53 protein-coding genes and 3 tRNA genes (2 of these 56 only partly in view) are annotated in these 56164 nt (G+C 57.2%); 25 read left to right on the forward strand and 31 right to left on the reverse strand.

Features of this window, described 5'->3' with window-relative positions:
• The 4 genes from nusB to RUESEDTHA_RS01375 all read right to left on the reverse strand — a co-directional run.
• On the reverse strand, positions 1-208 hold the beginning of the coding sequence (gene nusB / locus RUESEDTHA_RS01360) for a transcription antitermination factor NusB (RefSeq protein WP_180883694.1). Its footprint begins 275 nt before the window's first position; 208 of the gene's 483 nt are visible here — the first part of the coding sequence; its start codon is at positions 206-208; the stop codon falls past the left edge of the window.
• Positions 205-756, reverse strand: coding sequence for a 6,7-dimethyl-8-ribityllumazine synthase (locus RUESEDTHA_RS01365; RefSeq protein WP_180883696.1), 552 nt, complete (start codon positions 754-756; stop codon positions 205-207). The genes nusB and RUESEDTHA_RS01365 overlap by 4 nt, the downstream gene beginning before the upstream one ends.
• Before the next feature lie 2 nt (positions 757-758).
• Positions 759-1880: a 3,4-dihydroxy-2-butanone-4-phosphate synthase gene (ribB, locus tag RUESEDTHA_RS01370; RefSeq protein WP_180883699.1), complete on the reverse strand. Its 1122-nt coding sequence runs from the start codon at positions 1878-1880 to the stop codon at positions 759-761.
• Positions 1881-1982: 102 nt separating this feature from the next.
• Positions 1983-2570 carry a riboflavin synthase gene (locus RUESEDTHA_RS01375; protein WP_180883701.1) on the reverse strand — a complete coding sequence of 196 codons (588 nt, stop codon included), beginning with the start codon at positions 2568-2570 and terminating at the stop codon, positions 1983-1985.
• Positions 2571-2710: 140 nt separating this feature from the next.
• On the opposite strand from RUESEDTHA_RS01375, the gene RUESEDTHA_RS01380 reads away from it, so the two are divergent.
• Genes RUESEDTHA_RS01380 through RUESEDTHA_RS01390 form a run of 3 tightly spaced genes read left to right on the forward strand, consistent with a single transcriptional unit; the run spans position 2711 to position 7222 of the window.
• On the forward strand, positions 2711-4057 hold the full coding sequence (locus RUESEDTHA_RS01380; protein ID WP_180883703.1) for a capsule biosynthesis protein: 1347 nt from the start codon (positions 2711-2713) through the stop codon (positions 4055-4057).
• A gap of 31 nt (positions 4058-4088) precedes the next feature.
• Positions 4089-5222 (forward strand): polysaccharide biosynthesis/export family protein, encoded by a 1134-nt coding sequence (locus RUESEDTHA_RS01385; protein ID WP_171122758.1) that lies wholly within the window; start codon positions 4089-4091, stop codon positions 5220-5222.
• Positions 5222-7222, forward strand: coding sequence for a capsular polysaccharide biosynthesis protein (locus RUESEDTHA_RS01390; RefSeq protein WP_180883705.1), 2001 nt, complete (start codon positions 5222-5224; stop codon positions 7220-7222). The genes RUESEDTHA_RS01385 and RUESEDTHA_RS01390 overlap by 1 nt, the downstream gene beginning before the upstream one ends.
• Here RUESEDTHA_RS01390 and ribD read toward each other — a convergent pair.
• The 4 genes from ribD to RUESEDTHA_RS01410 form a co-directional block, all read right to left on the reverse strand.
• Positions 7219-8316, reverse strand: a complete 1098-nt coding sequence (gene ribD, locus RUESEDTHA_RS01395; protein WP_180884570.1) for a bifunctional diaminohydroxyphosphoribosylaminopyrimidine deaminase/5-amino-6-(5-phosphoribosylamino)uracil reductase RibD — start codon at positions 8314-8316, stop codon at positions 7219-7221. The two genes, RUESEDTHA_RS01390 and ribD, sit on opposite strands and share 4 nt — an antisense overlap.
• Complete coding sequence (nrdR, locus tag RUESEDTHA_RS01400) at positions 8316-8786, reverse strand: transcriptional regulator NrdR (RefSeq protein WP_171120987.1); 471 nt, start codon at positions 8784-8786, stop codon at positions 8316-8318. Before nrdR ends, ribD begins: the two co-directional genes overlap by 1 nt.
• 121 nt (positions 8787-8907) lie before the next feature.
• Entirely contained in the window at positions 8908-9321 is a 414-nt protein-coding gene (locus RUESEDTHA_RS01405) for a secondary thiamine-phosphate synthase enzyme YjbQ (RefSeq protein ID WP_180883707.1), read from the reverse strand.
• 18 nt (positions 9322-9339) lie between these two features.
• Positions 9340-9741 (reverse strand): hypothetical protein, encoded by a 402-nt coding sequence (locus tag RUESEDTHA_RS01410; RefSeq protein ID WP_171120983.1) that lies wholly within the window; start codon positions 9739-9741, stop codon positions 9340-9342.
• A gap of 459 nt (positions 9742-10200) precedes the next feature.
• Between RUESEDTHA_RS01410 and RUESEDTHA_RS01415 the strand changes: the two genes are divergently transcribed.
• On the forward strand, positions 10201-11175 hold the full coding sequence (locus tag RUESEDTHA_RS01415) for an AraC family transcriptional regulator (RefSeq protein ID WP_255431581.1): 975 nt from the start codon (positions 10201-10203) through the stop codon (positions 11173-11175).
• A gap of 181 nt (positions 11176-11356) precedes the next feature.
• On the opposite strand, the gene rpoD is transcribed toward RUESEDTHA_RS01415, so the two are convergent.
• The 4 genes from rpoD to RUESEDTHA_RS01435 form a co-directional block, all read right to left on the reverse strand.
• Positions 11357-13348 carry an RNA polymerase sigma factor RpoD gene (gene rpoD / locus RUESEDTHA_RS01420; RefSeq protein ID WP_180883711.1) on the reverse strand — a complete coding sequence of 664 codons (1992 nt, stop codon included), beginning with the start codon at positions 13346-13348 and terminating at the stop codon, positions 11357-11359.
• 114 nt (positions 13349-13462) lie between these two features.
• Entirely contained in the window at positions 13463-15409 is a 1947-nt protein-coding gene (dnaG, locus tag RUESEDTHA_RS01425) for a DNA primase (protein ID WP_180883713.1), read from the reverse strand.
• An 80-nt stretch (positions 15410-15489) separates the two neighbouring features.
• Entirely contained in the window at positions 15490-15786 is a 297-nt protein-coding gene (locus tag RUESEDTHA_RS01430) for a hypothetical protein (RefSeq protein WP_180883715.1), read from the reverse strand.
• 144 nt (positions 15787-15930) lie between these two features.
• Positions 15931-17361, reverse strand: coding sequence for a Glu/Leu/Phe/Val dehydrogenase (locus RUESEDTHA_RS01435; RefSeq protein WP_180883717.1), 1431 nt, complete (start codon positions 17359-17361; stop codon positions 15931-15933).
• A gap of 334 nt (positions 17362-17695) precedes the next feature.
• Between RUESEDTHA_RS01435 and RUESEDTHA_RS01440 the strand changes: the two genes are divergently transcribed.
• The 3 genes from RUESEDTHA_RS01440 to RUESEDTHA_RS01450 are packed head-to-tail and all read left to right on the forward strand — an operon-like array spanning position 17696 to position 20467.
• Positions 17696-19372, forward strand: a complete 1677-nt coding sequence (locus RUESEDTHA_RS01440; RefSeq protein ID WP_255431582.1) for a pilus assembly protein — start codon at positions 17696-17698, stop codon at positions 19370-19372.
• A complete protein-coding gene (locus tag RUESEDTHA_RS01445; protein WP_180883721.1) occupies positions 19369-19899 on the forward strand; it encodes a TadE/TadG family type IV pilus assembly protein in 531 nt (176 codons plus the stop codon). The genes RUESEDTHA_RS01440 and RUESEDTHA_RS01445 overlap by 4 nt, the downstream gene beginning before the upstream one ends.
• Before the next feature lie 7 nt (positions 19900-19906).
• The gene (locus tag RUESEDTHA_RS01450) at positions 19907-20467 is read left to right on the forward strand and encodes a TadE/TadG family type IV pilus assembly protein (protein ID WP_180883723.1); all 561 of its coding nucleotides are present in this window, start codon (positions 19907-19909) and stop codon (positions 20465-20467) included.
• A gap of 1 nt (position 20468) precedes the next feature.
• On the opposite strand, the gene RUESEDTHA_RS01455 is transcribed toward RUESEDTHA_RS01450, so the two are convergent.
• Positions 20469-20939: a hypothetical protein gene (locus tag RUESEDTHA_RS01455; protein ID WP_180883725.1), complete on the reverse strand. Its 471-nt coding sequence runs from the start codon at positions 20937-20939 to the stop codon at positions 20469-20471.
• 158 nt (positions 20940-21097) lie between these two features.
• Between RUESEDTHA_RS01455 and RUESEDTHA_RS01460 the strand changes: the two genes are divergently transcribed.
• The gene (locus RUESEDTHA_RS01460) at positions 21098-22009 is read left to right on the forward strand and encodes a pirin family protein (RefSeq protein ID WP_180883727.1); all 912 of its coding nucleotides are present in this window, start codon (positions 21098-21100) and stop codon (positions 22007-22009) included.
• Here RUESEDTHA_RS01460 and RUESEDTHA_RS01465 read toward each other — a convergent pair whose 3' ends face one another.
• Positions 22010-22597 carry a TetR/AcrR family transcriptional regulator gene (locus tag RUESEDTHA_RS01465; RefSeq protein WP_180883729.1) on the reverse strand — a complete coding sequence of 196 codons (588 nt, stop codon included), beginning with the start codon at positions 22595-22597 and terminating at the stop codon, positions 22010-22012.
• A gap of 97 nt (positions 22598-22694) precedes the next feature.
• On the opposite strand from RUESEDTHA_RS01465, the gene RUESEDTHA_RS01470 reads away from it, so the two are divergent.
• The 7 genes from RUESEDTHA_RS01470 to RUESEDTHA_RS01500 all read left to right on the forward strand — a co-directional run bounded on the left by RUESEDTHA_RS01470 (position 22695) and on the right by RUESEDTHA_RS01500 (position 27586).
• Positions 22695-22943, forward strand: a complete 249-nt coding sequence (locus RUESEDTHA_RS01470) for a hypothetical protein (protein WP_180883731.1) — start codon at positions 22695-22697, stop codon at positions 22941-22943.
• A 114-nt stretch (positions 22944-23057) separates the two neighbouring features.
• The gene (locus tag RUESEDTHA_RS01475; RefSeq protein ID WP_180883734.1) at positions 23058-24344 is read left to right on the forward strand and encodes a homoserine dehydrogenase; all 1287 of its coding nucleotides are present in this window, start codon (positions 23058-23060) and stop codon (positions 24342-24344) included.
• Positions 24345-24414: 70 nt separating this feature from the next.
• Positions 24415-25398 carry a class II fructose-bisphosphatase gene (gene glpX / locus RUESEDTHA_RS01480; protein ID WP_171120956.1) on the forward strand — a complete coding sequence of 328 codons (984 nt, stop codon included), beginning with the start codon at positions 24415-24417 and terminating at the stop codon, positions 25396-25398.
• A 78-nt stretch (positions 25399-25476) separates the two neighbouring features.
• Positions 25477-27219 (forward strand): single-stranded-DNA-specific exonuclease RecJ, encoded by a 1743-nt coding sequence (gene recJ, locus RUESEDTHA_RS01485; RefSeq protein ID WP_180883736.1) that lies wholly within the window; start codon positions 25477-25479, stop codon positions 27217-27219.
• Between the two features lie 98 nt (positions 27220-27317).
• Positions 27318-27392 (forward strand) — tRNA-Glu (locus RUESEDTHA_RS01490).
• Positions 27393-27414: 22 nt separating this feature from the next.
• Positions 27415-27489 (forward strand) — tRNA-Glu (locus tag RUESEDTHA_RS01495).
• Between the two features lie 22 nt (positions 27490-27511).
• A tRNA-Glu gene (locus RUESEDTHA_RS01500) sits at positions 27512-27586 on the forward strand.
• Positions 27587-27591: 5 nt separating this feature from the next.
• Here the strand turns inward: RUESEDTHA_RS01500 and RUESEDTHA_RS01505 are convergent.
• Genes RUESEDTHA_RS01505 through RUESEDTHA_RS01535 form a run of 7 tightly spaced genes read right to left on the reverse strand, consistent with a single transcriptional unit; the run spans position 27592 to position 34978 of the window.
• Complete coding sequence (locus tag RUESEDTHA_RS01505) at positions 27592-29433, reverse strand: V-type ATP synthase subunit A (protein ID WP_180883738.1); 1842 nt, start codon at positions 29431-29433, stop codon at positions 27592-27594.
• Positions 29430-30122, reverse strand: a complete 693-nt coding sequence (locus tag RUESEDTHA_RS01510; protein WP_180883740.1) for a hypothetical protein — start codon at positions 30120-30122, stop codon at positions 29430-29432. Before RUESEDTHA_RS01510 ends, RUESEDTHA_RS01505 begins: the two co-directional genes overlap by 4 nt.
• A 1-nt stretch (position 30123) precedes the next feature.
• The gene (locus RUESEDTHA_RS01515) at positions 30124-30801 is read right to left on the reverse strand and encodes a hypothetical protein (protein WP_180883742.1); all 678 of its coding nucleotides are present in this window, start codon (positions 30799-30801) and stop codon (positions 30124-30126) included.
• Positions 30801-31244, reverse strand: a complete 444-nt coding sequence (locus tag RUESEDTHA_RS01520; RefSeq protein ID WP_170422131.1) for an ATP synthase subunit C — start codon at positions 31242-31244, stop codon at positions 30801-30803. The genes RUESEDTHA_RS01515 and RUESEDTHA_RS01520 overlap by 1 nt, the downstream gene beginning before the upstream one ends.
• Positions 31241-33037 carry a V-type ATP synthase subunit I gene (locus RUESEDTHA_RS01525; protein ID WP_180883743.1) on the reverse strand — a complete coding sequence of 599 codons (1797 nt, stop codon included), beginning with the start codon at positions 33035-33037 and terminating at the stop codon, positions 31241-31243. Before RUESEDTHA_RS01525 ends, RUESEDTHA_RS01520 begins: the two co-directional genes overlap by 4 nt.
• Positions 33034-33639, reverse strand: a complete 606-nt coding sequence (locus RUESEDTHA_RS01530; RefSeq protein ID WP_180883745.1) for a V-type ATP synthase subunit D — start codon at positions 33637-33639, stop codon at positions 33034-33036. The genes RUESEDTHA_RS01525 and RUESEDTHA_RS01530 overlap by 4 nt, the downstream gene beginning before the upstream one ends.
• On the reverse strand, positions 33617-34978 hold the full coding sequence (locus tag RUESEDTHA_RS01535) for a V-type ATP synthase subunit B (protein ID WP_180883747.1): 1362 nt from the start codon (positions 34976-34978) through the stop codon (positions 33617-33619). The genes RUESEDTHA_RS01530 and RUESEDTHA_RS01535 overlap by 23 nt, the downstream gene beginning before the upstream one ends.
• A gap of 316 nt (positions 34979-35294) precedes the next feature.
• Here RUESEDTHA_RS01535 and RUESEDTHA_RS01540 point away from each other — a divergent pair, with 316 nt between their 5' ends.
• From RUESEDTHA_RS01540 to RUESEDTHA_RS01575, 8 genes are all read left to right on the forward strand, one after another.
• The gene (locus RUESEDTHA_RS01540) at positions 35295-37034 is read left to right on the forward strand and encodes an ABC transporter substrate-binding protein (RefSeq protein ID WP_180883749.1); all 1740 of its coding nucleotides are present in this window, start codon (positions 35295-35297) and stop codon (positions 37032-37034) included.
• Positions 37035-37097: 63 nt separating this feature from the next.
• On the forward strand, positions 37098-38147 hold the full coding sequence (locus tag RUESEDTHA_RS01545) for an ABC transporter ATP-binding protein (protein ID WP_180883751.1): 1050 nt from the start codon (positions 37098-37100) through the stop codon (positions 38145-38147).
• A complete protein-coding gene (locus RUESEDTHA_RS01550; protein ID WP_180883753.1) occupies positions 38147-39223 on the forward strand; it encodes an ABC transporter ATP-binding protein in 1077 nt (358 codons plus the stop codon). The genes RUESEDTHA_RS01545 and RUESEDTHA_RS01550 overlap by 1 nt, the downstream gene beginning before the upstream one ends.
• Positions 39220-40083, forward strand: a complete 864-nt coding sequence (locus RUESEDTHA_RS01555; RefSeq protein ID WP_180883755.1) for a carbohydrate ABC transporter permease — start codon at positions 39220-39222, stop codon at positions 40081-40083. Before RUESEDTHA_RS01550 ends, RUESEDTHA_RS01555 begins: the two co-directional genes overlap by 4 nt.
• Positions 40080-40877: a carbohydrate ABC transporter permease gene (locus RUESEDTHA_RS01560; RefSeq protein WP_170410573.1), complete on the forward strand. Its 798-nt coding sequence runs from the start codon at positions 40080-40082 to the stop codon at positions 40875-40877. The genes RUESEDTHA_RS01555 and RUESEDTHA_RS01560 overlap by 4 nt, the downstream gene beginning before the upstream one ends.
• 8 nt (positions 40878-40885) lie before the next feature.
• Positions 40886-41290, forward strand: coding sequence for a DUF2160 domain-containing protein (locus RUESEDTHA_RS01565; protein ID WP_171122714.1), 405 nt, complete (start codon positions 40886-40888; stop codon positions 41288-41290).
• A gap of 66 nt (positions 41291-41356) precedes the next feature.
• Positions 41357-41752, forward strand: coding sequence for a BlaI/MecI/CopY family transcriptional regulator (locus RUESEDTHA_RS01570; protein ID WP_171120934.1), 396 nt, complete (start codon positions 41357-41359; stop codon positions 41750-41752).
• Complete coding sequence (locus tag RUESEDTHA_RS01575) at positions 41739-42839, forward strand: M56 family metallopeptidase (RefSeq protein WP_180883757.1); 1101 nt, start codon at positions 41739-41741, stop codon at positions 42837-42839. Before RUESEDTHA_RS01570 ends, RUESEDTHA_RS01575 begins: the two co-directional genes overlap by 14 nt.
• A 6-nt stretch (positions 42840-42845) precedes the next feature.
• On the opposite strand, the gene RUESEDTHA_RS01580 is transcribed toward RUESEDTHA_RS01575, so the two are convergent.
• From RUESEDTHA_RS01580 to RUESEDTHA_RS01590, 3 genes are all read right to left on the reverse strand, one after another.
• A complete protein-coding gene (locus RUESEDTHA_RS01580) occupies positions 42846-44249 on the reverse strand; it encodes an MATE family efflux transporter (RefSeq protein WP_255431584.1) in 1404 nt (467 codons plus the stop codon).
• Between the two features lie 101 nt (positions 44250-44350).
• The gene (locus RUESEDTHA_RS01585; protein WP_180883759.1) at positions 44351-45847 is read right to left on the reverse strand and encodes a GMC oxidoreductase; all 1497 of its coding nucleotides are present in this window, start codon (positions 45845-45847) and stop codon (positions 44351-44353) included.
• On the reverse strand, positions 45844-46044 hold the full coding sequence (locus RUESEDTHA_RS01590) for a hypothetical protein (protein WP_180883761.1): 201 nt from the start codon (positions 46042-46044) through the stop codon (positions 45844-45846). The genes RUESEDTHA_RS01585 and RUESEDTHA_RS01590 overlap by 4 nt, the downstream gene beginning before the upstream one ends.
• Before the next feature lie 368 nt (positions 46045-46412).
• On the opposite strand from RUESEDTHA_RS01590, the gene RUESEDTHA_RS01595 reads away from it, so the two are divergent.
• Complete coding sequence (locus RUESEDTHA_RS01595) at positions 46413-47183, forward strand: DUF3299 domain-containing protein (RefSeq protein ID WP_255431585.1); 771 nt, start codon at positions 46413-46415, stop codon at positions 47181-47183.
• Between the two features lie 22 nt (positions 47184-47205).
• On the opposite strand, the gene RUESEDTHA_RS01600 is transcribed toward RUESEDTHA_RS01595, so the two are convergent.
• From RUESEDTHA_RS01600 to RUESEDTHA_RS01630, 7 genes are all read right to left on the reverse strand, one after another.
• Positions 47206-48132, reverse strand: a complete 927-nt coding sequence (locus RUESEDTHA_RS01600; RefSeq protein ID WP_180883765.1) for a 3-hydroxyacyl-CoA dehydrogenase NAD-binding domain-containing protein — start codon at positions 48130-48132, stop codon at positions 47206-47208.
• Complete coding sequence (locus tag RUESEDTHA_RS01605) at positions 48132-48872, reverse strand: SDR family NAD(P)-dependent oxidoreductase (protein WP_180883767.1); 741 nt, start codon at positions 48870-48872, stop codon at positions 48132-48134. Before RUESEDTHA_RS01605 ends, RUESEDTHA_RS01600 begins: the two co-directional genes overlap by 1 nt.
• Before the next feature lie 114 nt (positions 48873-48986).
• A complete protein-coding gene (locus RUESEDTHA_RS01610; RefSeq protein WP_180883769.1) occupies positions 48987-49778 on the reverse strand; it encodes an SDR family NAD(P)-dependent oxidoreductase in 792 nt (263 codons plus the stop codon).
• A complete protein-coding gene (betC, locus tag RUESEDTHA_RS01615) occupies positions 49775-51310 on the reverse strand; it encodes a choline-sulfatase (protein WP_180883771.1) in 1536 nt (511 codons plus the stop codon). The genes RUESEDTHA_RS01610 and betC overlap by 4 nt, the downstream gene beginning before the upstream one ends.
• A complete protein-coding gene (locus tag RUESEDTHA_RS01620; protein ID WP_180883773.1) occupies positions 51307-52446 on the reverse strand; it encodes an SRPBCC family protein in 1140 nt (379 codons plus the stop codon). The genes betC and RUESEDTHA_RS01620 overlap by 4 nt, the downstream gene beginning before the upstream one ends.
• A 134-nt stretch (positions 52447-52580) precedes the next feature.
• A complete protein-coding gene (locus RUESEDTHA_RS01625) occupies positions 52581-53600 on the reverse strand; it encodes a GlxA family transcriptional regulator (protein WP_180883775.1) in 1020 nt (339 codons plus the stop codon).
• 181 nt (positions 53601-53781) lie between these two features.
• The gene (locus RUESEDTHA_RS01630) at positions 53782-55194 is read right to left on the reverse strand and encodes a cell wall metabolism sensor histidine kinase WalK (RefSeq protein WP_180883777.1); all 1413 of its coding nucleotides are present in this window, start codon (positions 55192-55194) and stop codon (positions 53782-53784) included.
• Between the two features lie 296 nt (positions 55195-55490).
• On the opposite strand from RUESEDTHA_RS01630, the gene RUESEDTHA_RS01635 reads away from it, so the two are divergent.
• Positions 55491-56164: the 5' portion of a cytochrome P450 gene (locus tag RUESEDTHA_RS01635; protein WP_180883779.1), read on the forward strand. The gene runs 673 nt beyond the window's last position; only the first 674 of its 1347 coding nucleotides appear in the window; its start codon is at positions 55491-55493; its stop codon lies beyond the right edge, outside the window.

Raw genomic sequence — 56164 nt, forward strand, 5'->3', positions numbered from 1 at the left:
GTTTACGGAACAGGCGGATATCGCCGTCCAACATTTCCTCACCCTCATAGACGGCGCCAAACCGGTGATCCAGAAACTCATGCACAACCTGTTCGGTCGTCTGGCCTGACTGCTCCATCTGGAACAACGCCTGCACGGCATACAGCCGGGCGGCGGATTTCATCAGGCGTTTCTGGTTGGCCGGTTTCGGCGCGTCTGTCTGGGTCATGCTGTCGTGGGTCCGTTGCTGTCGCCCGCCACAAGGATGGACTCGGACGGTGGCTTGAAGCCCACGCCCTTTTTGGAAGAGCCCCACTTACGGCTGAGCGCGATCAGATGCAAGGCCGCAGCGGCTGCTCCGCCTCCTTTATTCATCTTTTCTGGGTTCGCACGGACCTCGGCCTGTTCGTCATTCTCGACGGTCAGGATGCCGTTGCCGATCAGCAGACCCTGAAGGCCCATCAACTGAATGGCACGGCTGGAATCGTTGCAGACCGTTTCATAGTGCGTGGTCTCGCCGCGAATGACACAGCCCAGCGCAACATAGCCGTCATAGTTACACTGGCGGTCTGCCATGGCGATGGTGGTCGGGATTTCCAGCGCGCCGGGTACTTCGACCACGTCACAGGTACCACCTGCGGCCTCAATCTCGGCCTTGGCACCGGCGACCATATCGTCGGCGATAGCGCGATAGAACGGGGCCACCACCAACAGCAGTTTCACCGGCTTGTCGAAGGTTGGGGTCGGCAGGACGCCGTGTTTGTCTTGTTCAGCCACGATCAGTCTTCCTTGAGGATAGAGCGGGTGCCGACGATGGACAGGCCAAACGCGTCGAGCCCCAGATATACGGTTTCGGGCGAGTCGGTCAGCAGCACCAGTTCCTGAATGCCCATCTTGGACAGGATCTGCGCGCCCAGACCGGTTTGCTTGATAGTGCGCGGCCCTTCATCCTCGGCCGCGTACAGCGAGTTGCGCGGCTGGCGGAACAGGCAAACCACGCCGCGGCCTTCTTCGGCGATCTTCTCCATCGCGCGGGGCAATTCGCGCGAGGATTTGGGGCCAAGGCCCAGAATATCGGGCGCTTCATGCAGGGCATGGGTGCGGGTCAGTACCGGTTCAGGCGTGGTCACATCACCTTTGACCATGACGACATGTTCGATGCCATGGGTTTGATCAGTGAAAATCCGCATCTCCCATTCGCCACCATATTCGGACGTGACAGTTTCGCGCGAGGTCTCGACCACCAGATTGTCATTGCGCGAGCGGTAAGTGATCAGGTCGCTGATCGTACCGATCTTCATGTCATGGGCTTTGGCGAACTCTACCAGATCGGGCAGACGGGCCATGGTGCCATCGGCTTTCATGATCTCGCAGATCACGCCCGAGGGATTCAGCCCGGCCAATCGCGAAATATCCACGGCGGCCTCGGTATGGCCTGCGCGCACCAGCACCCCGCCCCGCTTGGCGCGCAGGGGGAAGACATGGCCGGGGGTGGCGATGGCCGCCATGGTGTTCTGTTCGTTGATCGCGGTCGCCACGGTCAGCGCGCGGTCAGCGGCGGAAATCCCGGTCGACACACCTTCGCGCGCCTCGATAGACACGGTGAACGCAGTTTCATGACGGGACGAGTTGTTCACCGCCATCATCGGCAAGCCCAGCGCATCCACCCGTTCGGCCGTCATCGGCAGGCAGATCAATCCGCGCCCATGGGTCGCCATGAAGTTGATCGCCTCGGCATCCGCGAACTCGGCGGCGATAACCAGATCGCCCTCATTCTCGCGGTCCTCGTGGTCGACCAGAATATACATCCGGCCTTTGCGCGCCTCTTCGATGATCTCTTCAATCGGGCTGATCGCGTCGCGCAATTGCGCCTCGACGGGTCCGGGGGTTTCAAAGCTCATTGGGCAGCCTTTCGCTGAGCAAGTTTGCACGGGTGGATAGACCACCACGCGCGCAAAGGCCAGTCTGCAAACGCCCCGAACCGGCCAGAACGCGGCGTCTGGTCAGGACATTTCGGCCAGACGCGCGACATAGCGGGCCAGCGTGTCAATCTCGAGGTTCACTTTGTCACCGACAGAGACGCCGCCCCAAGTCGTCACCTCCTTGGTGTGCGGGATGAAGTTGATGCCAAAATCGCAACCTGCCACGTCATTGACTGTCAGGGACGTTCCATTCAGAGCGACCGAGCCCTTGGGCGCAATGAAGCGCGCGAGGTCCTTGGGCGCACGCAACGTCACGCGGGTGCTGTCGCCCTCGTCTTCCACCGCGACAACTTCGGCCACGCCGTCGACATGACCGGATACAATGTGTCCGCCCAGTTCATCCCCGACTTTCAGAGCGCGCTCTAGGTTGACGTGCTTGCCTACCTGCCAACTGTCCAGATTGGTTTTCGAAACGGTTTCAGCGCTGATCTGAACATCGTACCAGTCATCGCCCAACGCGATAACAGTCAGACAAACACCATCGCTGGCAATCGAGGCACCGATATCAATGCCAGCCGTATCATAGGCCGTTTTGATCCGCGCTCGCAGATCGCCTTGCTGGTCCAGCTCGGTAACAGTGCCAACATCTGTAACGATCCCGGTAAACATTGCTTTAACCCTCTGCTTCTAACCTGTGACCAGTTTTCCAAGCCGAGGTAAGCGTAACCGACTGTAGGGGCAAGCCCCGCCTTGCCGTGAAGGACACAAATAGGCATAATTTCCGCACCAAAATGAAACGAGCAGCACCAATGCCACCACTCAATTCCGGCGCAGACGGCCGCGTATTCCTGTTTCTACAGGGCCCGCATGGACCGTTCTTCAGCGTACTGGGTCGCGCGCTGCGCGGAACCGGGGCTAAGGTCTGGCGCGTAGGATTCAATGCCGGTGATGAGGTGTTCTGGTTCGACCGGGGCAGCTTCGTTCCCTTCCTCGACCCTACCGACACATGGCCAGAGCGGTTTTGCAACCTCGTCGAATCCCTGAGCGTCACCGATATCGTGTTGTACGGAGACACCCGACCCGTCCACGCCCAAGCGGTCGAAATCGCGCGCGCCCGCGGCATCACCGTGCATGTGTTCGAAGAAGGATATCTGCGCCCATGGTGGATCACTTATGAGCGTTCGGGTTCCAACGGCAATTCGCGTCTGATGACACTGAATGTCAGGCAGATGGAGCGGGCGCTGGATCGCTCTGACACGCCGAAGCCGCCGCCTCCGTCGCATTGGGGTGATATGCGGCAGCACATTTTCTATGGCGCGCTCTACCATTGGTTCCTTTTGTTTCTGAACCATCGTTACAGCAACTTCCGGCGGCACCGAGAGTTACCGGTCTCAAAAGAATTCCGCTTGTACTTTAAACGGTTGATGCTGATGCCGTTTCACAGGGTTCAGCGGCGATGGGCCACGGCGCGGGCGCGCAGAAGTGGATTGCCATATCATCTGGTCCTGCTTCAGTTGGGGCATGACAGTTCGGTTCAGACCCATTCGGAATACACCTGCATGTCCGACTTTCTCGAACATGCGATCCAAGGTTTTGCTGAAGGCGCACCCCGGCATCACCAGCTTGTCGTAAAAGAGCATCCGCTGGAAAACCATCGCGAACCCTTGCGACGCAAAACCCGCTTTTTTGCCGAGAGATACGGGATCGCGGATCGGGTCCATTATGTTCCGGGCGGAAAATTGGCGAAACTGCTGGATGATGCGAATTCCGCAGTTACGATCAACTCGACAGCAGGTCAGCAAGTTTTGTGGCGTGGCATCCCTATTCGCACCTTCGGCACATCGGTCTATGACAAACCGGATTTCGTGTCAGAACAACCTATTGCAGAGTTCTTTGCCCGTCCTGATCCGCCCGGCCACGACGCCTATCAGGTATATCGGGACTTTCTTTTGAAAACCTGCCAGGTGCCGGGCGGCTTCTATTCCAGACACGGTCGACGCCAGTTGCTGCGCCGCGTCGCGGATATGATGCTCAATCCACACGATCCTTACCATTCGGTCCTTACTGAGACAGAGACTCAGACGACACAGTTAAGAATAGTGGAAGGAAACGAACAGGTTGATGCTGGAAGTTGCGAGAAGAAACAGATAGCGTAACGCAAACAAAAAAGACTGAGGATATTCGGCAGTGCAGAGCTTTCCAATCCAATGGATACGGGGGGTTTCCCTTGTGGCCGCGCTTGGCCTTCTGGCGGCGTGTCAACTTCCAAAGTCCGGCCCCAGCAAGAACCAGATTCTGGCCGGGTCCGTCGAAAACGGTGGCAACGCCTTCGTTGTAGAAGTCGATGATCGTGTCGCGCAGGCCACGTCCGCGATTCCACAATTCGGTTTTCCCGCCTCGTTTCAAAGCGCGCAGAGCTTGGCCGCCGACACGGTGCGACCGGGTGACGTGTTGGGATTGACCGTGTGGGAAAACGTCGATGACGGCCTGTTGACGGGACCAACCGGGGCCGCAACTGCGCTGAACGAGGTTCAGGTTGACAGTGACGGGTTTATCTTTGTGCCCTACGCGGGGCGCGTCCGTGCCGCCGGGAACACTCCGGAGCAGTTGCGCATGCAGATCACCCAAGAGCTCAAGGATCAAACACCCGACCCGCAAGTCGAAGTGCGCCGTATCGCGGGTGATGGATCAACCGTTTCACTGACAGGCACTATCGGGGCGCCGGGCATCTACCCAATTGAACGTCCCACGCGCACCCTGACGGGCATGCTGTCCCAGGCTGGTGGTGTTGCTGTTGGGTCGGATATTGCACTGGTGACGCTTATTCGCGGCAACGAACGGGGAACGGTTTGGTACGAGGACCTGTTCAGCAACCCTCGGATGGATGTGGCCTTACGCGGCGGCGACCGTATTCTGGTTGAGGCTGACGCGCGGTCTTATATCGCATTGGGTGCCACTGGCGGACAGTCGCGTGTTGCCTTTGACAGTCAGGACCTGTCCGCGCTGGAAGCGCTTGCTCAGGTTGGCGGCTTGCAGTCCTTGTCTTCGGACCCAACAGGCATTTTCGTTCTGCGGCGAGAGCGGCAGGACATCGCACGCACAGTTATGGGGCGAGCGGATTTGCAAGGGGATCAACGTATGATCTATCTGCTGAACCTGACTGCCCCGAACGGGCTTTTCGTGGCCAGAGACTTTGTCATTCGCGACGATGACACGATCTATGTGACCGAGGCGCCCTACTCACAGTGGAGTAAGTCAATTTCCCTTATCGCGGGCGGGCTGACACCCTTCGCGAACGTCGCCACGCTTACGGGCGGCTGATGTATCCCGAGACATCGGCCGGGGCGGATCGCACCCGACTGTTTGTTTACAACGGCGGTTTTCTAACTGAGCGGCGCATACGCCGAATTCTGACGCTTGCCGGATATGACATCCGACTAGGTCTTCCCAAGGACGGCGATGTTGTCGGCATTTGGGGCAACAGCCCAACGGCCCATCGCGGCCTAAACATAGCCGAGAAGCATAACGCGCCCCTTCTCAGGGTCGAGGATGCCTTTATACGATCGCTGCATCCTGGGCGAAGTGGCGAGGCGCCGCTGGGCCTGCTGTTGGATCAAACCGGGTTGCACTTCGATCCGGCCCAACCGTCGGATCTTGAAACGCTTCTGAGTTCGCATCCGCTGGACGATACCGCCCTGCTGAACAGGGCGCGTGGCGGGATCGCCCGTATGAAAGAGCTCCACATCAGCAAGTATTCCGCGTTTGATACGGCCCTTTCACCGCCCGACCCCGGATATGTTCTGGTCGTGGATCAGGCGCGCGACGACGCATCCGTCACCGCCAGCAAAGGCGACGCTGCCCGGTTCCGCGAGATGCTTGTCATGGCGCAGGAAGAAAACCCGGGCGCACGCGTTTTGATTAAAGCCCACCCAGAAACGATCGAAGGGCATCGCCCCGGGTATTATTCTGAACAGGACTTGTCCGACCGGGTCACACTCTTTGACGCACCACTCAGCCCCTGGACGCTGTTGGAAGGTGCCGTCGGCGTTTATACTCTGTCGTCCCAACTGGGGTTCGAAGCCATCCTCGCCGGGCACAAACCCCGCATATTTGGCGAGCCGTTCTATGCCGGTTGGGGATTGACACAGGACGAACATTTTTTTCCCCGCAGGCAGCGCACCTTGACCCGCGCGCAGTTGTTTGCAGCCGCGATGGTTCTGTACCCAAAGTGGTATGATCCGTTTCAGGATCAATTGTGCGAGTTCGAAACGGTTCTCGACATTCTTGAGGCGCAAACGCGCGCTTGGCGGCAGGATCACAAAGGTTGGACAGCCTCAGGTATGCGGCTGTGGAAGCGCAAACATCTGCAACAGATCTTCGGGCGCGAAAAGAAAATGCGGTTCACGACCGAGGCCCCTGAAAATCCAGACCAGCCGCACATGGTGTGGGGCAATCACGCACGCGATGCCGGGCATGTTACGCGGGTCGAAGATGGTTTTCTCCGGTCCCGAGGGCTTGGCGCGCGTCTTGTGCCACCCCTGTCTCTGGCAACCGACGACATCGGAGTCTACTACGACCCTACCCGTCCGAGCCAGCTTGAGGAGATGATCGCCCGGCGGGAAACCCTGCGTCCCGATCAGCAAATCCGAGCTGAAAAACTTATCTCGCGCATCGTGTCTGCGAACGTCAGCAAGTACAATACGGGTGGGTCATGCCCGGAATTGCCCGAGGGTCACCGGATACTCGTCCCCGGTCAGGTAGAGGATGATGCGTCAATCCTTCTGGGCACCAACAACGTGCGGACAAATCTCGAACTGTTGCGAACGACGCGCGAGGCGAACCCAGACGCCGTCATCGTCTACAAGCCTCACCCGGATGTCGAAGCTAAGCTGCGCGAAGGCGAGATTGACACGGCAGGTCTTGCTGACGTCGTTGCAGTGAACTCAGACCCCGCACTGTTGCTTACCCAAGTGCAAGAAGTCTGGACCATGACGTCGCTGCTGGGGTTTGAGGCGCTTTTGCGCAGTGTCAGCGTTACGACGCTTGGCGGGCCTTTCTATGCCGGTTGGGGGCTGACCCAAGATCTGGGGTCCGTTCCTGCGAGACGCGGAGCGCGCCCATCATTGTTGGGTTTGGTCCACGCGTCTTTGATTGACTATCCACGCTACCTGGACCCCGTAACTGGCCAACCCTGCCCCGTTGAAGTTGCCTTACAGCGTTTGGCGGACGGTTATGGGGCGACAGGCGGCGCGTCTGTTCGACTACTGTCTAAACTACAGGGTGTTTTTGCCACGCACGCGCATTTCTGGCGCAGAGGTTAGCGGAAAGATCGCGTCCAGCGGTGCAGCACATCCGGCCCAACGGCCCGCGCCTCCAACAATTCGAACCGAGGTGCGGAGTTCAAAGTCTCTAGCCCCAGTGAACCGATTGCAGACAAGCCTTCTGCACCGATTGTCAGGCCAGCACTGAATCCGACTAACTCATCGACAAGGTCTTCGGCCAATAGTGACGCCGCAAGCGCCGACCCTCCTTCGCAGAAGACACGGGTCAGACCGGCCTGCCCCAACTGCTGCAAAAGGTCCGTGGCATCAATCTGGTGATCATTCAACGCGCAAGGGATCAGCGTCGCGCCAAGCCCTTCCCACGCACGTGCACGCTCGGGGTCCGGCGACGGGCCATGGCACAGCCACAACGGAATCTGAGCTGCGGTTCTGGCAAGTTGGCCGATCAACGGAATGTCCAGATGGCGCGAGACAACAACCCTGACAGGCTGGTTGTCTATTCCAAGATCGCGGACATTCAGCGACGGGTCATCTGCCCGCGCGGTTCCTGCCCCGACCATCACCGCATCATGCCGGGCCCGCATCGCATGAACCACACGTCTTGCCTTGGAGCCGGTTATCCACTGGCTATGACCGCTTGAGGTCGCGATCCGGCCGTCAAAGCTGCTGGCCAGTTTGAGGGTCACAAAAGGCCGCCCCTGTTCAGTTTTCAGGAAGAACCCCGCATGATCCCGGGCCGCTTGATCGGCGAGAACCCCGGTCGTCACCTCTATTCCCGCATCACGAAGCATCGCAAAGCCCTGCCCGGCCACGCGCGGATCGCTGTCTTCGATCGCAGAAACAACGCGTGAGACACCAGCCGCGATCAGGGCTTCGGCGCAGGGCGGCGTCTTGCCATGATGTGAGCACGGCTCAAGTGAAACATATGCTGTCGCTCCGCGCGCTGCTTCTCCGGCTTGCCTCAGAGCTTCGGTTTCGGCGTGGGGCCGTCCGCCCGGTTGCGTCCAGCCGCGCCCGACGATCCGACCGTCGTGCACGACAACGCAACCAACAGCCGGGTTTGGCCAACACGTTCCTTGACCGCGCTGACCCAAGGACAGGGCCAACGCCATATATCGCTTATCTGTTTCGATCACTCGTCTGACGAAGGCTGCGGCGGTCGCAACTCGTGGACGAACTCCTCAAAGTCATCGGCCGCCTGGAAATTCTTGTACACGCTGGCAAAGCGAACATAAGCCACCGTGTCAATCCGCGCCAGAGCCTCCATCACGATCTCGCCGATCTTGCTTGAGGGGATATCGGTTTCACCCATGCTTTCCAGACGGCGCACAATGCCAGAGATCATCTGGTCAATGCGATCCGGCTCAATCGGGCGTTTCTGCATCGAAATGCGGATCGAACGTTCCAGCTTGTCACGATCGAAATCTTCGCGCTTGCCGTTGGTCTTGATCACAACCAAGTCGCGCAACTGTACGCGTTCATACGTCGTGAACCGTCCGCCACACGCCGGACAGAAGCGACGTCTGCGGATCGCAACGTGATCCTCAGCCGGACGTGAATCTTTGACCTGAGTGTCGATATTTCCGCAAAACGGGCAGCGCATCCGCCGTCTCCTCGTCCCTTTGTCCACCTCTTTTTGTAAGCGCTACGGCTTACTTATCCACAACTATAGGGCAGCCGCTAGGGTTTGGGTAGTCGGAAATTTTCACCGCAAGATAAAGGGTTCAGGCAAAATGCGCGGCGACCCTTCTATTGTGTGCCATCGCACGATGCTCGAACAGGTAAACGCCCTGCCACGTTCCCAACATCGGCTGCCCGTTCGTTACCGGAATGCTGAGGGAAACCGGTAAAAGAGCGGCCTTGATGTGCGCAGGCATATCGTCGGGGCCTTCGTAGGTATGACGCAGGTAAGACATAGACGGATGATCAGATGGCGGCACCAGCCTTTCAAAGAAGGCTTGCAAATCGGTCCGAACCTCGGGATCTGCGTTTTCCTGTATCACTAGTGAACAAGACGTATGCCGAACAAATAATGTCAGCAAACCGTCACCTGAGACCGAGTTAAGCCAGTTGCGCAGGTCCAAGGTGAATTCATACAACCCCGGCCCCTTCGTCGAAATAATAAACTCGGTCTGCATTTAGTGGTTCACTTAACCTCAGTTCAAGAAAGGACGGACATTACAACGCCCATTGGCACCCTGAACTGACATGCTTTCGCCGGGGTTGAAACCCGAAGTTATGAAGCTGCCTTGCTGGGGCACACCACCCGCAGGCGGTTGGGTCGAGAACTGGACGGCTGTACGGCGACCCGTTGCCTCGCTGGGGCCATAGCCACGCACGACATAGATGCGATCTTGCCAGCCCGCGCCCAGAGTTCGACGCGCAAAATCCGCAGCCGCGCACCAATATCCATCAACATCCCTGCGCGAGCGCGGGATCACTTCGAAAACCGAGTTGTTCAGCGCAACTGTCTGAAATCCGTTCCGCGCCGCTGAGGCAGAAGCAGGTGTACTCAGCAAGACCGCAGCGGTCACTGCAGTGGTGATAAACTTTTTCATAATCATACTCTTTCCTGTTACGAGGTGAATTTTGAAATAGTGTACATTCATAGCGAGCAAGACCGGTTCACAATCAATTCAGGCGCGCCCAAAATTCACGTGAGCACGCGTTAGAATGGTATCAAGTTGCGCGTGTTCTTTACAGGGCTTAGCCCCGATAACGCCAAAGAACACTGGATAATTGGCAGGTCACGTGTCGGGGAGCCTCTGGTCGTCTACGCGACAATTTGGCTGGGCTCTGACCTTCATCCCCATAAAGGTACGGACCCGACAACGCGCGGATATTAGTTGGATCGCCAACACAGGTCTTGCTGAATCCTGCCAACCTTTTACGATTTACAGTCAGTTGAAAGACTGTTCACACGGGAACCCCAGCGGGTAAACTGGTGGAAATCACAATGTATGCGCTAAAATCACATTATGGACGTTGATATTGCTCGCCTTCAATTGTTGACCAGAATGCTTGAAGATCAAGCGAACGATCCGGCTATTGTGGATCAGGTATTGGAAAAAAGTGGCCTCAGTCGCGACGACCTGACATCAGCAACTTATAGCGCTCAAAAAGAGGCGCTTTTTGTGCGGTTCGCCTGCGATGTGCTGGCCGACGCTACGTTTGCGGCCAGGGCCGGCCTACAGTTCAAATCGTCATCAAGCCTGACAGCATATATCAGTAAATACTCGCGCGATCTGAAGCAGGTACTGGAAAACGCGTCTCGGTTTCACGGCCTGATAGATCCTGCCCTAATGTTCAGCCTAAGGGTTGCGGGAAATTTCGCCGCGATCGAGGCTGAATGGAAAGATGCAAGTTATGCCCGCTATCATCGGCGAACCGAGTTTCTGTTGTTCGCGGGTCTTGCCCGCCTGCGGGACCTGACGCAATCAAACTTCTTTCCTATTGAAATTCGCTTTCAGCACGAAGTTGGAAGCAGCAGGAACAAATACCAAAGACTGGCGGGCTTTCCCGTGTTGTTTGGGGCTGAGAGGGTGGAAATCGTTTTGGCGCTGTCTTCGCTGGATCTTCCGGTTCCAACCTACGACCCAAAACTGCGCGAACATCTGCTGGAATACGGCGACCGTGTCATCGCCGAAAAGCGGCAACCGAAACAAAAGCTGCGCGCTCAAGTCGAAGGGCTGATCACCCGCTCATTGCCCGGCGCGATCATTCAATCCGAAGACGCCGCCGCAAACCTGGGACTAAGTGCCCGGACCTTTGCCCGTAGGCTCAAGGAAGAAGGCACAAGCTATCGGGAAATCGTCGAGGACCTGAGGTGCGATCTGGCCCAGACCTTTATCACCAACGGAATGCCTCTGTCCGAGATTGCGTTCTCGTTGGGGTATGCCGATCAACCTGCGTTTTCTACGGCATTTAAAAGATGGACAGGGCAAGCCCCCAGTGCGTTTCGAAGCAGGCTGGATGTGTCGGCCAAAGCCTGAGACCGGGGGTCATTGGCGCAAACGCCTCGCCCCGGCCCGTCCCATGAGTGGACAAGCGCGATATAGAAACCCCGAGACCCTATGACTTGTGAGTTCTCGCCAATTTGAGGTTTGAACAAGACTTCGTGTTTGTGACGGATGCCCAAAGAAAAAGGCGCCTGATGTCAGGCGCCTTTTTTGATCACTGATCCAGGAAGGACCGCAGTTTGCGCGATCGGCTGGGATGTTTCAGTTTCCGCAGGGCTTTCGCTTCGATCTGACGGATACGTTCGCGGGTCACGCTGAACTGCTGGCCGACCTCTTCCAGCGTGTGATCGGTATTCATGCCGATGCCAAAACGCATCCGTAGAACCCGTTCCTCACGCGGGGTGAGCGAGGCCAGAACCCGTGTGGTGGTTTCCTTGAGGTTTTCCTGAATGGCGCTGTCCAGCGGCAGCACGGCATTCTTGTCCTCGATGAAATCGCCCAGCTGGCTGTCTTCCTCGTCGCCAATCGGCGTTTCCAGAGAGATCGGCTCTTTGGCGATTTTCATCACCTTGCGAACCTTCTCCAGCGGCATCTGCAGCTTTTCGGCCAGTTCTTCCGGCGTCGGCTCGCGACCGATTTCGTGCAGCATCTGGCGACCCGTCCGAACCAGCTTGTTGATCGTTTCGATCATGTGCACCGGAATACGGATCGTGCGCGCCTGATCCGCGATGCTCCGCGTGATCGCTTGACGAATCCACCAGGTTGCATAGGTCGAGAATTTATAGCCACGACGGTATTCGAACTTGTCCACCGCCTTCATCAGGCCGATGTTACCTTCCTGAATAAGGTCAAGGAATTGCAGGCCACGGTTCGTGTACTTTTTGGCAATCGAGATCACCAGACGCAGGTTGGCTTCGACCATTTCTTTCTTGGCCTGCCGCGCCTCTTTCTCGCCCTTCTGAACCTGCTGCACGATGCGGCGGAATTCCGGGATATCCAGACCAACATATTGGCCGACCTGAGCCATATCGTTGCGCAGTTCTTCAACCTTCGCGGTCGAGCGTTCGATGAACATTTGCCAGCCCCGGCCCGGCTTTTCGGCCATATCCGACAGCCAGTTCGGGTCCAGCTCGCGGCCACGATATGCGTCGATGAATTCCCGACGGTTGATCCGCGCCTGATCCGCCAGTTTCACCATCGCGCTGTCCAGAGACATGACCCGACGGTTGATACCATATAGCTGGTCGATCAGAGCTTCGATCCGGTTGTTATGCAGGTGAAGACCATTCACCAGCTCAACAATCTCGGCCCGCAGTTTCTGATAGGTTTCTTCGTCCTTTTCGCTGAACGAACCGTCCTCGTTCAAGGTGGCCGAAATCCGGCTGTCCTGCATTTCCGACAGCATCGAGAAGTCGGTCGAAATCCGCTCCAGCGTCGTCAGAACCTGATCTTTCAGCGCGGCTTCCATCGCGGCCAGCGACATGTTGGCCTGATCGTCGTCGTCGTCGTCGTCGTCGTTGTTCAGCGGGTTGCCGTCGGCATCCAGTTCGGGGCCGGTATTCTCTTTCGCGGGCTTGGCGGCCTGCACGTTCGAGGTATCGACCACCGGTTCTTCGACATCGCCGTCTTCGTCCATCTGGTTGCCGAACGTGGCCTCCAGATCAATAACGTCGCGCAGCAGAATGTCTTCGGACAGCAATTCATCATGCCAGATGGTGATCGCCTGGAAGGTCAGAGGACTTTCGCACAGGCCGGCGATCATGGTGTTGCGGCCGGCCTCGATCCGCTTGGCAATGGCGATCTCGCCCTCACGGCTCAGCAGTTCGACCGAGCCCATCTCGCGCAAATACATCCGCACGGGGTCGTCAGTGCGGTCCAGCTTTTCGGTCGCCGCCCCCGACAGCGCAACCTCACGATTGCTTTCCGTCGTTATCAGTTCGGTCGAACCTTTGTTTTCTTCTTCTTCGGCTTCTTCATCCTCGATGATGTTGATGCCCATCTCGGACAGCATAGACATCACATCTTCGATCTGTTCCGAACTGACCTGATCCGGCGGCAGCACCTGATTAAGCTGGTCGTAGGTGATGTAACCTTTCTCGCGGGCCTCGGCGATCATCTTCTTGACCTGGGCCTGGCTCATGTCCAGCGAGATTTCCTGTTCCTGCTCGTCGGATTTGCGGTCTTCGTTGGTATCCTTGGCGGCCATTCAATGCTCCTGCAGGGATGGGTGATTCGTACTGGCCGAATCATTAGCGCGTAGAAGTGATTCGGCCACCCGTTTACCCGTTTTTCTTTTCCAGTGCCTTACGAAAACACCACTTTACCGGCGTTTTCGCTCAAAATTGATTCCGGACATGATTGCCTCGAACGCGTCTTTCTCGTCGCGGTTGATTCGCGCGCCATTGTCGGCCACGTCGAAAACAGCCCTGTCTTCATTCTGACTGCGGCTTGTGCGGTTGCGCTCTTCTGCGGCCTGAGCCAGCCGATATGTCAGCGCCTCATCCGGCAGTTCAGACAGTTCCTCCTCGGCTTCGGCAATCTCTGCGTCCAACCCCCTGAGAGCTTTGATTTTTGCGAGTTCCTCGGCCAGTGTCATCTCGGCTTTTTCAACGTCGCCCGGTTTGAACACACAGGGGATCACTGCGACATGGCGAAGGCGCAAGAGGTTTTCAAGGGCGTCCGGCCCCAAAGTTTCAGCAATGTGGTCTTTCAAGTTATCGGGATCATCAATCGCATGGCGCAAGATCGCACCTCGCAGGGCAGCGTGATCAGGGTCACGACACTCCATCTCTTCCAATTGATGTTCAAACTGCACAACGACCTGCGGGTTCAACGCGGCAATCGCCAAGATCGCACCTTCACGCAGTTGGATTTCTGCTCCTTCCGACGAAGCTAGAAACGACGCGCGCGCACCCGGTGTTGCCGCCGGTTTGGGCTGCCATTTGCCGCGCGGCTGCCACGGGCGGTTTTGCGGCTGGCGCTGAGGCCGGAATAACTGCCAGCGTAGGTCTTTGATGGCTTGTTGATAGTGCGATTGTATGGACTTGTCTTTTATGACTTTGATCTTGTCCCAAAGTATTTTGTCCAACGCAGCCTTCCGCTCGGGGCTGTCGAATACTTTGCCCTGAGTCTCTCGCTGCCACAGCAGTTTGACCATGGGGATCGCACTCTCCAACACCGATTGCACAGCCCCCAGCCCTTCGGCACGCAGCAAGTCATCAGGATCTTTGCCCTCGGGCATCAGCGCAAAGCGCAGGGATTTGCCAGCCTCAAGCAACGGCAGCGCCAGATCAACCGCGCGCATTGCGGCGCGCAAACCGGCTGTATCGCCATCCAGTGCAATGATCGGCTCGTCCGATATCCGCCACAGCAATTGCAGCTGATGTTCGGTAATCGCCGTTCCAAGCGGAGCGACCGACGCGCCGAATCCAGCCTCGGCCAGCGCAATCACGTCCATATACCCTTCGGCAACGATCAGAGGTTGCCCCTTACCCGCAGCCTGCCGCGCGGGACCCTGATTATAGAGATTGCGCCCCTTGTCGAACAGCTCAGTCTCGGGCGAGTTCAGGTACTTGGCGTTGTCATTTGGGTCCATCGCCCGGCCGCCAAAAGCGATGCAGCGCCCGCGCGGGTCGCGGATCGGGTACATAATCCGATTGCGGAACGTGTCGTAAGGTTTTTTGCCCTTGTTCGACGGCTTCGCCAGACCTGCCCCAAGGATCAAGTCCTCGGCAACGTTCTTACCTGTCAAATGGTCCCACAACGCCTGCCATCCATCGGGGGCAAAGCCGATCTCCCACCGGTCCAACGCCTGCGCATCTAGCCCCCTGCCGGTCAGATAGTCGCGCGCAGCACTCCCTGCACCGGTCTTAAGCTGCAGGCGGAAGAACTGCACCGCCTGCTCCATGACCTCAGCCAGTTGGGCACGGCGGTCCTGCTTTTCCTGCGCCTTGGGGTCACGCTGTGGCATCGGCATTCCTGCCTCACGTGCCAGAATCTCAACCGCTTCGATGAACGAGACATTCTCGGTGTCTTTCACAAAGCTGATCGCGTCGCCTTTGGCGTGACAACCAAAGCAGTAATAGAACCCCTTTTGATCATCCACATGGAACGAGGCCGTCTTTTCATGGTGAAACGGGCACGGCGCCCACATGTCGCCCTTGCCCTGATTGGACTTGCGTTGATCCCAAATGACCTTACGCCCAACGACCTGAGACAGGCTAAGGCGTGTGCGCAGTTCATCAAGAAATCCGGGGGGCAACGACATGGGTCAAACCTGACAGAAATGAAAACGCGCGCCAAGGGGATGACGCGCGTTTGTCCACAGCGAATTACAAAACTTGTGGATTATTGCTGCAAACACAGCTCCAGCCATGCGGCAGCAAGGTCCTTTTTGCGGATATCGCGCATCTTTTGCTCATAGACCCACGGTGTGATCAGCGGAATTGCGGCATTGTAATTGTCCGGCCATGTCGGGGCTGATGCAGCAACGGCATCCGGCACGTCCCGCTCTTTCACCTTATCAAGCCGCGCTTTCTGAATCGCTGCGACGACGTCGGCCTGATATTGGCAGTCTTGTTTCTTGGCTTCCTGCGCGGCCAAAGGCGTGGCCGCAAGAAAGACAATTATTGCTAATCGCAACACGGTAGTCTCCCGGATTTGATTCCTTCTGGGCAGCTTACCCGCCACTGGGCATCCCCGCCATCGCCCATTTGCACCTGCCCGGAGTACTTTCCGAAGATACAGGGGCGGACGAACATGCACTCGACCGCCCCGATTTCATATGCGTCAGAGACCTTTGGCGCGATAACTTTTCGCCACACGGTCCACGGCCACGATATAGGCCGCTGTCCGCAGATCCTCGACATCATCGCGGTTGTGCCAGACTTCGCGCATGGACTGGTAGGCGATACGCATCGTGTCATCCAGACCCGAGCGCACAAGCTCCAATTCGTCGGCACCCTTCAAGTACTTGGACTTAAAGTCCGGCGACATCGACCAGGCATCCCCCAGATAGCGATCCAACCGCTCAAGCTCGCTGACGATCAGTTCGTGACGGGCTTCTTCCTGCCGGCGCTGCATTCGACCAAACCGGATGTGGCTGAGGTTCTTAACCCACTCAAAATAGGAAACGGTCACACCGCCCGCATTAGCGTACATGTCGGGGATGATCACAGTGCCTTTCTTGCGCAGAACTTCGTCCGCCCCCGCAGTCACCGGACCATTTGCAGCCTCGATGATCAGGGGAGCTTTGATCCGGTCAGCATTGGTCAGGTTGATGACACCTTCCAAGGCGGCGGGAATCAGGATGTCGCACTCGGCCTCAAGAACCGCCGCACCGTCTGCCGAATGGGTCGCATCGGGATAGTCGCTTACGCCACCGTGTTTGACGATCCACTGCCGAACCGATTCAACATCAATTCCGTCCGGGTTATAAAGTGCTCCGTCCCACTCAATGATACCGACAATACGGCTGCCATCCTCCTCGCTCAGGAACTTGGCGGCGTGGTAGCCCACGTTGCCCAGCCCTTGTACGACAATGCGCTTCCCAACCAGCTTTCCGGACAGGTTTGCCTTTTGGACGTCCTCGGGATGCCGGAAAAACTCGCGCAGCGCATATTGGATACCCCGGCCAGTGGCCTCGACCCGCCCGGCGATCCCCCCAGCGTTCAGGGGTTTGCCAGTCACACAGGCGCGCGCATTGATATCGGTGGTGTTCATACGGGCGTATTGATCCGCCATCCACGCCATCTCACGCTCACCCGTGCCCATATCCGGCGCCGGGACGTTCTGCGACGGGTTGATGAGATCACGCTTGGCCAGCTCATACGCGAACCGGCGCGTGATCTGCTCCAACTCGTGTTCCTCATACTGCCGAGGATCAATGCACAATCCCCCCTTGGACCCGCCAAAGGGTGTTTCGACCAAAGCGCACTTATAGGTCATCAGGGCCGCCAGTGCTTCAACCTCATCCTGGTTCACGGCCAGCGCAAAGCGGATACCGCCCTTCACCGGCTCCATATGTTCTGAATGAACAGAACGGTACCCTGTGAACGTGTGAATATCGCCCCGTAGCCGCACACCAAATCGCACGGTATAGGTGGCGTTACAGACCCGGATTTTTTCCTCTAGCCCCGGAGGGAGGTCCATCAGGGACGCTGCCCTGTTGAACATCAAATCAACACTCTCTCGAAAGCTGGGTTCGTTTGTGGCCGTCATTTAATCCTCCGTGCCAAAGAGCGATCTACGCTCTGACTTTTTGTCGCACCCCTTGCGTAAACGATCAATATTTAAGCAAAAATAAAATTCCAAATCCTCACACTTTTTTTATCGAACCGCGGTGAGTCGCGGTCTTTTTGACCATCGGCTGGAATTGTCCCCAAACAGAATACAGAGCGGCGCGAACCTAGAGAATTATCCGCCATTCGACAGGAAAAGGGCCTAATCTACGGTTTTTTCGCCCAATTCCCGCCACGTTTCCCAGCTAATTTTCTGGCGTTAACTTTTCCTTAGCAGGGCTAGGCCACTGCTCAGCGAGGTCAGCAATATGATTATGAGCGCTATTGTAAGCGGAATTGGAAAATTTGGAAAAAAGAGTGCACGGCTCCGCGGCTTCGCTGAACGCGAAGACGGGACGTTCACGATTTTTGTACTTCTGGGTTTCTTGATAATCTTCGCCACCACAGGGATGGGTGTCGATTTGATGAACTATGAGCGTGACCGCGCGAATTTGCAGTCAACGCTGGATCGCGCCGTGCTGGCTGCGGCCGACCTTGACCAGAAGCTGCCTCCTAAAGAGGTCGTCGCGGCCTATTTGGAAAAGGCTGGATTGGAAGGCAAACTTGTCGGCGAACCCGTCGTGATTGAAGGGTTGGGATCAAGAACCGTTTCGGCCACCGCCGAAACCGTCGTCAAAACGCATTTCATGAGCTTTTCGGGGGTCAACTCACTGACCGCACGCGCCGCGAGCACGGCGGAAGAATCGGTGGGTGCCGTCGAAATCTCGCTGGTTCTCGACATGTCGGGTTCGATGGACAACCCGTCCGCCGAAGCTGGCAAAACCAAGATCGAAGTTCTGCGGGATGCCGCGAAAGAATTCGTTACGCTGATGCTGTCGAAGCAGGACGCGACAGAAGTTTCCATGTCAATTGTTCCTTACGCGACTCAGGTAAATGCGGGCGAGGATATTCTAAGCAAGTTCAGCAATGTCACCTCTGAGCACAGCTACTCGCACTGCGTGAACTTTTCGTCGACCCAATTTGACGACCCGTCAATGGATCCGACTTCGGCTTTCCAGCGCACCGCGCATTTTGACCCGTTCCGCTACACCAATGGTGCAGAGCAATTCCCAAGATATCCGGTATGCCCAACCCGCGTCGGCAGTGAAATTACGGCCGTCACAGACGATATCGGTGTTTTGCACGACCGCATTGATGCTCTGACCGCGAAAGGCAACACGTCGATCGACGTTGGAATGAAGTGGGGATCCGCCATGTTGGACCCTAAATTCAAGGGCATTATCAAAAGCTTGTCGACCGAAGGTGCGGTTCCTGTGAAATTCGACGACCGTCCGCTGCGCTATGAGGATGATGTTCTGAAAGTTATCATCGTCATGACCGATGGTAAGAACACCACGCAGTATATGCTGAAATCAAATTACCGCAGCGGCAATTCGAATGTCTGGTTCAACCCTGAGTACGACCGGGGCGATGGTAAGTTCGGTGAATACAGTGTTCGCTATTCGACCAATCCGGAGCGCTGGGTTTGGATGCAGCACACAGAAAAGGCAGGCAATTATGTCACGGCGACGCATCCGTTTGGCAATCCGCCCGACGAAAACGCCTCCAACGAAGAAGTTGGTACATCTGTGCGCCTGACCTATCCTGAACTCTTTAACCTTGCTTCGACCTGGTGGAATGCCAAGAACAACTATTACTGGCAGAATAACCACGAGAATAACTGGCACTATAACATTCGCTCATCGGTGGGTGCGACAACCAAGAACACGCGCACCAGCAACATCTGCGGCGCTGCCAAAGACAAGGGTGTGATCGTTTACGGTATCGCGTTCGAAGCACCGGACGAAGGTTTGACGACCATCAAAAGCTGCGCGAGTTCGGACAGCCACGTCTACAAGGTCGACGAATTCGATGATCCAGAGGGAATTTCGCTGGAAGACGCCTTTGTCTCTATCGCCTCGTCGATCAAGAAACTGAGGCTGACACAATGAGCATGAAAGCCCTGGCGAAACTCCTGAAATTCCGAAGATCAGAGTCCGGCTCTGTGACGGTAGAGTTCGTGCTGATTTTTCCCGCGTTCCTGTTTTTCATCCTGAGCGCGGTGGAGTATTCGCTTGTCACCCTGCAACAGGCGATGCTGGAACGCGCGGTCGATCAGTCCGTTCGGGACATTCGCCTGGGCACGGGGTCAAACTTGACCCACGATCAGATCAAAGACTCGATCTGTAACAAATCGATCATGGTCAGAGAGTGCGGGAAAAACCTACGACTCGAGATGATCATCCAAAACGCGTTTGTTGGTGTTGACCTGCCCCCTGCCCCGGACTGCACTGACAATTCTGAAGAAGTGAAGCCGGTTCGCCAATTCAAACAAGGCCAGTCAAACGAACTGATGATCCTGCGCGCATGCGCAAAGATTGATCCAGTGTTCCCGACCTCTGCGATGGGTCGTGCGCTTTCGGACGAAACTGGCCAGATCGCGCTGACCGCGACCACAGCATTTGTTCAGGAGCCTTGATAGACCCATGTCCTTTCTGACCAAGTTCAAAAAGTTCTTTAGCCGCACCGCGCGTGACGAAAGCGGTCTGCTGACCGTCGAAGCTGTTTTGATATTCCCCATGCTGGTCTGGACTGTGACGGGGGCCTTTACTTTTTTCGACGGGTTCCGTCAAAGCGCGGCCAATCTGAAGGCGGCCTATACGATCGGCGACCTCATCTCACGGGAAACTCAAACAATTACAGACACCTATGTGGATTCTCTGTATGAGTTGATGCTGCGCATGGTCAACAATGGCTCGGAAATGAAGTTGCGAGTCACGCTCATTGTTTTTGATGAAGTGGATGATCGTCACTACGTCCGGTGGTCAACCGAACGTGGTTATAATCAAATCTGGACCGACGGGAACATCAAGAACATGCGGGAAAGCCTGCCCCCGATGCCCAATCAGGACACGTTGATTATCGTCGAAACTGCCAACAACTATGTACCTGTTTTTGGGTCCGGTTGGGTTTCTGACGACTATACGTTCCGCAACTTTGTGTTCACCCGCCCCCGTTTCACCAACGAAATCGCGGCTGACGTCTGATTTATGCTCTGTCTGCGATCATCGCAGCCAGCATCTCGGACATGAATTTGGTTTCTGCAGCGGCAGTCATTCCTCCGATACCGACGCGACGCCCAAGTCGCCACCACAGACCCGGTGCCCAAACGTTCTTTTCCTTGGAATTTGTCCGCACAAGAAAACCGTTTGATGGTTTGAACGCAAAGACCCCTCGGTCAACTGCCTCGACGTCCTGAACGCGCGCAATGATGCGCCCTTTTCCAGTGCGCAGTTCAGTCTGTGTCAGCTCAATCCAGTCTTCAGTCGCATTCCACATGCGATACGCCAGCCAAAACGAAGCAGCGCCCACAGCGATCAGGAACACCTGCCAATGGGGTTCGGGCGGCGCGGCCAAGGCCACGTACAGAACCATGGCACCGACCACGGCCAACATACCAACCCCAAGCCACCGCCTGGGCGTCGACGCTTTTACTGTGGCCAGAACTTCCTGCTGCATGTCCATCCCCTGCATGATTTCGACCGGGTTTAGCGGCTTTCCACGGTGAAAGACAGAGGCGGTTTGACTACTAATTTTTGCACACAGCACGTGCCCAATCGCAAATTGACGCACATTGCGCACAGACTACATGATCGACCAAGTAACAGGAGGCCGCGATGTCGCTACGACCCACTTTGGAAATCAGGAAATCCGTCCCGACGATGGAGGGCGCAGGCGTAAAGTTGCATCGTGCCTTTGGATTTCAGGACCCATCCGAACTTGACCCGTTTCTTCTGTTTGACGATTTTCGCAACGAACACCCGCAGGATTATCAGGCTGGCTTCCCGTGGCACCCGCATCGCGGGATCGAAACGATCACATATGTCTTGTCGGGAACGGTCGAGCATTCGGACTCACTTGGAAATACCGGAACGCTGGGCGCAGGCGACGTGCAATGGATGACCGCAGGTTCGGGTATCCTTCACCAAGAGATGCCAAAAGGGAACGCTGTGGGTCAGATGCACGGGTTTCAACTTTGGGGAAACTTGCCATCCGGCCAGAAAATGACGGCTCCGCGGTATCAGGATGTAGAAAGCAAGGACATCCCAGAGATCACGGATGACGACGGCACGAAGGTCCGCGTCATCGTTGGCGAATTCTGGGGAAAGACGGGTCCCGTAGACGGTATCGCCGCCGATCCGCAATATCTTGATATTCAGATCCCAGCCGGTGTGAAGAAAACGTTTCGCATCGACACCTACCGCAGGGCGTTTGCCTACGTTTTTCAGGGGCAAGCGGCATTTGCGGATGCGTCTCAACCCACCGGGGTTCTGCTTGAAAAGGAAATCGCGGGGCAAGAGGTCAACATCCGCGATATGTCAGGCGACCGAACTTTGGTTCGTTTCGGAACCGGAGACGAGATCACGGTTCAGGCAGGCCCCGAGGGTGTGCGATTTCTGCTGATTTCCGGCGCACCGATAGACGAACCAGTCGCATGGCACGGCCCGATTGTCATGAACACACGGTCCGAGCTTGAGCAGGCTTTCCGGGAATTGCGCAACGGCACCTTCATCCGGCCCGCGCATTGATCAGGCGGTCACAGATCGCCGGACCATGTCCCAATAGACTTGCTCGACCTCATCCAGCGAAAGGCGTCCGCCTGCGCGATACCACGTCATCACGCCGTTCAGCATGGCAATGACGGCCAGGGTCGCCATCTTGGTGTCTGCGACCAAAAAGGCCCCCACCTCTTGTCCATCCTTTAGGATTTGTTCGAGTGAGTCTTCGTAAGCCCGGCGTAACGCCTCGATTTCACCGAAATTTTCGGGGGTCAGGTTGCGCAGCTCCATATAGGCAATGAACACCTCATCCGGACGCTCAAGATGGAACCGGATATGGAAACCGACAAACTGGTGCAGCGCCTCAAGGGCGGTCGCTGGCCTTTCAAGCTTTGCGTAGGTCGACAGAAGATCCTGCATGTGATCGTTCATCAAGCGATACAGAAGGCTCTGCTTGTCCGGCGTGTAATTATAAAGCGCGCCGGCCTGCACTCCGACCTCTGCTGCGATCTGGCGCATGGAAACTGCGGCATAGCCCTGCTGCGCGAACAGGCGCAAAGCCGCCTTTCGGATGCGGGGGCCGGTAATATCGGAATGGGAACCTTGTGTGCGTGCCATGCCCCAACCGTATATGAACGGATGTTCAGATAGAACCCCGCTTGAATGCCCACGGTAAAAAGTGCATCACGGGGGCAATGGTATTCGAAAGAGCAGTATGAAACCCCTGCCCCTGCTGATCCTGACACTTTGCTGCGCGGCGTGTGCAGACTTTCCTGAATTGGAAGGAAGCGAACCAGCCAGCCTGAAATCAGCGCGCTATCCAAAACTGATCCCCCTACAGGACAACCTTGGCCCTCCGATTGACCCGATCAGCGAAGCATCTGAGGTGGAGGAAGAGCTTGAGACACGGCGCGAAGAACTGCAGAAAAAGGCGGACCAGCTACAAAGCGAACAAATCAACTGACCAAGTGATTGCTGCGGCTCACCACGCATTGCACCCCTTCGCCGAACCCGCTAAGGCAGCGTTGAACGGGGCAACCCGGCATTCAAGAATTACGAGCGGAAAGGAACCCACGGGATGACACAGGCGCTGCGGCTGGGAATTGCGGGCTTGGGAACTGTCGGCGTGGGCGTCGTCAAAATCGTGCGCCGTCATGCGGACCTGTTGCAGGCGCGGACAGGCCGTGCGGTGGAAATCGTGGCTGTCTCCGCGCGGGATGCAAGCAAGGATCGTGGTGTCAACCTGTCGGACTACGCTTGGGAAACCGACCCGGTCGCTTTGGCCAAGCGCGATGATATCGACGTGTTTGTCGAGTTGATGGGCGGTGAGAACGGCCCCGCCAAAGCCTCGGTCGAGGCGGCGCTAGCAAGTGGCAAGGACGTCGTCACCGCAAACAAGGCTCTGCTGGCAATCCATGGTCAGGAATTGGCGGAAAAGGCAGAGGCAGCTGGCCGCGTCATTCGTTTCGAAGCCGCCGTCGCAGGCGGTATTCCCGTCATCAAGTCCCTGACCGAAGGGCTTGCAGGCAACGAGATTACCCGCGTGATGGGGGTGATGAACGGCACCTGTAACTATATCCTGACACGAATGCAGTCGCAGGAACTTGGCTACAACGCTCTGTTCGAGGAATGCGCGCAGTTGGGGTATCTTGAGGCCGACCCAAATCTGGACGTCGGCGGAATCGACGCCGCACACAAGCTGGCCCTGCTGTCCTCGATCGCTTTTGGCACCAAGCCGAATTTCGACGGGATCGAGATCGAAGGCATCCAGCAAATTAGCCTCGACGACATTCATCAGGCGGATGATATGGGATACCGGATCAAACTGCTGGGCGTCGCGCAACGAACCGCGCGCGGGCTGGAACAGCGGATGCAGCCCTGTCTGGTACCCAGCGGTTCACCTTTGGGACAGCTCGAAGGCGGAACGAACATGGTCGTGATCGAAGGCGATGCAGTGGAACAGGTTGTTCTGCGCGGCCCCGGCGCAGGCGAAGGGCCCACGGCCAGCGCTGTGATGGGTGACGTCTGCGATCTGGCACGCGGACTGCAAATTCCGACGTTTGGGCGCCCGGCTACATCCCTTCAGGATGCAGCCCCGGCGATCACGGGCCTACCTGCCCCCTATTATTTGCGTCTTGGGTTGTTCGACAAACCCGGCGCGCTGGCTAAAGTTGCCGCTATTCTGGGCGATGCAGGTGTGTCGATCGATCGGATGCGCCAATACGGGCATTCCGAAAGCACCGCGCCGGTTTTGATCGTTACGCACAAGACAACGCGTGCCACGCTCGACGTTGCGCTGGATGGCTTCCGCGAGACAGACGTTGTTGCCGGAGAGCCTGTCGCCCTGCGGATCGAAGAGGTTTGACCCTTGCGGCCTGCCCAAAACGCAGGCTATGCCCAAGACAACGCCGATACTGAGTCAAGGATACTGAAAAATGAGTGCTGCCAAGATTGATTTCAACGACCGCCTGCTGTCACTGGGCCTTGCACGGGTGGCAGAACAGGCCGCACTCGCGTCAGCATCTTTGGTGGGCCGTGGGGATGAAAAAGCTGCGGATCAGGCTGCTGTGAACGCCATGCGTGAACAGTTGAACCTGCTGGACATCGCAGGTGTCGTTGTCATTGGTGAGGGCGAGCGTGACGAAGCCCCGATGCTGTATATCGGCGAAGAGGTTGGCACCGGCAACGGCCCCGGCGTTGATATCGCGCTGGACCCGCTGGAAGGCACCACGCTGACCGCCAAGGACATGCCCAACGCGCTGACTGTGATCGCGATGGGTCCGCGCGGTTCGATGCTGCATGCGCCTGACGTCTACATGGACAAGCTTGCCGTTGGCCCCGGCTTCCCCGAGGGTGTCGTCAGCCTAGACATGAGCCCGCGTGAACGGGTTGAAGCGTTGGCTAAGGCCAAGGGGTGTGAACCCGCCGACATCACTGTCTGCATTCTTGAGCGCCCCCGGCACGAGGCCATGATCGCCGAGGTGCGCGAGACCGGCGCGTCCATCCGTCTGATCACCGATGGTGACGTTGCGGGCGTGATGCACTGTGCCGAAAGCGAAGTGACCGGCATCGACATGTATATGGGCCAAGGCGGCGCGCCCGAAGGTGTGCTGGCTGCGGCTGCCTTGAAATGCATGGGTGGTCAGATTTTTGGCCGCCTGCTGTTCCGCAACGATGACGAGCGCGGACGTGCGGCCAAGGCGGGTATCACCGATCTGGACCGTGTCTATGCGCGGGATGAGATGGTGACCGCGGACGTGATCTTTGCCGCGACTGGCGTGACCGGAGGGTCGCTGTTGCCGCGCATCAAACGCGAGCCGGGCTGGGTTGAGACCACCACCCTGCTGATGCGGTCGAAAACCGGGTCGGTCCGGCGCATGTCCTACCGCACACCGATGTGGTCGCACGACAACGCATAACCGCGTGCGCAAGTCCATCCATACAATAACAAAGGCCGGGTCCGCGAGGGCCCGGCCTTGGCATATCAGGGGCAGGTCATGAGCTTTCTAGGGGTTGAACAGTCTTTGTCCGGGCGGCGCTGGGTCGGCCCTTCGGCGGATGTAGAACGCGCGACCGAGATGCTGGTGCAACAAGCAGGCCTGCCACGTGCGGTCTGTCAGGTTTTGGCCCGGCGCGGCGTTCCTGCGATGGAAGCCCCCGGGTTTCTGGACCCCAAGCTGAAGGAATTGCTGCCCGATCCCCGCGCGATGAAAGACATGGAAACCGCCGCGACCCGGTTTCTGGCCGCGGTACGCGCCAAACAGCGGATTGCCGTCTTTGCCGATTATGACGTGGATGGGGGCAGCTCGGCCGCTTTGTTGCTGGTCTGGCTGCGTCAGATGGGGCTTCAGGCAACGCTCTATGTCCCCGACCGGATTGATGAAGGCTATGGCCCCAACGTACCCGCCATGCAGGACCTGGCCGCCAATCACGACCTGATCATCTGCGTTGATTGCGGCACCCTCAGCCATGAACCGATTGCGGCGGCCAAGGGTGCGGATGTGATCGTTCTGGATCACCATTTGGGGGGCGAGACCCTGCCTGATTGCGTCGCTGTCGTGAACCCGAACCGGCAGGACGAAAGCGGCGATCTTGGCTATCTCTGTGCGGCGGGCGTAGTGTTCCTGATGCTGGTCGAGGCCGGCAGGCAACTGCGCGAGGCCGGAGTCAAGGGGCCAGACCTGATCTCACTGTTGGATCTGGTGGCGCTGGCGACGGTTGCTGATGTGGCTCCTCTGATCGGGGCGAACCGGGCACTGGTACGGCAGGGGTTGAAGGTGATGGCACAGCGGCAGCGGCCCGGTCTGGTGGCCTTGTCGGATGTGGCACGGATGGATTCGGCCCCCAACAGCTATCACTTGGGGTTCCTGCTTGGCCCGCGCGTAAACGCGGGCGGGCGGATTGGTCAGGCCGATCTGGGGGCGCGGCTACTTAGCACCGAGTCGCAGCCCGAAGCCGAAGCGCTGTCCCAGCGACTTGATGAACTGAACACCGAGCGCCGCGACATCGAAAACGCCGTGCGCGCAGCCGCCATGGAACAAGCTGAAGAACGCGGCTTAGATGCACCTTTGGTCTGGGCAGCGGGTGAGGGCTGGCATCCGGGCGTCGTCGGCATCGTCGCCTCTCGCCTGAAAGAGGCCGCGAACCGCCCTGCCATCGTGATCGGCTTTGACGGGGATGAAGGCAAAGGCTCGGGCCGTTCCGTCTCGGGCATTGATCTTGGTGCGTCGATTCAGCGACTGGCTGCCGAGGGGCTGCTGGTCAAAGGCGGCGGGCACAAGATGGCCGCCGGTCTGACCGTGATGCGCGATCAGTTGGAACCGGCCATGGCGCGGCTGTCTGAACTTCTCGCCAAACAAGGCGCAGGCGACAGCGGCCCGGCGGACCTGAAACTGGACGGCACATTGATGCCGGGCGCGGCCACGGTGGACCTGATCGAACAGATCGAAAAGGCAGGCCCATTTGGGGCAAGTGCCCCTGCCCCACGGTATGCCCTGCCTGATCTTCAAATACGCTTTGCCAAACGAGTGGGCGAATCTCATCTGAAACTTTCACTGTCCGACGGCGTAGGCGCCGGGCTGGACGCCATTGCGTTCGGTGCGTTCGACGGGCCGATGGGCGAAAAGCTGTCCAACCATGGCGGCGCGCGGTTCCATTTCGCCGGCAGGCTTGAGGTCAACACATGGGGCGGACGGCAATCTGTGCAGCTTCGGCTGGAGGATGCAGCCGAGGCCAATTAGGCCAGCACCCGGCCCCGCCAAAAAACTTTCACATCCCTGCATTTTTCGGCTTGCGGGGGTGATAGGTAAACCGTAAAAGGCGCTCCACAAGCTAACGTGGCCCGTTCGTCTATCGGTTAGGACGCCAGGTTTTCAACCTGGAAAGAGGGGTTCGATTCCCCTACGGGCTACCACTTGTGCTTGTATCGCCTAAATGGCCCGTTCGTCTATCGGTTAGGACGCCAGGTTTTCAACCTGGAAAGAGGGGTTCGATTCCCCTACGGGCTACCACTTGTGCTTGTATCGCCTAAATGGCCCGTTCGTCTATCGGTTAGGACGCCAGGTTTTCAACCTGGAAAGAGGGGTTCGATTCCCCTACGGGCTACCACTTTCCTACACTCCGAGCTTTTCGCGACACAGATCTTCTATCTGACCCCAAGTCGATTTGAATTCTGGTGTGTTTTCAGCCGCATAGTGGAAGTTCTTCATTAAGCCGGTCAATTGCGTAAAGACCTGCCGAACCTCGGCTTTATCGGCGAATTCGGCGGTGGATTGTGTCACGCCATAAACCAACTTGAAGGTCATCTTCTGCCGCTCCAGCGGCACGGTCGCGTCCACCTTATCGAACGCATCTTGTTGCAGGTAGACCATGTCCACGAACAGGGCCTTTTGCTGGGTGACAAAATCCTCGATCGTGACGCCCTCTTCGCCCGTCACCTGCATCATCTGGTCGACCTGTTCGCCCTTTCCGATCAACGCCAGAAGATCACGAACCTTGCTGGTCCAACCCATCTCAGCGTTCTTGTCATACCAGTCGGACAACTGGTCCAGATAGCGCGACCAACTGAGCATCGGATCGACCGCAGGGTAAAACCGTTTATAGGCACGTTCGGAAGACAGACCGAGGAAACATTTAACCGTGGACAAGGTCGATTGCGTGACCGGTTCGTCAAAGTTGCCCCCGGCAGGTGAGACCGTTCCGATCAGGGTCAGACTGCCCAGCGCGCCGTCATTGGTTTTTAATGCGCCCGCGCGTTCGTACAACCCCTTGATCGAGCTTTCCAGATAGGCCGGAAACCCTTCTTCTCCGGGGATTTCTTCCAACTTGCCCGAGGTTTCGCGCATGGCCTGTGCCCAGCGGCTTGTGCTGTCGGCAATCAACAGAACATCATACCCCATCTGGCGATAATACTCTCCCAGCGTGATGCCGGTGAAAATCGACGCCTCACGCGCCGCAACGGGCATGGACGACGTGTTGCAAATGATGATCGTCCGGTCCATGAGGCTGCCGCCTGAGGTCGGATCAGTCATCTTGGGAAATTCACTAATGGTTTCAACCACCTCGCCCGCGCGCTCTCCACAGGCGACGACGATGACGATGTCCACCTTGGCGTTTCGCGCGATCAGGTTCTGCAACACTGTCTTACCCGCACCAAACGGCCCCGGAATACAGGCTGTTCCACCCCGGGCAATGGGGAAGAATGTGTCGATCAGGCGCTGAGATGTCAGCACTGGCTCTGTTGGATAAAGCCTTTCGGACAGAGTGCGTTTCAGAACGCCTTCGGGCAATGGACGACGCACCGGCCATTTCTGTGAGAGGGTCAGAGTATGCTCTCCGCCGCGCTCGTCCTCAAGCCGCGCGACGATATCGTGGATCGTGGCCGCGCCCTTCTGGACCCAGACAACTTTATAGTCGCCGACCCAATTGAACGGCAGCATGATTTTGTGCTCAAACCTGCCCTCGGGCACCGTTCCGATACTGTCCCCGGCTCGAACGGTATCGCCGACTTTGACGGTCGGTGAAAACGACCACTTGGCCTGGTCATCCAACGGGGCCACATCCGCACCGCGCGGCAAAAAGGTGCCAAACTCAGCCGCGACTTTCGGCAAAGGAGATTGTAGGCCGTCAAACACCTGACCCAACAATCCCGGCCCAAGCTCGACCGACAGCAACTGTCCGGACTGTTCGACCGGATCGCCCACGGCGACGCCGTCCGTGCTTTCATAGACCTGCACGTCCGCCGTTTTCCCACGCACACGCAGAACTTCGGCCTTCAGGCGTTCCTGTCGACCTCCGGGGCCTGCGCGAGTGGGCAGAATAAACACCACCTCGTTTTTGACCAACTGCCCGGGGCGACCATCTGCATCGGGTTTTGCTTCGATCTGAACCAACCCCTCCTGGACCGAGACAACGCGGGCGGTGGCTGTTTGGATGGCGGGGGTTGGGGCGGTCATGCGTAAGCTCCCTCAAAGTCGATATCGGCTACGTCGGCCATGGCCTGTTGCGCCAGTTTTTCAAATCGTGCCGCCGCCTCCTGCGCGCTGCTTTGCGCCCAACGGTCGAAAATATTCCAGATCAGCACATAGATCGCCACGGCCTCAAAATCGAAAAGATGTCGTGCGGAGTGGCGCTTTAACTGCTTGTGACTAATCGACAAAAGAAGCCTTTCCAGCCCGAGTGGATCGTTGGATTCCAGCAATTGACGCGCGTCTTTGATCCAAGGCATTGCCGCATCCAACCCGAAACCGGGGTCAGTCCAATGGGCAGGGATATGGCGGCTCCATCGTCCAAACCCCAAAGGCGTCGCAGGCGGTGGTTCCCCTCGATGCCGAAGTCGCAACGCGGCAACGACGGTGCGCAAATCCATCCGTTCGACAAGCAACTTTTTCAATGTTGGTTGCGGGATGTCATCCAGCGCGGTCTTGCAGCGCGCAATCGCCTGATCGTCCGTGACATCCATGTCGTAATCGTTCCAGTTCAGAGCGTGCTCCAACACGCGCAGAACCCGGGCATCTTCGGATGCCAACGCCTTCAATCGTCGATCAAGCCGCAGGCGTGACAGCGGTGGTTGCTTGGCAACAAACAACCGTTCCGAGCCCGGCAAACTGCTGATCAGCGCGATATAGGCGTCCGGGTCCGACATGTCAGCGGATCACGCCTTCCAGCACGGCGCGGAACCTGGGTTGCAGATGCTCCATCAACAAAGAGGCCACGGCTTTGTCCGTAAGGTCCAGAACAACGCCCTGCTCCTCGGCATGAATGCGAATGCCATCCTGCGTATCCTCTGACGCGTGCAGCTCGACTTGTTCCCGCAGCATTTCGGCGGTCAAACCCAGCACGTACTTGGTCAATTTACCAGACTGGATATCGTCGGCGTTCTGCTTGATATCTTCCTGAGTGGCCACTTTCGCGGGCAAGATCACCTGCACTTTACCGTCCAGTTTAGCGCCCGCTGCGGCCCGCCCAACAACCTCAAGGATCATCTGTTTCAACATCTCGGGATCGGCCATTTCCTTGGTGACAAGGCGCTCGACATCTTGGCGAAAGCGGTCGGTCAAGCCAGCTTTCATCGTCAACACGGCATCGCGCATCGCGGTGTTCAGCGCCTCTTCTCCGGCGGCGCGGTAATTGTCGGCGTCGGCGCGGGCTTTCTTCTGATGCGCCTCAACTTCGCGTTTGGCATCTGCCAGGATTTTGGCGGCCTCAGCCTTAGCCTCGGCACGCAGCTTCTCGGCCTCGGCCTGACCTGCGGCAACGCCGTCATTTCGCAACTTGTCGATCAGGGCATCAACACCATGAGAGATCATTCCATCCTGTGCCATCAGCTAATCCCCGCGCTGATGACCAAAGCAAATACGAAGGCGAAAACGCCAAACCCTTCGATGATTGCCGCCGGAGCAAGCGCAAGGCCGAAGATTTCGGGTTTCTCTTTCGTTGCGTTGATTGCCGCGGCGCAGGCCCGTCCTTGCCAGATACCGCAATACATCAGCGCAATGCCCGAAAGGATGCCGATCCCAAACAGCCCGCCCGCATTTTCCGGTGTCACGTCCCGGTTCAGGGTAAACATGATGACGATCCCGTAGATCACCATCGTTGACGGAAATGCCGAGACACCGACGAACCGACCATAACCGCCTTCGGTTTCAGTCATAGCGCCGATGCTGGCCTGCCCAGCGATTGCGCACCCAATGGCACTTGCCGCCGCGCCCAACGCCATTGGCGCGTAAATACCCAGCCAACCCAATGTCAATACAAGCTCATTCATTCCTGTACCTCCTTGCGGGCGAACGGGCGAAAGACGATGCCTTCATCCGGCAGACCCCATTTAAAGAATTCGATGTAATTGAGACGCAAACCGTGAACGACGCCGCTCATCATCGCGAGTGCGAAGTTCAGAATATGGCCGACGATCAGGATCAGCAGGCCGAACAGTATGCCCGGCCCCTTCATCGCCTGCATCACAGAAACAGCCAGATCGTTGAACGTGATCGCCAGCGAGGCCGAGGCCAACCCCAGCGCAAACAGGCGCATATAGCTCAGCACATCGCCAAAAGCACCCATCGCACCAGCTAGGCTTTGCAGCCCATCTATCAGCCGCCACAGCCAGTCGATTGGTTTGCGCACCACCCGCTCGCTTGAAAACAGGACAATGGCCAGAACACCCGCAGCCAATACACCTGACCCCGGCAGCATCGACCCGTCCTTCATATAGCTGAGCCACAGGATAAACCCACCGATCAAGGCTCCGATCCAGCCGAGGTTTGCAACGGCCCTTCGCTGCCCCCACGCCGCGCGCGCGGCCAAAGCATTGGCCAACACCAGATGCAATACGCCAACCACGATCGAGATCATCATCATCGCACCAAAGTTGTTGAGGTCCAGTATCTTGAGCTTCGCCCAAACCGTGCCTTCGGCTGGTGATGCACCGAAATAGCTGCCGACCAACACGCCATAGATGATCGTAGCGCCGGAAATGATCACTCCATATCGGCGCCACGACCTTTCACTCGGCGTTTTTCCCATCCGTTTCCAGAATGCCAAAAGACCCAGCAGAATGACTGCTCCGTACCCTGCATCCGCCACGATCATGGCAAAGAAAAACGCGAATGAGGCGGCGACGATGATACTTGGGTCCCAGTCCTTGTACCCCGGCACCTGATAGAACAACGCAAGATCAACGGCCGCGCTTCGGTCCTCCGGTTGCTCCAGCAGAGTCGGCGGATTGTCATCCGGCCCCGGTTCTTCAATCAGAACGGCGGCATCTTTGGATTTGGCCATGTCCAGAACCGCTTCGATACGGTCCTCGGGCACCCAGCCCTGCAAGGCGAACATTGCCTCTGCGTCGCGGACCTTCTGGGTCGCATGAGCCAGTTCCGCGGCGCTTTCTGCTGACGACAAGTTACGGCGCATCAGGGTCAGATAACGTGTTTGGGCAACCCGTTCAGCCTCCAACGCCTCTATCGCGATCTCGGCTTCTTCCAGTTGCGCTTCCAATTCGTGAATCGGCAAAGAACCGGTATGCGTACGCGGCACCGGCAGGATGTCGTCGCCCGGATCATCGGGCGCGATCAGGACAGCGTAAATGTACCGATGGTCCTCTTGCAAAATCGCCCAAGGCAGATTGATGCCTGACAATGCATCGCGATGTTTCAGGGGAAGCTGATAGAACCACAGCCGATTGCCAGCCAGCACATCGGTCGGCGGAAAGTCCAAATCCCCCCAAGGACGTACCTGCGCGATCCGGTCGGCCAGAAAATCCCGGCGGTCTGTCATATCGCGGATGCGCTGCATCAGGTCCAGCACGTCGCGAACGAGCTGATCCATTTCGAACGCCGGATCACGCTGTATCTGTCGGCGCGGCTCTGGCACATCCGTCAAAAAGCGCAGCGCCTTATACGCATTGCGCGCGCCGCGTTCGCTGATCTTTTCCGGCTCGGCGGGCGGAGGCGCAAGTGGCAGCACATGCATACAGCCCAGAGCTTGCAGAGCCTCCAGCGTATCGCCCTTCTGCGCGGCTGGTCCGACGAGGGACAGTTTCTTCAGCCGCGCAACGCTCATGACAGCGCCTCCTGTGCGTGTTTACGCTTGGAAATCTTCGAGCGCACAACCGCCTGCATCTGCTCATCGCTCAGGTAGATGCGGATCTTCTTAATATTGGCCTTTGCGCGCGGGATCAGAACCTTTTCGAACAGGTTAACCCGCTGCGTGATCGTGGCCACGGCCTTGTCAAAGATGCGTACCCGTTCCTCGGCGACTTTGACGCGCAACCGCGCCTCAATCATGTCATGCAACAGGCTGGCGGCGGTATCGACCCAATGGGGTTTGGCCAAAAGGGAATAAGGCCGCACAGCAACCTCGATCCGATCCAGATCGGGCATTTTGACACCGACCACGTTGGCCTCTTTCAGCTTATAGTCCTTCAGTTGAACCAACCCGTCCAGATCGACCCCCTGCTGCGCCAGCATCGGCAGCTTTTCCCCAACCTGCTGCGCCAGATCATGCACCTCTTGCTGCAAGCGCTGCACATCCTCGCGCGCCTTGGCACGTTCCGCCATCAACTGCTGCCGCTTGAGGTCCAGCGACGGCAGAAACCGCTCATAGCTTTTCAGCTGGGTCTGCTGGCGGGCCAGCGACGATTTATTCAGCTGCAACCGCGCCATCGGCATCCTTTGGGAAATATTTGTCGACCAAAGCCTGCTTCATCAGCAACTGTTCCGGCTGGAAACACTCGGCCAGCGTCTTCCACCCCAGATCCAGCGCGTCCTCAAGCGGGATCGAGACGTTGATATCCATGAACCGCGCCCGGAACAGCGCGCCGAATTTCAGCAATTGGTGATCGTAATCCGACAGATCAAAGGCCATCGCCTGTTTCTGCGCAGCATCGCGGCTTTCCGAATAGAACCGGATCATCGTATTCATGATCTGCCCGTGATCCTCGCGCGTGGTCTTGCCGATAACGTTCTGCTTGAGGCGCGACAGGCTGCCGAACGGATCAATCACCCCCGAATGCAGGTAAAACTGCCCCTCGGTGATATAGCCCGTGTTATCCGGCACCGGATGGGTCACGTCATTACCCGGCATCGTCGTCACAGTCAGCACCGTGACCGAGCCGCCCTTGGCATAATCACACGCTTTCTCATACCGCCGCGCCAGCTGGGAATAGAGATCTCCCATATAACCGCGCTGCGACGGCACGCGTTCCTGACTGATCCCAACCTCTTTCATCGCGTCGGCATAGGCGGTCATATCGGTTAACAGCACCAGCACGCGCTTGCCTTCCTCGACCGCGAATTTTTCGGCCACAGCCAGCGCCATATCGGGCACCAACAGCCGTTCCACCAGCGGGTCCATCGCCTGATTGACAAACATCACTGTGCGGGAAAACACGCCCGCGTCCTCGAATGAGGTGCGGAACGTGTGGTAATCGTCAAAGATCAGACCCAGCCCCCCAAAGACCACGATATCGGCATCCGCCTGAATACCGATCCGACTGAGGAACGCATTGAACGGCTCGCCCGAGACCGAAAAGATCGGGATTTTCTGGCTTTCAACCAGTGTGTTGAACACGTCAATCATCGGCACATCGGTGCGGATCATCTTGTTCGGCACGGCACGCTCCGAGGGGTTCACCGTTGGCCCGCCAATGTCGATCCGCGGCTCGGACGACAGGTCCGGACCACCGTCAATCGCCACCCCAGCCCCGTCAAAGACGCGACCCAGAATGTTGGCCGAATAGGGCGTCTGCATCGGGTGGCCTAGAAAGGTCGCGGTCGCCTCGGTCGAAATACCTTTGGTGCCGGAAAATACCTGTAGGGTCACAACATCGCGGTCGATCAAAATCGCCTGCGCCAGCGTCTTGTGCCCATCCACCGTTTCGATCACGGCCAGGTCGTTGAACCGAACCGCTGCATCGGCTTCGCCGTCCAGCGGGACCCTGACCTTGATCGTGTCCCCGACAATTTCCAGAACACGAGTGTACTTCAAAAGACTTTGGGACATCGTCGAACCTCAGTCGTCTAAAAGAAATAGCGAATTCACTGGACAAGTCATCCGCTCGAAACCAGTGAAATCACGATCAGCTTACAAAGAATCAAGGACTTGGCAAGGAAATATAAACCTGAAGATCGAATGAGGCGCGCTTTAATCCGCGGCCTCATCAGACTGCGCGAGAACGGTGCGTTTCTAATGCAAAACAATTACTTACCGAAAAATTACGCCATTTACTAAAAAATTAGTTTGACAGTTAAGCGCGAAATCGCTGATGCTGTTCGTCATCCGGTCAATACCGGAACTCATAATCTTTGGGAGGAGACAGATGCGGAGACATCTACTTTCCGCAGTGGCGGCGGCTGCCGTCATTGCGGGGCACGGCCCTGCTTGGGCTGACGAAGCCGCAGCACAACGTTGGATTGATGACGAATTCCAGCCATCAACGCTGTCGAAAGACGAGCAGATGGGTGAGATGAAGTGGTTCATCGAAGCTGCACAGCCCTATGCCGGCATGGAAATCAACGTCCTGTCAGAGGGTATCCCAACCCATTCCTATGAATCCGAGGTTCTGACCAAGGCGTTCGAGGAAATCACCGGCATCAAGGTCAACCACCAGATCCTCGGTGAGGGTGAGGTGGTTCAGGCTGTTCAAACTCAGATGCAAACCGGACGGAACCTGTATGACGGCTATGTCAACGACAGTGACCTGATCGGCACCCACTCGCGTCTGCAACTGGCCTATCCGCTGACCGACATGATGGAAGGCGACTGGGCGGCGACAACCTCGCCGACGCTGGATCTGGATGACTTCATGGGCATTCAGTTCACCACCGGCCCCGATGGCAAACTGTACCAATTGCCTGACCAGCAGTTCGCGAACCTCTACTGGTTCCGCAAGGACTGGTTCGATGACGAAGCGAACAAGGCAGCCTTCAAAGAAAAGTACGGCTACGACCTGGGCGTTCCGGTCAACTGGTCGGCATACGAAGACATCGCCGAATTCTTCACCAACGACGTGAAAGAAGTCGACGGCGTCGCGATTTATGGCCACATGGATTACGGTAAACGCGCGCCTGACTTGGGCTGGCGTATGACCGACGCATGGCTGTCAATGGCAGGTGCCGGTGATGTGGGAGAGCCGAACGGTGTTCCAGTCGACGAATGGGGCATCCGCATGGAAGCGGGCACCTGTAATCCTGTTGGCGCTTCGGTGTCGCGTGGTGGTGCTGCAAATGGCCCAGCCGCGGTATACGCGATCCGCAAGTGGGACGAGTGGCTGCGCAACTATGCGCCTCCGGGTGCGGCGTCTTATGACTTCTACCAGTCGTTGCCCGCGCTCAGCCAGGGCAACGTGGCCCAGCAGATCTTCTGGTACACCGCGTTTACCGCCGACATGGTGAAGCCGAAATCCGAAGGTAACAACACCGTGGATGACGAGGGCACGCCGCTGTGGCGGATGGCCCCCAGCCCACATGGCCCCTATTGGGAAGACGGCCAGAAGGTTGGCTATCAGGACGTGGGGTCATGGACCTTCCTGAAATCGACCCCCGAGGATCGTGCTCAGGCGGCTTGGCTTTACGCTCAGTTCGTGACGTCCAAAACTGTCGATGTGAAAAAGTCCCATGTGGGTCTGACCTTCATCCGCGACAGCTCGGTCAACCACGAGTCGTTCACCCAACGCGCCCCCAAGCTGGGCGGTCTGGTCGAGTTCTATCGTTCGCCTGATCGCGTTGCATGGTCGCCGACCGGCATCAACGTGCCGGACTATCCGAAGCTGGCCCAGATCTGGTGGCAGCAGATCGGTGACGTGAACTCTGGCGCGTTCACCCCGCAAGAGGCGATGGACCGTCTGGCCGAGGAAATGGACATCACCATGGCCCGGATGCAGGCTGCGGATGAAAGCGCCGGTGTGTACGGCGGCTGTGGCCCGCGTCTGAACGAACCGCAAGATCCTGCCTTCTGGTTGGAGAAAGCCGGTTCGCCAAAGGCCAAGCTTGAGAACGAAAAGCCGCAAGGCCAGACCGTCAACTATGACGAACTGGTCGCGCGCTGGCAGGCTCAGTAAACGCAACATCGTAGGCCGGGCACAAGCCCGGCCTGCCCCCGGAATACCCCGCGAGATTCCCCGATGATCGAACTTCAAGACGCCACCAAACGGGTTGGCAACGTCATCCACATCAAGCCCACAAACCTCACGCTTCAGACCGGCCATTTCAATGTGCTGCTGGGCGCGACGGGATCAGGCAAGACCTCTCTGATCAAGATGATGGCCGGGCTGGACCCGATCGCCTCTGGCAAAGTGCTGATGGACGGACAGGACGTGACCCGGCTGAACACGCAAAAGCGTCAGATCAGCCTGGTGCACCAGTTTTTTGTGAACTACCCGCATATGACGGTATTCGACAACATCGCCTCGCCCCTGCGCGTGGCGGGCATGGCGAAATCCGAGATCGAGGGCCGCGTGGAAGAGGCCGCCGATCTGTTGCAACTGCGCCCTATGTTGCACCGCCGCCCGCATGAGCTTTCGGGCGGACAGCAACAACGTACAGCGCTGGCCCGCGCCATTGCCAAGGAAAGCCGAGCGGTGTTTCTGGATGAGCCGCTGGCCAACCTCGACTATAAACTGCGCGAAGAACTGCGCGAGCAGTTGCCCGATCTGTTCGCGGGGCGCGGGGCAGTGGTGGTCTACGCGACCTCGGAACCCGAAGAGGCGTTGCTGCTGGGTGGCTACACCGCCCTGATGGAAGACGGACGTGTAACGCAGTTCGGCCCGACCGCAGATATTTATCGTAACCCCGAAAACATCGCGGCTGCGCGCGTCTTTTCGGACCCGCCGATCAACGTGGCGCGGATCACCGTATCAAGCGCACAGGCGCAGCTTGCTGGCGGCGGAGGCTGGGCTGTCTCGGACATGGCCGATGGCGAATACATGGTCGCCGTCCGCCCGCACCGGGTGACCCCATTCCGTACATCTGACACCGATGTAGAACTGACGGGCCGCGTGATCGTGACCGAACTTTCGGGCTCGGATTCCAGTGCGCATTTCCAACATGGGGACGACGCCTGGGTTTCTCTGGCGGCAGGTGTTCACCCTTATCAGGTTGGCGAAGACCATAGTTTCTACATGAATCCAGCGCATTGCCGGTACTTCAGCCAAGACGGGAAAAGGGTTGTCTAATGGCGCAGATCAAGCTTTCAAACCTTAGGCACAGCTATATGCCGTCCCCGAAAGGCCCCGAAGACTATGCACTGAAGGAAATCGATGTCACATGGCGCGACGGCGGGGCCTATGCGCTGTTGGGTCCGTCGGGTTGCGGCAAGTCAACTCTGCTGAACATCATCTCGGGCTTGCTGACCCCATCTGAGGGGCAGATTCTGTTCGACGGTCAGGACGTGACTGCCCTGCCCCCAGATCAACGCAACATTGCGCAGGTGTTCCAGTTTCCGGTGATCTACGACACGATGACCGTAGGCGAAAACCTGGCCTTTCCGCTGAAGAACCGAGGGGTTGACCCGGCAACGATCAAGCGGCGCGTTGATGAGATCGCCGAGATGCTGGACGTCACAGATATGCTGGGCACCCGCGCCAGTGGCCTCAGCCCGGACAACAAGCAGAAGATCTCGATGGGGCGCGGGCTGGTCCGTGATGACGTGAACGCGGTGATGTTCGACGAGCCGCTGACCGTTATTGACCCGCACCTGAAGTGGAAACTTCGGTCCAAGCTGAAAGAGCTGCACCAGCGCGTCAAAGCGACGATGATCTACGTGACCCACGACCAGACCGAGGCGCTGACCTTTGCCGACGAAGTGGTGGTGATGCAGGAAGGCGAAGTTGTGCAGATTGGCACGCCGGTTGAACTGTTCGAGCGGCCCCAGCACACGTTTGTCGGCCATTTCATCGGATCGCCCGGCATGAACGTTCTGCCGTGTGAGGCCAAAGGCGACCGTGCCGTTTTCGAGGGTCATGAGGTCATGCTGGAAGGCCCCACTCACGGCGATGGAGGTCGCACCGATCTGGGCATTCGCCCCGAGTATGTGGGTTTTGGCGACACTGGTATCCCGGCCCATGTGACCAAGGTGGCTGATATCGGCCGCCACTACGTGGTCAGCGCCATGGTCGGCAATACGGCCCTCAAAGCGGTGACGGAACACAGCGTGCCCGAGCCGGGTTCGCAGGTCTTTCTGCAATTTAAACCAGAACAATCCCGCGTCTACCGCGACGGCTGGATCGCAACCGAGGAGCGGTCGCAATGAGAACGGAAAACCAAAAAGCGTGGTTCTTTGTCCTGCCCGTTCTGGCGCTAGTCGCGTTCAACGCGTTGGTGCCGATGATGACGGTGGTCAACTATTCGGTACAGGAAACCTTTGGCAACAACCAGTTTTTCTGGGAAGGACTGGGCTGGTTCGAACAAATCCTGCGGTCGGACCGGTTCCAAGCGGCCCTCGGTCGGCAGTTCCTCTTTACCTTCCTGATCCTGCTGATTGAGGTGCCCTTGGGCATCATCGTCGCCCTGTCCATGCCCCGCAAAGGGTTCTGGGTGCCGGTCTGTCTGGTGCTAATGGCCTTGCCGATGCTGATCCCGTGGAACGTGGTTGGCTCGATGTGGAACATCTTCACCCTGCCGAAAATCGGCCTGATGGGCTATTTCCTGAATGACGTTCTGGGCATCAACTATGACATGACGCAGCAGCCGCTGTCAGCGTGGATCACAGTCATCACTATGGATGTCTGGCACTGGACCTCGCTGGTTGTCCTGCTGTGTTATGCGGGCCTCGTGTCGATCCCGGATGCCTACTACCAAGCCGCCAAGATCGACGGCGCAAGCCCGTGGTCGGTGTTCCGCTATATCCAGCTTCCCAAGATGAAAACCGTTCTGACCATCGCCGTTCTGCTGCGCTTCATGGACAGTTTCAACATCTATACCGAGCCCTTCGTTCTGACTGGAGGCGGCCCCGGAAACTCGACCACCTTGCTGTCGATCGACCTTGTGAAGATCGCGTTGGGACAGTTCGACCTTGGCCCTGCAGCCGCGATGAGCCTGATCTATTTCGCCATCACGCTGCTGGTCTCATGGCTCTTCTACACTCTGATGACAAAGGATGACGCGCAATGAAGAAGCGGTCCCTTATCCCGATCCTGTATATCGCGTTCCTGATGCTGCCGATCTATTGGCTGGTGGCGATGTCCTTCAAGACCACGAACGAGATCCTGTCGGGCTTTTCCCTGTTTCCCCAGACCTTTACGCTGGACAACTACATCACGATCTTTACGGACCCGACGTGGTACTGGGGGTATATCAACTCAATCACCTATGTGACCCTGAATACGGTGCTTTCGGTCTGTGTGGCCCTACCCGCAGCCTATGCGTTCTCGCGCTATCGGTTTCTGGGGGACAAGCAATTGTTCTTCTGGCTGCTGACCAACCGAATGGCTCCAGCAGCCGTATTCGCGCTGCCATTCTTTCAGCTCTACTCGTCGATTCACCTGTTCGACACCTATCTGGCCGTGGCGCTGGCACATACGTTGTTTAACGTGCCGTTGGCCGTGTGGATTCTGGAAGGCTTCATGCGCGGCATCCCCAAGGAACTGGACGAAACCGCCTATGTGGACGGCTATTCCTTCCCGCGGTTCTTCGTGACGATCTTTCTGCCCAACATCAAAGCGGGCGTCGGCGTGGCCGCGTTCTTCTGCTTCATGTTTTCTTGGGTGGAAATGCTACTGGCCAAGACGCTTACCGCAGTCGAAGCCAAACCCATCGCCGCCGTCATGACCCGCACCGCGTCCAGCGCGGGGTATGAGCTGGGCCTGCTGGCCGCTGCCGGGACGTTGACTATTATCCCCGGCGCCATCGTCATCTGGTTTGTCCGCAACTACATCGCGCGTGGTTTCGCGATGGGCCGTGTCTGAGGTTCGATATGCGTAAACTACTACTTACCCTCCCCTTCCTGCCTTCCACAGCCTTCGCCCAAGCCAAAGCCGGATGGGGCAATGTCGGGCAGGAAGAAGAGAAAGGGTTTTCCTGGACGGATCCCCTTTGGCCCGATTTTTGGATGGCATGGACACCGGCCACACTGGCCGTGTTTGTTGGCATCTTCTCAGCTATTGCTTTGATCGGCGTCCTCGAAGCCACCAAGTTCCGCGACGGGATCGAACGGCGCGGCGTTCTGGGCCTGACGACCACACTGGGCGATCGTCTGTTCATCACCCTATTGGGATCGGCCTACATCTTTCTTGCCTGGCTGGGATTCGTGGGACAGCCCGTCTGGACACCGCTGTTCCTGTCAATCGGCTGGGGTATTTTCGTCTTCTGGAAAGTTTGAGCTTTGCGAAACAGCGAAAGGATGCTTGTCTGTCAGGCATACTAAAAAATGCGACACGAAAGACCGATGCGAAAGAAAAAAACAACAAACCTGCTGACCGAAGTAGAGCTGGAGTTCATGAATGAGCTTTGGGCACTAGGTCAGGGCTCGGTCCGTGACGTGCTTGATCGTCTGCCTGCTGAACGCAATCTAGCTTATACATCCGGCGCCACCATCCTGCGAATTCTCGACGAGAAAGGCTTTGTCGAAAGCCGCAAGGACGGAAAGACGCTGATCTATACGCCGCTGCTGGAGAAAGACAGGTATCAGGCCCGGTCGCTGCAGAACCTGTCGCGAACTTTGTTCGACGACACACCGGCCACGCTGGTCGCGCGTCTGGTGGACGACGCCGGCCTTAGCGAAGCCGATCTAGAGGAAATTCGGGCATTGGTAGAAAGGAGACTGCAAAATGACGGCGGTTAAACCGGTTCTCGATGCCTATCTCGAACTGAACCTTGTTCTTGTTCTGGCAGCATTTGTATGGTTGGCGGTCAGAGCTGCCCTTGCAAAGACGCCTTTGCAACATGGGTTTGTGATCCAGCTTCGCGCGCTCAAGGCGCTGTGCCTGTGTGTTGTTCTCAGTCCTGTGCTTGCCCTTGGCGTTTTCGCGCTGGCCGCTCAGACATCGGCCCGCGGTGTTGTCGCGATCGGGGATATCGCTGTCGCCGCGTATTTGCGGGGCGATATTGCCATGCCAGCCACTCAGTTTGAGGCGCTGCTCAACACACGTCAGCGCTGGGGCGATCTGGTATTCTCGGGCGAGTATCCGGTTGTGTCTGCTATGCTTGTCCTTCTTGCAATCGTCTCGGTTGGGTACGCGGTTCGGATTGCGTATGACGCTTTGGCGATACGCAACACAATCAACAGCAGCTATCTATGGCGGCGTTCTGCCAAAGTCGATATCCGGCTATCTGATCGCATCGCCGTACCTTTTGCAGTGCGCGGTCTGCGCAGACGTCATGTTGTCTTGCCCAGCCATCTTCTTGATACCCCGCGCGAATTGCGCTTTGCGCTGGCGCATGAATTGCAGCATGTGCGCGCCGGAGATGTTGAGTGGGAACTGGGGTTTGAATTGATGCGCCCGCTCCTGTTCTGGAACCCGGCCTATGTTGTTTTGAAATACCAGTTTGACCGGCTCCGCGAACTTGCCTGCGACCAATCCGTTGTTGCCCGCAGGGGTATCAACGCGCGCGAATATACAACCTGTCTATTGGACTATTGCGCCAGAACCGTTGTTCAAGGAAGCCCACGCGTCTTGAACGTGGCCTTGGTAACGGGAGGCAAGGCAAAACGAGTGCTGCGTCAACGGGTAATCGCCTTGGCCGAAGCGCCCTCGGTTCAATCTTCCGTGCCGCTTCTGTTTCTCGGCCTGACAATCGCGTTTGCGATGGTGCTTGGATTGGCCGCAGCCTCGGTTCGTCAGGCAGATGATTGGAGCCACGACCGCATCATGCTGTCCACTGTGGTGAACCTTGAAAGGTTGGAAGCGCGCAGCAGTCAGTCCGACTGACCTTCCCTACCAACCGCGCCGTCCAAATAGAGCCTGAAGCCGTTTTTGTCCCGAAAACGGATCAACTGGCTGAGGTTCCTTCAATCGCGACACGACGCGGCGGACTAGAACGATACAGATCGCCGCGAATATGACGCCCCCCAGTGCCTGCCCGATCAACACGCCGGGCGCGCCTGCGATATAGGCACCAGCTACGGCGAATGGCCAGGTTCCCAAAGTGTGTCGCCCCCAGTTAACCCAGGTCGAATACACGGGATGGCCCAAATTGTTAAAGCTGGCATTGGAGACGAAAATCACCCCATTGAAGAATGACGCAAGCGCCAGAGGCCCACAGAAAAGATATATCAAGGCCCGCGTTTCCCCCTGTGCGCGGAACAAATCCGCGATAGGTTCCCGCAGGATATACAATGTTGCGGCCATGAGACAAACGTAGACGGCCGTAAACTTGACCCCGGACCAAAAGGCTTCTTTTACGCGGTCGTGTTGCCCGGCACCGAAATTCTGCCCTACGATCGGCCCGATTGCCCCCGACAGGGCAAAGATGACCGAGAATGCAACAGGTATCAGCCGTCCAATCACGGCCATACCAGCAACGGCGTCTGTGCCGAATTGGGCGATTTCACGGATGACGATTGCATTTCCCACCGGGGTTGCAACATTCGTCAAAACAGCAGGCACAGCAATTGCCCGTACCGAGCGGAAATCGCCAAGAACCTGTTGGAACGACGGGCGCGCAAACGCACGGTGGACACGCACGGCGGGCCTGATCGCAGCGATCAACATGCAAATACGTGCGATCACTGACGCAATGGCCGCGCCGTCCAGCCCGAGTCCCACAGCGAAAATCAGGATCGGGTCCAGGACAGCGTTTGTGATCCCACCATAAATCGTCGCCATCATCGAACGCCGGGCGTCCCCGTTCGCGCGCAGAACGGCCATGCCGGCCATCGCCATGGCCATGACCCACATGGTCGGCAAAATGATCGACACGTAGCGCGCCGCCAGACGCAGCACCTCACCTTCTGCCCCCAAAGCAGACAGAAGAAAGCGTATGTTAATCATCACGATGGCGGACACGATTAAACCAAACAATATGCCCAGAATTGCAACACTGGTCGCGAACTGCCTTGCACGTTCGGGGCGCCCAGCACCCAGTTCTCGCGCCACCAACGCACCTGCGGCGATCGAAAGACCGACATTAACGGAGTTCGTAAAAAACAGCAGAGTGCCCGCGTATCCCACGGCCGCGGCCAGCGCGTCATTGCCCAGCATCGAAATGAAGACCATGTCCACGAAGTCGACGGCAAATATTGCCATCAACCCGATACTTGTGGTCAGCGACATCCGTGTGACGTGCCGCATCAGGCTGCCTGTCAGAAAAACAGCCTTGCCCGACGATCCTGATTGCATGTGCTCGATGTCCCCCCGCTTGCGACAGCAATTTGCCAGCGGATACCGCAACTACGCAACCGTTTATTGAGGCCATCAGGTCTTTTGCGGTCTGCGGTACCCTAGGCAGTTGGATCAGCCAAATGCTCGGCCAGACGTAGTGAAAGCTGAACAATCGTGAAGGTCGGGTTTGCATGCCCACTGGTTGGGAAAACCCCTGACCCCGCAACATAAAGGTTGGGCGCACCATGCACCTTGCAATTGGCGTCGACCACGCCGGTTTCAGATGTCAAAGACATACGCGCGCCGCCCATATGGTGACTGGAATAGTCAAGCGGCAACTGCTCCAGCGGCTCACGGTTCCAAAGAGACGGATCGACGCGCATTCGACCAAGTCCGCTGCGGATCAGGAACTTGGCAGCTTCGGCTGTAGAACCGCGCAGGGTTTCGATATCTTTCTCGGTCAACCGCAGGTCCAGCCCGACGATGCCCAAGCCAAACCTGTCCCGATTTTCGGTCAGCACAATTCGGCTGGCGGGGTTGGGTTGCTGTTCCCCCATCACAAAGGACGTCCCGGTAAAGAAGTAGTCCTCTTCGAATTGCAGGCCCTTGATAAACTCGGCGTCGCCGATTGCTTTTTCTCTGATCGGCAGAGGGTTGAGGCGTTGCAGCCGCACAGCAGAATTCAGCCAACCGTTCTTGAGCATGTGATCGTGGCTGGGGCTCAGCAAAAGTTCAGGCCGGGACCGGCGCAACAGGCGTTCAAGCTCCCACGTGGGTGAGTGCGAATAGAGCCGCTTGGTAATAAAGTAGGTGTCGTTGTCGATAATCGGGTGTTCCATGAAACACCGCCCGACCATATCGTTCTGGTTGCCAAAACGATTTTCGTGGCCCGCATTCAGGTGCAGCAACATGCGGCTGGTTTCGATGCCGCCCAATGCCAACACAAACCGGTTGGCCTTGGCCACGCCTTGCCCATCTTCATAATTGCGAACCTGCGCCTGGGTGATACGGCCTGTATCACCGTCGACCGCAAACCCCACGACATTGGCGTTCAGGATCAGATCAATATTCGGAGTTTTCTTCAGTCTGTCTTTGAAAGAGACACCAAAACGAACGGGGTCTTCGTTTCGAACATCATGAAACTGACGATCGGAACTGAAACGCTGTTCAACGACCTCCAGATTTCCAAGGTCATCAACAGGTTTTCGAATATCCGCGCTGAAGCGACCGGTTTGCAGAAGGCTGGCAGCCTCTTCCAGATAGGGCTCCAGATCTTCAAAGCGGATTGGCCAGCCACTTAGCGGAACATCATCGCGCGGCAGGAAATCAGAACGGTCCAGCAGCAGGCACACCCCGCCCCAATGCCCCGTGCTTCCACCCAGGGCTCGAAGACGCGGGGCTGACAGGGGATAGTATTCCAACCCCAGATTTTCCCCTTCGTACAGGTCCTGAGATTCCCAGGTCACGTCCCAATCGCCAGCTTCAAGCAAAAGAACACGTTGGCCGGATTCTGCCAGCTTGAAGGCAAGCGTCATTCCAGCAGGCCCGGCACCCACGATGCAGCAATCGTAACGGTCATCCATTGCGGGAATGTCGCCTCGTGCGTCGAGGATCATGACACCTCTCCACCCTCGAGATCGCTTTCGTCCAACAACCAGCCATCGACAAGGACAGGCTTGGGGTCTGCAACTGGTGGAAGGGGGTTGTCCTTAATCCGCAGAAAACCAACCCGTGTGATCGGCGGTATCAAAACAATGGCGGCCAGCACACCAAATACGTGCCGCCGCTTAACAGTTCGTTTCTGTGAAGCCATCGGTAACCACAATACTCTTACAAACAACAAATGCGCGAATGGCCAAAACCAGCCATAGCAACAGTAAGCCCAGTAATTATACTTTCTTTAAGTGGGTTTTGGCAAAACCTAAAAATTCGCCTCGATTTAGCGCGACCTTTGCAAAAATCAGGCGGGAAACGGCACGCGTAAAACTAAAGCGAAGTTGCAGTTAAGGCAGCGACTTAAACTCAGGCCGACCAATGTGCAGGCGAGTGAGCGACCCTTTGGATGGGCGCTCGCGGGATCAAAAGATTGTTTTCACCTAGGGTGGTGAAATTATCCGCCTTCTCCCGGATCAAAGTGACCTATATTATGAGTAGCAAAAGCAAGTAATGCGGGAAAAGTCGTTGTTATTGAAGAAATGGGCTCAAGGTTTGGCTGTCGCGATTGTCGCGCTATCACTTCATGCGAGCGGTGCGTCGGCTGGTGTTTCGGTTGACTGGGCGGACCTTCCCGACCCGGTCGCCCAAGTCTTTGAAGACCCCTACAGCGACCTCAGCCCCGAGGAATTCGATGATGTGCTGTTTGTCGTCCGACTGCGCGGCAGGCTACAACAGGATAGCGGAACCAGAGAAGAACGTCAGAACTGGCAAGAGATGCTGGACGAAACCGAAGCTGCCTTGGCCGCAGGCGGCATCGACATCGACTGGTTGCTTGACCAGCGTCACGTCGTCATGGAGCGTCGGGAAAAAGCGGCGAATGCGGGAAATCCGGTATTTGATGGCAAAAACATAACCGTTGCGGGATTTGCTATCCCGGCACCGCCCGACGCAGAAGGTCGCCAGATTGCGTATCTGGTCCCCCAACGGGGAATGTGCAGCCACATGCCCCCTCCTCCTCCGAACCAGATGATCCGGGTCAGGCTGAACAGTGATTGGACACCTGCCTATTTTCACGAACCTGTCCGTTTGACGGGTCAATTGAACATTGATCCGACCGACCACCAGATGGTTGTCGTGGACGGTCTTATGCCAATGCGAGCGACGTTCATGCTGGATGCTGATCGGGTTGAAACACTGGAAAGCCGCGAGGATCGTTTAGAGTGGAGCGACAGCGCAGCCGACAAACTCCGCGCGGCTGGCCGTCGCAAGACCGGTGGGCAGACGACGCCTGACTAGGTCCGGGGGTAAGGTTTGTGCTTTATCGCAACCCAGATACAGACTTTTGCACTGAAACGATAAGCGCATCGCGTTTTCTGGACAGTTCAGCAGGCGTCTGTCCCTGTGACGCCGCCTGAACACCCTCGGTCATGTGCCGTTTCACATCATCTGTCAAATGGACCTGACCTAGATCATCCCACCATCCGTTGAACGTGTCCGAGAAGTGGTCGCAGAACGCTTCCAGACCGCCCTCTCCTGCCCCGAGGTTGAACAACATGGTCGGTCCCATTGCCGCCCATCTCAGGCCCGGTCCAGCCCAGACCGCCTTATCGACGTCCTCGACCGATGCAACGCCAGAGACAACAAGGTGAATGGCCTCGCGCCAGAGTGCAGCCTGCAGGCGGTTGGCCACATGCCCCGGAACCTCTTTGTTCACTCGGATCGTCGTTTTGCCGAGGCTTTCGTAAAAACCCTGTGCAGCTTGGACAACGCCGGAAGCCGTCTTGTCGTTTCCCTGCACTTCAACCAGCGGAATCAAATGCGGCGGGTTGAACGGGTGCCCCAAGACAAAGCGTGAGGGGTCCGCCCATCCGGTTTGCATCTGTCCCAGCGTCAAGCCGGAAGCAGAGCTTGCGACAATTACATCCTGCTCTAACGCAGGTTCGATCAAGGCGAAGGTTGCGTGCTTGATGTCCAACCGCTCAGGTACATTTTCCTGCACAAAACCAGCACCTTCCACAGCCTGCGGCGCATGGTGACAAAAGGTGATCGCGTCCGGGTTTCCGTTCCGAACAAGGCCCAGTTCTTCCATCGAAGGCCAGGCGTCCGCGATATAGCTGCGCACCTTTCCTTCAGCTCGCGGATCAGGGTCGAACATCGCAACGGTCCGTCCCGAAGCCAGGAACAATGCGGCCCAACTTGCGCCAATAACACCGCCACCAAGGCAGGCCGTATGTTGAATATCCATCAAAACAATCCCGGATTTAGGGGCGAAGCCGCAGTCATGCCACCGTCAACAGTGAACAACTGACCAGTCGCGAAACCTGCCTCGTCCGAAGCCAGCCAGACCGCCATGTTTGCAATATCCTGTGGCTTGCCGAACCTTCGAACAGCGTGCCGCGCCAGCGCGTCGCGACGCGCAGCGTCGGGGTCATTCGCCAGATCAAACCCGGCGTCCAACATCCCTGTTTCAATCCAGCCGGGGCAAATCGCATTGCAGCGCAACCTCGGCCCGTGATCGACCGCGATTGATCTGGTGAGCCCGTGCACAAAAGCCTTGGATGCGTTGTACAAAGCCATCGAGGGATCCGCGGCCATCCCGGAGATAGAACCGATATTGATGATCGAGCCGCCCTCTGCCATTTGGGGGATAAATGCGCGGCAGAGGTTGAATACGCCTTTGCAATTCGTTCCAATCACTGCGTTCCAATCTGCGTCCGAGCTTTCGACCACGTTCTTTTCGACCTGCACGCCTGCGTTGTTCACAAGGATGCTTAGGTCTTTGACCGATGTTGCCAGATCGTCCACGGCAGAAGCGTCGGTGACATCAAGCGATATCCAGACGATGTCGTCCTTCAACCCGTCCGGCCTTGGCCCACGGCCGCATGTCGTCACTGACGCGCCTTCGTTTGCGAAGGCTTCAACAATTCCACGGCCAATTCCCTGTCCCCCACCAGTCACAAGTGCTGTTTTTCCTGCTAACCGCATCACTGCACGTCCCTCATGCGCTGCACCAATGTGCGGGCTTCTGACATTTCGCCGAACATACTGCGGCCCGAACCCGCTGAACCGTCGCTTTGGCGATATCGGGGATTTGTTTGCTCATAGTTTCATCTGCTGAACCTGCGCGCTCAGCCCTCCGTCCAGAACCCAAAGTTGTCCACTGGCATAGCGCGCCTCGTCCGAGGCCAGCCAGTTGACCAGATTGGCGATATCTTCTGGCGTTCCGTAAGTGCGCATGGGGTGCACGTCCCGAACGGCCTGTTGCAACTGGTCGATGGACTGACCGCCCCCGCCAGAGCCTTCGCCTGCAAAGAAACTTTGCAGCATCGGGGTATCAACATATCCCGGGCATATGGCGTTGACGCGAATTCCTTCGGGTCCGTGATCGCAGGCCATTGCCTTTGTCAGCGCATGTACCGCTCCCTTGGTTGCGCAATATGCGGCAAGACCGGGATCGGCAATAAATCCGTCATAACTGCCGAAATTGATGATCGAAGCGGTTGTCCCTTGTGCCGCCTTTCGCAACAGCGGCAGCGCGTGTTTGGCGGTCAGGAAAGTCCCTGTCACATTCACCGCGAACGAAAGGTTCCACTCCTCCAGCGTCGTTTGCTCGATGGTCTTTTCGATCTCGATTCCAGCCGCGTTTACAAGCACATCAAGCTGCCCCGCTTCGCGCCCGACTTGCGCCATTGCTGCAACCGCGTCGGCCTCTTGCGTGACGTCCAGTTTAACGAAGATGCTGCCATCGTGATCGTGGGTGGCAAGCGACCCCTCTGGCGTCAAATCTGCGGCATAGACCCGCGCTCCTTCCCGCAGGAACCGGGCCACGATCGCCCGCCCGATTCCACCGCGCCCGCCTGTGACCAGAGCGGTTTTACCCTTCAGCATCATTCAGAGTTCTCCTTCAACGGCGGATACCGGTACCGTTTGGCGGCCACCGTCCAATCCATGTGATTGCGCACATATTCCTGCGAGGCATCGCGCGGTGGATTGAAATCCCACGCTTCGCCTGCGCCTGCCTCCATCGCCGCATGAAGCGCACGCCGTGATTTTTGCGTGGCGATCACATCGGCGCGCAGGCTCTCGCTGTCCCAACGCTCTGCGACCTCTGCAGCGAATTGCTTGGCGTCAGACGCATAAGCAGGATCAGCGGCCAAGTTGGTCTTTTCGTGCGGATCCAACGCCAGATCATAAAGCTGCGGCGGATCGGGATCACAATGAATGTATTTCAGCGCCCCTCTGCGGATCATGAAAACAGGGTATGGTGTCATCTCTGCGCAATACTCGCCAATGGCTTCGTCCACTGGGTCGTACTCTCCGCGCGCAAGGGGCAATAGCGAACGGCCGTCTACTGGCTCTCCAAACATGTCGGCCGTACCACCGGCGATATCGACAAAGGTTGGCAACAGATCGACCAGTGAACATGCGTTGCCTGCCACGCCCTTAGCCACACCCGGCCCTGCCATGATCAACGGCACGCGGGCCGAGTGTTCAAAGAAATTCATCTTATACCACAGACCACGTTCCCCCAGCATGTCGCCGTGATCTGCTGTGACGACAACCAGCGTATTGTTCAGTTCACCAATATCCTTCAGCGCACGCACCATCGCCCCGACCTTGCTGTCGAAATAGCTGACATTCGCAAGATACGCGCGGCGCGCCCGTCTAATTTCCTCTTGGGTCAGAGGAACATAGCTTGCCTCGATCCCATCCATTACGCGGCGAGAGAACGGGTCTTGTTCGTCCCGTGCGAGCGTAAACTCCGGCATTGGCACATCTGCATCGGAATACAGATTCCACCACTCTGGCTTTGCGACATAGGGGTCATGCGGATGTATGAAACTGGCCACCAGACAAAAGGGCGCGTCATCCCCCCCTGCGCGCTCTCGCCCGCGGTCGATCAGCCAGCGGCGGGCTGCGAACTCAACCTCGTCGTCGTAGTCTGTCTGGAAGGTTGCGATTGCCTCGCCGCTTTCCTTGACGGTCTGCATGTTGTGATACCATTTGTCGATCCGCTCGTCCGGTGCTTCCCAGTCCGGCGTCCACGCAAAATCGGCGGGGTAGATGTCGGTCGTAACCCGATCTTGGAACCCGTGCTTCTGGTCCGGCCCCACAAAATGCATCTTGCCGGACAGGCACGTCCTGTATCCCAGAGACATAAGGTAATGCGCAAAGGTCGGGACCGAGGCGCGAAACTCGCTGGCGTTGTCATAAGCCGCGATCCGGCTGATCAGTTGCCCGGACATGAAAGCAAAGCGCGACGGAGCACACAGCGGCGAGTTGCAATAGGCCGCATCAAACCGCATCCCGCGCTGCGCCAGCGCATCAATATGCGGAGTTTTCACCGTTGCATGGCCGTAGGCGCCGCAAAAATGGGGCGCCAACTGATCGGCCATGATCACAACGATGTTGGGCCTGTTCACGGCGCGGCCTTCGCATAGGCATCAAGCACCAAGCCGTGAAAGTGGTGAACGGCATGTTCCGACTTGCCCGAACCGCTGGGGTCGTGAACGATACGGCCCTGTGTAAAGGCCGGAGTGCTCATCCCGCGTTGGACGCTTTCGACGATGTCGATGTCTTCGCGTTGTAGAACTTCATCCAGATAGCGGATCGCCTCTAGCTCGACCTCGTCAGGCTCGGGAGTTTCCAAATAGAAATCATAAGTTTCCAGCGTCCGGTCCGGGCCCACCGGGATGATGTTCAGCACGATCATGGACGACCGCCCCGGATACCGCATCAGACAGGTCGTAGGCCACAGCCACCAAACCGCATGCGTTCGCACGGTTGCGTTGGACACGTCATATGCGGTGTTACTGTTTTTACCGGCTTCGGCCATGTGGCTTGAGTAAATGCCATAGGTCGTCACCTTGTAGGTGTCCATATCGACCAGATCACAGAAATCCTTATGAGCGGTTGGGCAGTGGTAACATTCCAGAAAATTGTCGACGACATTCTTCCAGTTCGACTTGATGTCATAGGTCAGCCGGTGCCCAAAGGTTAGGTCTTCGATATCCGGTGCCCAGTGGCGTATCTCGGTCTGCAAGTCGCCCGAAACTTCGGTCAGCGAACGCGCGTCATTGTCGAGGTTCACAAACACAAAGCCTGCGAATTCCTCGACCTGAACCTGATCCAGACAGATGTCCGACGTACTGAAGCCTGTCAGGTTCTCGGTTTCGGGCGCACGGACAAGCTGTCCGTCCAGCTTGTAAACCCACGCATGGTACGGGCACATGATCCGAGTGGTCTCGCCCTCGCCAGACAACAGGTGATGCGCGCGATGCTTGCACACGTTATAGAATGCGCGAAGCGTACCCTCTCGGTCACGGACAACGGCAATCGGGCGGTTCCCAATCTCAACTGTCACAAAAGACCCCGGCGCCCGCAGCTTTTCGACATGGCACACCCATTGCCAATTTTTGGCGAGGATTTCGTTCAGATCCACCTGGTGCCAGGCCGGATCGACATAGGCTTCGGCCTTCAAGGAACTGGTGTTCAAAGGATCAGGGCTGAAGCCATCTGAAATTCGCGCAAACTGGGTTTTCGAGGGAAGCTCGCTCATCGGTCACTCCACTTATCTGGGCCGCTGTTGAACATGGTGTCGGATAGTCGCCAATATATTCGGCCGAATATCCGCGACTTTCTAAACTTTTCTCGCCGCGAAAGTGATAATTTCCGACATCAACCGATTTGCAATCACCCCGCCTGAGGCTTGCGATGCATAGGCCAGGCGCGAAATTCAAAGGGTACGCGGCCTTCGATCCGATCCTGACTTGGGGGCAGCCCAAACCTTTGCTTGTACGACCGGCTGAAATGCACTTGGCTGGCAAATCCCGAAGCCATCGCAACTTCGGCGATCGGCAAGTCCGTTTGGGTGACCAATCCGCGCGCGCGGTCCAGACGAATGTCACGGTAATACAGGGCGGGCGTTTTCTTGATGTAGGTTGAGAATAACCGGTCAAGCTGACGCTGTGAAAGGCCCGCCGCCCTGCTGATTTCAGGAATCGGTAGAGGTTCTTCAAGATTGGCTTCCATCACCTGAATTGCCATTCTCAGCTTGGGCGGAACGGTTGTGCCCAAGGGCTCGCGGCCCTCAGGCTGCTGCATGTCTGCGGGGCCGCGCAATCTGGCGTGGAAAACGTACCGCGCCGCCGCGTTCGCCAAGGCGCTGCCATGGATGCCCTGCAAAACTTGCAGCCCTAAATCGACTGCAGCAGTCCCTCCGCAACAAGTGATACGGTTACCATCCAGCACAAACAGGTTTTCGACAACCTCTACGTCCGGAAACAATTCCTGAAAGGCGTCGATATGCTCGTAATGCACTGTGGCTTTCTTTCCGTTTAACAACCCCGTCTCCGCCAGAATGAAGGCACCCGTGTCCAGCGCCCCTATCGTCGCGCCACCGCGCGCCCACTGTCGCAGAGCTTTCGCGATATGCGTTGTGACGTGCTTTTCCGGCGTCCAACTGGACGAGATGATAACAACGTCATAGCCCTTGGTTGCGACTTGATCCAACGCCACAGTGTCGATCCCGCTGCCGTTACTGGAAACACAGTAACCACCTGTTTCCGAGGCAAATTCCCACTTGAAATACGGCTTTCCATCCAAGTAGTTGGCGGCCCGAAAAGGATCAATGAAACCCATTGTTGCAGCCAAATTGAAACTTGGCGCCACAACTACTAGCAACCGAGTTTCCGTCCCGTGAGACTTTGTCATATGACCACCTCTTGCAAGCAGGGCTCAGACCGCCAGAAGAAAGGTTTTGGCTGGTTCGCGCAAGAGAGGCACAAAACGCGGCAGGACCAGCGGGTTCGTCCACGGCAACGCTTTGGGTAGGCCCCGCAAGCCGCTTACCCAACTGTCGACAAAGCGCCGCGTGAGCGGCGGGAAAGACTCATCAAGCGGCGTCAGGCTTTCTTGAAAACGCGCGACTGGAGCCTCTTTTCCCGTCAACAATCGGGAACTCTACGAAAAACTCCGTCCCCACTCCTACGGTACTATAATAGTCGATCGTTCCGCCGAACTGTTCCACGATTTCCTTGGAAATATTCATCCCAAGCCCGGTGCCTCCGGCGTGGCGCTCATCGGACGAGTCAATTTGAGAGAAGCGATCAAAGACCTTGTCCCGACTGCCTTCGGGAATGCCCACACCTTGGTCTTTCACGAACAACCGCACCCGAGGTCCGATCTTCTTGAACCCGACTGTCACAGTTCCGCCCTCGAACGAAAACTTGGCCGCGTTAGATATCATGTTGGTCAGAACCTGATTAAGGCGGGATGCATCGCCCTTGATCAACAGGTCCTGCTGCTCGGGTACGTCCTCAACCAGTTCCACGTTATGCGCGCTGGCAAAGCCAAGGTTGCAGGCAATGGCCTCTTGAACCAGTGGGGCGACCTCGATCGTCGTCTGGCGCATGACCATTTCGCCGGCTTCCATCTTTTGAATGTCCAACACGTCGTTAATAAGGGACGCCAAACGCTCGCTGTTTTTGCTCGCCAAGGCGATCAGGTTTTGCATATTCTCCGGGACCTCGCCCATGACACCGGAATTTATCAGGTCCAGCGAACCTTTTATCGAAGTCAGAGGCGTTCTTAATTCATGGCTCACAGTCGAGATGAACTGAGTTTTTGCGATGTAGGCCGCTTTGGTACGCTCGTGTTCCTCTTTCAGTTTTTCAAGCTGTTCGAGGTTTTTGCGGTAAAGCTTGAGAAAGACCAACGAGCAGTCGATCAAAAAGTACATCACGAAAACGACTGTGAAGAAGTGCAGCCACAAATCCGAAGACAAGTCAGGTTGTTCAACCCAAATATCCCGAACCACGATGACCATGAACGAAACACCGTACATGGCCAGTCGCACGATCATCGCCCACACAAACTGGTGGTTGTTCATCGCGGCAAACAGAGCTGCGGCAAAAAGGAAAAACAAAGGGGTGAAGTGGCCGCCGGTAGGCTGCTCAAGCGCCACCGAAACAGCGTACAGGCAAATCGCGGTGGAACTGAGGATTGTATTCAACAAAATCCAGGCGACCATCACCGCGATTGCGCCGCGTTCCTCCGGGTTTAGGCGCGCAACCCGTTTTGCCAAGTACAGGTCCTGCGCTTCGCAGATCAGGATTGTTCCATAAAACAGCAGGGCGTTGAGAGGGTCGAAGAAAAAGCCTGTAAGTATCGTGGTCGCCAAAAAAATCGCTTGCCGCTGCCACAGCAGCGCAAAGCTCATGGCTGTATAGTCTTTGATATTTTGCAGCAGCTTGTCGTCGGGCTCACCCGTGCCGCGAACCTGTTGCGATGCGTCGATTGCCGTCATCCCGGTGTCTTCATTACTTTGCCTCTCAGGATGTCTGTACAGGCACAATGAGGACGTAGTGGGTCGGAATTTCGTTCACAGTTTGGCAATACTCCCGAACCTAATGAGGAATTGTTCGGCCCCGTTGGACGTTGCACAATTGCAAACGTCTTGAATTGTTTCCTCAAAATAGGCCCATCAATCTCGTCAAAGATCACTAACTCATTGCTTTTTTGCACTTTCTCCACATAAATATCTTCAATGACCGGCGAAAAGCGAAAAGGGACCGCGTTTTGACCACAATTGGGAAACGTCAGATGGAACAGTTCGACGTGACGCCGGTTTCCGCGAAGCTCGCTGAAAAACCGGTGACGTTGCTCCAGTTCGCGCGATCCGCTGGTCGGAACATGTTAGAAGTCATTCCGGCCGAAACGCTTCGGCAGACCTATGTGCGTGGACCTCTGAACATCCACTACATTTGCGATCCGGAAATGGTCACCGAACTGCTTGTCGGAGGCGGTCGTTATTTCCCAAAGGCAAAGTTTACAAAGGACATTATCGGATCTGCGGTCGGCAACGGCCTAATCCTGTCAGAGGGGAAAAAGTGGCGCAAACAAAGACACCGGTATTCCCCGCTTTTTGCAGCCAGAAACCTGCCTGTATTGTCCCGCCACTTTGCCGAGACAGGCTATGAAGTTGCCGCATCGCTTGCCGAAAACGAGGGGCCGGTCGACGTTTCGCAGATCGCGCCAGCGTCTACGCTGACAAACATTTCACGGGTCATCTTCTCGGGGAACGAAGAAGTCAGCTCCGAGCAAATTCGCGTCGGTCTGATCGCCTATTTCAACTATATTTCAGACCTGTCCTTGTTCGATTTGATGGGGCTTCCGAAATGGCTTCCACGCAAGAAATGGCTGAGCAGTAAGGCTCCGGTTACGGACATGCGCGATCTGGCCCGGCATGTGATTGAACTGCGCCGGTCGGAAAACCG

The organism is Ruegeria sp. THAF57, assembly GCF_903914075.1.
Classification (GTDB): Bacteria; Pseudomonadota; Alphaproteobacteria; order Rhodobacterales; family Rhodobacteraceae; genus Ruegeria.

Excerpts from the sequence above, each read along its gene's own strand:
- ribB (WP_180883699.1), bottom strand. The coding sequence starts at position 1,880 with ATGAGCTTTGAAACCCCCGGACCCGTCGAGGCGCAATTGCGCGACGCG.
- RUESEDTHA_RS01375 (WP_180883701.1), bottom strand. The coding sequence starts at position 2,570 with ATGTTTACCGGGATCGTTACAGATGTTGGCACTGTTACCGAGCTGGAC.
- RUESEDTHA_RS01380 (WP_180883703.1), top strand. The coding sequence starts at position 2,711 with ATGCCACCACTCAATTCCGGCGCAGACGGCCGCGTATTCCTGTTTCTA.
- RUESEDTHA_RS01390 (WP_180883705.1), top strand. The coding sequence starts at position 5,222 with ATGTATCCCGAGACATCGGCCGGGGCGGATCGCACCCGACTGTTTGTT.
- nrdR (WP_171120987.1), bottom strand. The coding sequence starts at position 8,786 with ATGCGCTGCCCGTTTTGCGGAAATATCGACACTCAGGTCAAAGATTCA.
- RUESEDTHA_RS01405 (WP_180883707.1), bottom strand. The coding sequence starts at position 9,321 with ATGCAGACCGAGTTTATTATTTCGACGAAGGGGCCGGGGTTGTATGAA.
- RUESEDTHA_RS01410 (WP_171120983.1), bottom strand. The coding sequence starts at position 9,741 with ATGAAAAAGTTTATCACCACTGCAGTGACCGCTGCGGTCTTGCTGAGT.
- RUESEDTHA_RS01415 (WP_255431581.1), top strand. The coding sequence starts at position 10,201 with ATGCTTGAAGATCAAGCGAACGATCCGGCTATTGTGGATCAGGTATTG.
- rpoD (WP_180883711.1), bottom strand. The coding sequence starts at position 13,348 with ATGGCCGCCAAGGATACCAACGAAGACCGCAAATCCGACGAGCAGGAA.
- dnaG (WP_180883713.1), bottom strand. The coding sequence starts at position 15,409 with ATGTCGTTGCCCCCCGGATTTCTTGATGAACTGCGCACACGCCTTAGC.
- RUESEDTHA_RS01435 (WP_180883717.1), bottom strand. The coding sequence starts at position 17,361 with ATGACGGCCACAAACGAACCCAGCTTTCGAGAGAGTGTTGATTTGATG.
- RUESEDTHA_RS01440 (WP_255431582.1), top strand. The coding sequence starts at position 17,696 with ATGAGCGCTATTGTAAGCGGAATTGGAAAATTTGGAAAAAAGAGTGCA.
- RUESEDTHA_RS01445 (WP_180883721.1), top strand. The coding sequence starts at position 19,369 with ATGAGCATGAAAGCCCTGGCGAAACTCCTGAAATTCCGAAGATCAGAG.
- RUESEDTHA_RS01450 (WP_180883723.1), top strand. The coding sequence starts at position 19,907 with ATGTCCTTTCTGACCAAGTTCAAAAAGTTCTTTAGCCGCACCGCGCGT.
- RUESEDTHA_RS01455 (WP_180883725.1), bottom strand. The coding sequence starts at position 20,939 with ATGCAGCAGGAAGTTCTGGCCACAGTAAAAGCGTCGACGCCCAGGCGG.
- RUESEDTHA_RS01460 (WP_180883727.1), top strand. The coding sequence starts at position 21,098 with ATGTCGCTACGACCCACTTTGGAAATCAGGAAATCCGTCCCGACGATG.
- RUESEDTHA_RS01465 (WP_180883729.1), bottom strand. The coding sequence starts at position 22,597 with ATGGCACGCACACAAGGTTCCCATTCCGATATTACCGGCCCCCGCATC.
- RUESEDTHA_RS01470 (WP_180883731.1), top strand. The coding sequence starts at position 22,695 with ATGAAACCCCTGCCCCTGCTGATCCTGACACTTTGCTGCGCGGCGTGT.
- RUESEDTHA_RS01475 (WP_180883734.1), top strand. The coding sequence starts at position 23,058 with ATGACACAGGCGCTGCGGCTGGGAATTGCGGGCTTGGGAACTGTCGGC.
- glpX (WP_171120956.1), top strand. The coding sequence starts at position 24,415 with ATGAGTGCTGCCAAGATTGATTTCAACGACCGCCTGCTGTCACTGGGC.
- recJ (WP_180883736.1), top strand. The coding sequence starts at position 25,477 with ATGAGCTTTCTAGGGGTTGAACAGTCTTTGTCCGGGCGGCGCTGGGTC.
- RUESEDTHA_RS01505 (WP_180883738.1), bottom strand. The coding sequence starts at position 29,433 with ATGACCGCCCCAACCCCCGCCATCCAAACAGCCACCGCCCGCGTTGTC.
- RUESEDTHA_RS01510 (WP_180883740.1), bottom strand. The coding sequence starts at position 30,122 with ATGTCGGACCCGGACGCCTATATCGCGCTGATCAGCAGTTTGCCGGGC.
- RUESEDTHA_RS01515 (WP_180883742.1), bottom strand. The coding sequence starts at position 30,801 with ATGGCACAGGATGGAATGATCTCTCATGGTGTTGATGCCCTGATCGAC.
- RUESEDTHA_RS01520 (WP_170422131.1), bottom strand. The coding sequence starts at position 31,244 with ATGAATGAGCTTGTATTGACATTGGGTTGGCTGGGTATTTACGCGCCA.
- RUESEDTHA_RS01525 (WP_180883743.1), bottom strand. The coding sequence starts at position 33,037 with ATGAGCGTTGCGCGGCTGAAGAAACTGTCCCTCGTCGGACCAGCCGCG.
- RUESEDTHA_RS01530 (WP_180883745.1), bottom strand. The coding sequence starts at position 33,639 with ATGGCGCGGTTGCAGCTGAATAAATCGTCGCTGGCCCGCCAGCAGACC.
- RUESEDTHA_RS01535 (WP_180883747.1), bottom strand. The coding sequence starts at position 34,978 with ATGTCCCAAAGTCTTTTGAAGTACACTCGTGTTCTGGAAATTGTCGGG.
- RUESEDTHA_RS01540 (WP_180883749.1), top strand. The coding sequence starts at position 35,295 with ATGCGGAGACATCTACTTTCCGCAGTGGCGGCGGCTGCCGTCATTGCG.
- RUESEDTHA_RS01545 (WP_180883751.1), top strand. The coding sequence starts at position 37,098 with ATGATCGAACTTCAAGACGCCACCAAACGGGTTGGCAACGTCATCCAC.
- RUESEDTHA_RS01550 (WP_180883753.1), top strand. The coding sequence starts at position 38,147 with ATGGCGCAGATCAAGCTTTCAAACCTTAGGCACAGCTATATGCCGTCC.
- RUESEDTHA_RS01555 (WP_180883755.1), top strand. The coding sequence starts at position 39,220 with ATGAGAACGGAAAACCAAAAAGCGTGGTTCTTTGTCCTGCCCGTTCTG.
- RUESEDTHA_RS01560 (WP_170410573.1), top strand. The coding sequence starts at position 40,080 with ATGAAGAAGCGGTCCCTTATCCCGATCCTGTATATCGCGTTCCTGATG.
- RUESEDTHA_RS01565 (WP_171122714.1), top strand. The coding sequence starts at position 40,886 with ATGCGTAAACTACTACTTACCCTCCCCTTCCTGCCTTCCACAGCCTTC.
- RUESEDTHA_RS01570 (WP_171120934.1), top strand. The coding sequence starts at position 41,357 with ATGCGAAAGAAAAAAACAACAAACCTGCTGACCGAAGTAGAGCTGGAG.
- RUESEDTHA_RS01575 (WP_180883757.1), top strand. The coding sequence starts at position 41,739 with ATGACGGCGGTTAAACCGGTTCTCGATGCCTATCTCGAACTGAACCTT.
- RUESEDTHA_RS01580 (WP_255431584.1), bottom strand. The coding sequence starts at position 44,249 with ATGCAATCAGGATCGTCGGGCAAGGCTGTTTTTCTGACAGGCAGCCTG.
- RUESEDTHA_RS01585 (WP_180883759.1), bottom strand. The coding sequence starts at position 45,847 with ATGATCCTCGACGCACGAGGCGACATTCCCGCAATGGATGACCGTTAC.
- RUESEDTHA_RS01590 (WP_180883761.1), bottom strand. The coding sequence starts at position 46,044 with ATGGCTTCACAGAAACGAACTGTTAAGCGGCGGCACGTATTTGGTGTG.
- RUESEDTHA_RS01600 (WP_180883765.1), bottom strand. The coding sequence starts at position 48,132 with ATGGATATTCAACATACGGCCTGCCTTGGTGGCGGTGTTATTGGCGCA.
- RUESEDTHA_RS01605 (WP_180883767.1), bottom strand. The coding sequence starts at position 48,872 with ATGCGGTTAGCAGGAAAAACAGCACTTGTGACTGGTGGGGGACAGGGA.
- RUESEDTHA_RS01610 (WP_180883769.1), bottom strand. The coding sequence starts at position 49,778 with ATGATGCTGAAGGGTAAAACCGCTCTGGTCACAGGCGGGCGCGGTGGA.
- RUESEDTHA_RS01620 (WP_180883773.1), bottom strand. The coding sequence starts at position 52,446 with ATGAGCGAGCTTCCCTCGAAAACCCAGTTTGCGCGAATTTCAGATGGC.
- RUESEDTHA_RS01625 (WP_180883775.1), bottom strand. The coding sequence starts at position 53,600 with ATGACAAAGTCTCACGGGACGGAAACTCGGTTGCTAGTAGTTGTGGCG.
- RUESEDTHA_RS01630 (WP_180883777.1), bottom strand. The coding sequence starts at position 55,194 with ATGACGGCAATCGACGCATCGCAACAGGTTCGCGGCACGGGTGAGCCC.